Source organism: Intrasporangium sp. (assembly GCF_035688975.1).
Classification (GTDB): domain Bacteria; phylum Actinomycetota; class Actinomycetes; order Actinomycetales; family Dermatophilaceae; genus CALMNV01.
Genome location: NZ_DASSMH010000014.1, coordinates 1 through 56,254 on the forward strand (window position 1 = coordinate 1; position 56,254 = coordinate 56,254).

At 73.3% G+C, this 56,254-nt stretch carries 51 protein-coding genes and 1 riboswitch (1 of these 52 cut by a window edge); of the genes, 27 read left to right on the top strand and 24 right to left on the bottom strand.

Annotated features, from left to right (window positions below; all coding sequences use genetic code 11):
* From VFJ94_RS01375 to VFJ94_RS01385, 3 genes are all read right to left on the bottom strand, one after another.
* A partial coding sequence (locus tag VFJ94_RS01375) for a galactose-1-phosphate uridylyltransferase (protein WP_325002376.1) occupies nucleotides 1-866 on the bottom strand: 866 nt, incomplete at its 3' end.
* Nucleotides 863-1,654, bottom strand: a complete 792-nt coding sequence (locus tag VFJ94_RS01380; RefSeq protein WP_325002377.1) for a DeoR/GlpR family DNA-binding transcription regulator — start codon at nucleotides 1,652-1,654, stop codon at nucleotides 863-865. The genes VFJ94_RS01380 and VFJ94_RS01375, both read right to left, overlap by 4 nt.
* A gap of 1 nt (nucleotide 1,655) precedes the next feature.
* Complete coding sequence (locus VFJ94_RS01385) at nucleotides 1,656-3,644, bottom strand: beta-galactosidase (RefSeq protein WP_325002378.1); 1,989 nt, start codon at nucleotides 3,642-3,644, stop codon at nucleotides 1,656-1,658.
* 219 nt (nucleotides 3,645-3,863) lie between these two features.
* Here VFJ94_RS01385 and VFJ94_RS01390 point away from each other — a divergent pair, with 219 nt between their 5' ends.
* Genes VFJ94_RS01390 through VFJ94_RS01405 form a run of 4 tightly spaced genes read left to right on the top strand, consistent with a single transcriptional unit; the run spans nucleotide 3,864 to nucleotide 9,261 of the window.
* Nucleotides 3,864-5,216 carry an ABC transporter substrate-binding protein gene (locus VFJ94_RS01390; protein WP_325002379.1) on the top strand — a complete coding sequence of 451 codons (1,353 nt, stop codon included), beginning with the start codon at nucleotides 3,864-3,866 and terminating at the stop codon, nucleotides 5,214-5,216.
* A gap of 15 nt (nucleotides 5,217-5,231) precedes the next feature.
* On the top strand, nucleotides 5,232-6,125 hold the full coding sequence (locus VFJ94_RS01395; protein ID WP_325002380.1) for a sugar ABC transporter permease: 894 nt from the start codon (nucleotides 5,232-5,234) through the stop codon (nucleotides 6,123-6,125).
* A 2-nt stretch (nucleotides 6,126-6,127) separates the two neighbouring features.
* A complete protein-coding gene (locus VFJ94_RS01400; protein WP_325002381.1) occupies nucleotides 6,128-7,051 on the top strand; it encodes a carbohydrate ABC transporter permease in 924 nt (307 codons plus the stop codon).
* 2 nt (nucleotides 7,052-7,053) lie between these two features.
* The gene (locus VFJ94_RS01405) at nucleotides 7,054-9,261 is read left to right on the top strand and encodes an alpha-galactosidase (RefSeq protein ID WP_414654534.1); all 2,208 of its coding nucleotides are present in this window, start codon (nucleotides 7,054-7,056) and stop codon (nucleotides 9,259-9,261) included.
* A 140-nt stretch (nucleotides 9,262-9,401) separates the two neighbouring features.
* On the opposite strand, the gene VFJ94_RS01410 is transcribed toward VFJ94_RS01405, so the two are convergent.
* The gene (locus tag VFJ94_RS01410; protein WP_325002383.1) at nucleotides 9,402-9,896 is read right to left on the bottom strand and encodes a Fur family transcriptional regulator; all 495 of its coding nucleotides are present in this window, start codon (nucleotides 9,894-9,896) and stop codon (nucleotides 9,402-9,404) included.
* A gap of 121 nt (nucleotides 9,897-10,017) precedes the next feature.
* Between VFJ94_RS01410 and tdh the strand changes: the two genes are divergently transcribed.
* Entirely contained in the window at nucleotides 10,018-11,058 is a 1,041-nt protein-coding gene (gene tdh / locus VFJ94_RS01415) for an L-threonine 3-dehydrogenase (protein ID WP_325002384.1), read from the top strand.
* Between the two features lie 4 nt (nucleotides 11,059-11,062).
* Nucleotides 11,063-11,725, top strand: a complete 663-nt coding sequence (locus tag VFJ94_RS01420) for an alpha/beta fold hydrolase (RefSeq protein WP_325002385.1) — start codon at nucleotides 11,063-11,065, stop codon at nucleotides 11,723-11,725.
* Here VFJ94_RS01420 and VFJ94_RS01425 read toward each other — a convergent pair.
* Nucleotides 11,722-11,967: a hypothetical protein gene (locus tag VFJ94_RS01425; RefSeq protein ID WP_325002386.1), complete on the bottom strand. Its 246-nt coding sequence runs from the start codon at nucleotides 11,965-11,967 to the stop codon at nucleotides 11,722-11,724. The two genes, VFJ94_RS01420 and VFJ94_RS01425, sit on opposite strands and share 4 nt — an antisense overlap.
* 175 nt (nucleotides 11,968-12,142) lie before the next feature.
* On the opposite strand from VFJ94_RS01425, the gene VFJ94_RS01430 reads away from it, so the two are divergent.
* Nucleotides 12,143-13,330: a glycine C-acetyltransferase gene (locus VFJ94_RS01430; RefSeq protein WP_325002449.1), complete on the top strand. Its 1,188-nt coding sequence runs from the start codon at nucleotides 12,143-12,145 to the stop codon at nucleotides 13,328-13,330.
* A 40-nt stretch (nucleotides 13,331-13,370) separates the two neighbouring features.
* Here VFJ94_RS01430 and VFJ94_RS01435 read toward each other — a convergent pair whose 3' ends face one another.
* Nucleotides 13,371-13,808, bottom strand: coding sequence for a pyridoxamine 5'-phosphate oxidase family protein (locus VFJ94_RS01435; protein WP_325002387.1), 438 nt, complete (start codon nucleotides 13,806-13,808; stop codon nucleotides 13,371-13,373).
* 223 nt (nucleotides 13,809-14,031) lie between these two features.
* Here VFJ94_RS01435 and VFJ94_RS01440 point away from each other — a divergent pair, with 223 nt between their 5' ends.
* Nucleotides 14,032-14,913: a hypothetical protein gene (locus VFJ94_RS01440; protein ID WP_325002388.1), complete on the top strand. Its 882-nt coding sequence runs from the start codon at nucleotides 14,032-14,034 to the stop codon at nucleotides 14,911-14,913.
* Nucleotides 14,914-15,388: 475 nt separating this feature from the next.
* Here the strand turns inward: VFJ94_RS01440 and VFJ94_RS01445 are convergent, their stop codons facing one another.
* Complete coding sequence (locus VFJ94_RS01445) at nucleotides 15,389-16,117, bottom strand: VIT family protein (RefSeq protein ID WP_325002389.1); 729 nt, start codon at nucleotides 16,115-16,117, stop codon at nucleotides 15,389-15,391.
* Nucleotides 16,118-16,214: 97 nt separating this feature from the next.
* Nucleotides 16,215-16,784, bottom strand: a complete 570-nt coding sequence (locus VFJ94_RS01450) for a hypothetical protein (protein ID WP_325002390.1) — start codon at nucleotides 16,782-16,784, stop codon at nucleotides 16,215-16,217.
* 193 nt (nucleotides 16,785-16,977) lie between these two features.
* Between VFJ94_RS01450 and VFJ94_RS01455 the strand changes: the two genes are divergently transcribed.
* From VFJ94_RS01455 to VFJ94_RS01470, 4 genes are all read left to right on the top strand, one after another.
* Nucleotides 16,978-17,715, top strand: a complete 738-nt coding sequence (locus VFJ94_RS01455; RefSeq protein ID WP_325002391.1) for a response regulator transcription factor — start codon at nucleotides 16,978-16,980, stop codon at nucleotides 17,713-17,715.
* Nucleotides 17,693-19,231, top strand: coding sequence for a HAMP domain-containing sensor histidine kinase (locus tag VFJ94_RS01460; protein WP_325002392.1), 1,539 nt, complete (start codon nucleotides 17,693-17,695; stop codon nucleotides 19,229-19,231). Before VFJ94_RS01455 ends, VFJ94_RS01460 begins: the two co-directional genes overlap by 23 nt.
* 100 nt (nucleotides 19,232-19,331) lie before the next feature.
* On the top strand, nucleotides 19,332-21,356 hold the full coding sequence (locus VFJ94_RS01465) for a glycosyltransferase family 39 protein (RefSeq protein ID WP_325002393.1): 2,025 nt from the start codon (nucleotides 19,332-19,334) through the stop codon (nucleotides 21,354-21,356).
* Entirely contained in the window at nucleotides 21,353-21,844 is a 492-nt protein-coding gene (locus VFJ94_RS01470) for a GtrA family protein (RefSeq protein ID WP_325002394.1), read from the top strand. Before VFJ94_RS01465 ends, VFJ94_RS01470 begins: the two co-directional genes overlap by 4 nt.
* 28 nt (nucleotides 21,845-21,872) lie before the next feature.
* On the opposite strand, the gene VFJ94_RS01475 is transcribed toward VFJ94_RS01470, so the two are convergent.
* The gene (locus VFJ94_RS01475) at nucleotides 21,873-23,072 is read right to left on the bottom strand and encodes an MBL fold metallo-hydrolase (protein WP_325002395.1); all 1,200 of its coding nucleotides are present in this window, start codon (nucleotides 23,070-23,072) and stop codon (nucleotides 21,873-21,875) included.
* A gap of 177 nt (nucleotides 23,073-23,249) precedes the next feature.
* Here VFJ94_RS01475 and VFJ94_RS01480 point away from each other — a divergent pair, with 177 nt between their 5' ends.
* Nucleotides 23,250-23,837, top strand: a complete 588-nt coding sequence (locus VFJ94_RS01480; RefSeq protein ID WP_325002396.1) for a DNA-3-methyladenine glycosylase I — start codon at nucleotides 23,250-23,252, stop codon at nucleotides 23,835-23,837.
* Between the two features lie 11 nt (nucleotides 23,838-23,848).
* Here the strand turns inward: VFJ94_RS01480 and VFJ94_RS01485 are convergent, their stop codons facing one another.
* Nucleotides 23,849-25,399 (bottom strand): NAD(P)/FAD-dependent oxidoreductase, encoded by a 1,551-nt coding sequence (locus tag VFJ94_RS01485; protein WP_325002397.1) that lies wholly within the window; start codon nucleotides 25,397-25,399, stop codon nucleotides 23,849-23,851.
* A 73-nt stretch (nucleotides 25,400-25,472) separates the two neighbouring features.
* Between VFJ94_RS01485 and VFJ94_RS01490 the strand changes: the two genes are divergently transcribed.
* Together VFJ94_RS01490 and VFJ94_RS01495 are read left to right on the top strand one after the other, a co-directional pair.
* A complete protein-coding gene (locus tag VFJ94_RS01490; protein WP_325002398.1) occupies nucleotides 25,473-26,102 on the top strand; it encodes a PH domain-containing protein in 630 nt (209 codons plus the stop codon).
* Nucleotides 26,103-26,134: 32 nt separating this feature from the next.
* A complete protein-coding gene (locus VFJ94_RS01495) occupies nucleotides 26,135-27,916 on the top strand; it encodes an AMP-binding protein (RefSeq protein WP_325002399.1) in 1,782 nt (593 codons plus the stop codon).
* 119 nt (nucleotides 27,917-28,035) lie between these two features.
* On the opposite strand, the gene VFJ94_RS01500 is transcribed toward VFJ94_RS01495, so the two are convergent.
* The 5 genes from VFJ94_RS01500 to VFJ94_RS01520 form a co-directional block, all read right to left on the bottom strand.
* Nucleotides 28,036-29,070 carry an NAD(P)-dependent alcohol dehydrogenase gene (locus VFJ94_RS01500; RefSeq protein ID WP_325002400.1) on the bottom strand — a complete coding sequence of 345 codons (1,035 nt, stop codon included), beginning with the start codon at nucleotides 29,068-29,070 and terminating at the stop codon, nucleotides 28,036-28,038.
* Nucleotides 29,071-29,282: 212 nt separating this feature from the next.
* Nucleotides 29,283-30,776 (bottom strand): mannitol dehydrogenase family protein, encoded by a 1,494-nt coding sequence (locus tag VFJ94_RS01505; protein WP_414654535.1) that lies wholly within the window; start codon nucleotides 30,774-30,776, stop codon nucleotides 29,283-29,285.
* Complete coding sequence (locus VFJ94_RS01510; protein ID WP_325002401.1) at nucleotides 30,773-31,639, bottom strand: carbohydrate ABC transporter permease; 867 nt, start codon at nucleotides 31,637-31,639, stop codon at nucleotides 30,773-30,775. The genes VFJ94_RS01505 and VFJ94_RS01510 overlap by 4 nt, the downstream gene beginning before the upstream one ends.
* Complete coding sequence (locus VFJ94_RS01515; protein ID WP_325002402.1) at nucleotides 31,636-32,565, bottom strand: sugar ABC transporter permease; 930 nt, start codon at nucleotides 32,563-32,565, stop codon at nucleotides 31,636-31,638. Before VFJ94_RS01515 ends, VFJ94_RS01510 begins: the two co-directional genes overlap by 4 nt.
* A 6-nt stretch (nucleotides 32,566-32,571) precedes the next feature.
* Entirely contained in the window at nucleotides 32,572-33,936 is a 1,365-nt protein-coding gene (locus VFJ94_RS01520; protein WP_325002403.1) for a sugar ABC transporter substrate-binding protein, read from the bottom strand.
* 141 nt (nucleotides 33,937-34,077) lie between these two features.
* On the opposite strand from VFJ94_RS01520, the gene VFJ94_RS01525 reads away from it, so the two are divergent.
* Nucleotides 34,078-35,025: a sugar-binding transcriptional regulator gene (locus VFJ94_RS01525; protein WP_325002404.1), complete on the top strand. Its 948-nt coding sequence runs from the start codon at nucleotides 34,078-34,080 to the stop codon at nucleotides 35,023-35,025.
* Between the two features lie 4 nt (nucleotides 35,026-35,029).
* On the opposite strand, the gene VFJ94_RS01530 is transcribed toward VFJ94_RS01525, so the two are convergent.
* The 6 genes from VFJ94_RS01530 to VFJ94_RS01555 form a co-directional block, all read right to left on the bottom strand.
* Complete coding sequence (locus tag VFJ94_RS01530) at nucleotides 35,030-36,544, bottom strand: metallophosphoesterase (RefSeq protein WP_325002405.1); 1,515 nt, start codon at nucleotides 36,542-36,544, stop codon at nucleotides 35,030-35,032.
* Nucleotides 36,545-36,684: 140 nt separating this feature from the next.
* Nucleotides 36,685-37,311: a bacterial proteasome activator family protein gene (locus tag VFJ94_RS01535; protein ID WP_414654536.1), complete on the bottom strand. Its 627-nt coding sequence runs from the start codon at nucleotides 37,309-37,311 to the stop codon at nucleotides 36,685-36,687.
* Nucleotides 37,312-37,372: 61 nt separating this feature from the next.
* Nucleotides 37,373-37,984 (bottom strand): hypothetical protein, encoded by a 612-nt coding sequence (locus VFJ94_RS01540; RefSeq protein ID WP_325002406.1) that lies wholly within the window; start codon nucleotides 37,982-37,984, stop codon nucleotides 37,373-37,375.
* A 93-nt stretch (nucleotides 37,985-38,077) separates the two neighbouring features.
* Nucleotides 38,078-38,803, bottom strand: a complete 726-nt coding sequence (locus tag VFJ94_RS01545) for a VanZ family protein (RefSeq protein ID WP_325002407.1) — start codon at nucleotides 38,801-38,803, stop codon at nucleotides 38,078-38,080.
* Between the two features lie 43 nt (nucleotides 38,804-38,846).
* Nucleotides 38,847-39,824: an NAD(P)H-quinone oxidoreductase gene (locus tag VFJ94_RS01550; protein ID WP_325002408.1), complete on the bottom strand. Its 978-nt coding sequence runs from the start codon at nucleotides 39,822-39,824 to the stop codon at nucleotides 38,847-38,849.
* A 9-nt stretch (nucleotides 39,825-39,833) separates the two neighbouring features.
* Nucleotides 39,834-40,748 carry an IclR family transcriptional regulator gene (locus tag VFJ94_RS01555; protein ID WP_325002409.1) on the bottom strand — a complete coding sequence of 305 codons (915 nt, stop codon included), beginning with the start codon at nucleotides 40,746-40,748 and terminating at the stop codon, nucleotides 39,834-39,836.
* 145 nt (nucleotides 40,749-40,893) lie between these two features.
* Here VFJ94_RS01555 and hutH point away from each other — a divergent pair, with 145 nt between their 5' ends.
* Both hutH and hutU read left to right on the top strand, forming a co-directional pair.
* Nucleotides 40,894-42,441: a histidine ammonia-lyase gene (gene hutH / locus VFJ94_RS01560; protein WP_325002410.1), complete on the top strand. Its 1,548-nt coding sequence runs from the start codon at nucleotides 40,894-40,896 to the stop codon at nucleotides 42,439-42,441.
* A gap of 123 nt (nucleotides 42,442-42,564) precedes the next feature.
* Entirely contained in the window at nucleotides 42,565-44,220 is a 1,656-nt protein-coding gene (hutU, locus tag VFJ94_RS01565; protein ID WP_325002411.1) for a urocanate hydratase, read from the top strand.
* 25 nt (nucleotides 44,221-44,245) lie between these two features.
* Here hutU and VFJ94_RS01570 read toward each other — a convergent pair whose 3' ends face one another.
* Entirely contained in the window at nucleotides 44,246-44,755 is a 510-nt protein-coding gene (locus VFJ94_RS01570; protein ID WP_325002412.1) for a YbaK/EbsC family protein, read from the bottom strand.
* A 23-nt stretch (nucleotides 44,756-44,778) separates the two neighbouring features.
* Here VFJ94_RS01570 and VFJ94_RS01575 point away from each other — a divergent pair, with 23 nt between their 5' ends.
* Nucleotides 44,779-46,119 carry a formimidoylglutamate deiminase gene (locus tag VFJ94_RS01575; RefSeq protein ID WP_325002413.1) on the top strand — a complete coding sequence of 447 codons (1,341 nt, stop codon included), beginning with the start codon at nucleotides 44,779-44,781 and terminating at the stop codon, nucleotides 46,117-46,119.
* On the top strand, nucleotides 46,116-47,315 hold the full coding sequence (hutI, locus tag VFJ94_RS01580; protein WP_325002414.1) for an imidazolonepropionase: 1,200 nt from the start codon (nucleotides 46,116-46,118) through the stop codon (nucleotides 47,313-47,315). The genes VFJ94_RS01575 and hutI overlap by 4 nt, the downstream gene beginning before the upstream one ends.
* A 15-nt stretch (nucleotides 47,316-47,330) precedes the next feature.
* Here the strand turns inward: hutI and VFJ94_RS01585 are convergent, their stop codons facing one another.
* On the bottom strand, nucleotides 47,331-47,843 hold the full coding sequence (locus VFJ94_RS01585) for a DUF1918 domain-containing protein (RefSeq protein WP_325002415.1): 513 nt from the start codon (nucleotides 47,841-47,843) through the stop codon (nucleotides 47,331-47,333).
* Between the two features lie 239 nt (nucleotides 47,844-48,082).
* Here VFJ94_RS01585 and VFJ94_RS01590 point away from each other — a divergent pair, with 239 nt between their 5' ends.
* Genes VFJ94_RS01590 through VFJ94_RS01600 form a run of 3 tightly spaced genes read left to right on the top strand, consistent with a single transcriptional unit; the run spans nucleotide 48,083 to nucleotide 51,580 of the window.
* Nucleotides 48,083-49,123, top strand: a complete 1,041-nt coding sequence (locus tag VFJ94_RS01590; protein ID WP_349256082.1) for a zinc-dependent alcohol dehydrogenase family protein — start codon at nucleotides 48,083-48,085, stop codon at nucleotides 49,121-49,123.
* A 44-nt stretch (nucleotides 49,124-49,167) separates the two neighbouring features.
* Entirely contained in the window at nucleotides 49,168-50,925 is a 1,758-nt protein-coding gene (locus VFJ94_RS01595) for a GAF domain-containing protein (RefSeq protein WP_325002416.1), read from the top strand.
* Between the two features lie 7 nt (nucleotides 50,926-50,932).
* A complete protein-coding gene (locus tag VFJ94_RS01600) occupies nucleotides 50,933-51,580 on the top strand; it encodes a response regulator transcription factor (protein WP_325002417.1) in 648 nt (215 codons plus the stop codon).
* A 3-nt stretch (nucleotides 51,581-51,583) separates the two neighbouring features.
* Here VFJ94_RS01600 and VFJ94_RS01605 read toward each other — a convergent pair whose 3' ends face one another.
* Nucleotides 51,584-51,928, bottom strand: a complete 345-nt coding sequence (locus VFJ94_RS01605) for a DUF4235 domain-containing protein (protein ID WP_325002418.1) — start codon at nucleotides 51,926-51,928, stop codon at nucleotides 51,584-51,586.
* A gap of 126 nt (nucleotides 51,929-52,054) precedes the next feature.
* Nucleotides 52,055-52,160: riboswitch (TPP riboswitch) on the top strand.
* A 75-nt stretch (nucleotides 52,161-52,235) separates the two neighbouring features.
* Here VFJ94_RS01605 and VFJ94_RS01610 point away from each other — a divergent pair.
* From VFJ94_RS01610 to mptB, 4 genes are all read left to right on the top strand, one after another.
* Nucleotides 52,236-52,904, top strand: a complete 669-nt coding sequence (locus tag VFJ94_RS01610) for an ECF transporter S component (RefSeq protein ID WP_325002419.1) — start codon at nucleotides 52,236-52,238, stop codon at nucleotides 52,902-52,904.
* 100 nt (nucleotides 52,905-53,004) lie between these two features.
* Nucleotides 53,005-55,221 (top strand): ATP-binding cassette domain-containing protein, encoded by a 2,217-nt coding sequence (locus VFJ94_RS01615; RefSeq protein ID WP_325002420.1) that lies wholly within the window; start codon nucleotides 53,005-53,007, stop codon nucleotides 55,219-55,221.
* Nucleotides 55,222-55,305: 84 nt separating this feature from the next.
* Nucleotides 55,306-55,791: a hypothetical protein gene (locus tag VFJ94_RS01620; protein ID WP_325002421.1), complete on the top strand. Its 486-nt coding sequence runs from the start codon at nucleotides 55,306-55,308 to the stop codon at nucleotides 55,789-55,791.
* A gap of 1 nt (nucleotide 55,792) precedes the next feature.
* Nucleotides 55,793-56,254, top strand: partial view of a polyprenol phosphomannose-dependent alpha 1,6 mannosyltransferase MptB gene (gene mptB / locus VFJ94_RS01625; RefSeq protein WP_325002422.1) — the 5' portion only. The gene runs 1,044 nt beyond the window's last position; 462 of the gene's 1,506 nt are visible here — the first part of the coding sequence; its start codon is at nucleotides 55,793-55,795; its stop codon lies beyond the right edge, outside the window.

Sequence of the window (56,254 nt, forward strand, 5' to 3'; positions counted from 1 at the left end):
TCGTCGTCGTCGAGGGCGACGAGGTCGGGCACGTCCCGGTGGGGGGCGAGGTGGATCTCGAGGGGCCACCGGGCCGCGAAGGGCACGTATGCCGTCCAGTGCGTCCCCGACAGGACGACCCTCGCGCCGTCGGCCCGCTCGGCCGCGAGCAGGTCGGCGCCGAGCAGCCGCCCGGTGGCGCGCAGGTGCGCCTCGGCCCGGCCGAGCAGCAGCCGGGTGCGCTCGGGCACGTAGGGGTAGGCGTAGATCTGCCCGTGCGGATGGTGCAGCGAGACGCCGATCTCCGGGCCGCGGTTCTCGAAGCAGAAGACGTGGTCCACATCCGGGAGCGCTCCGAGGGTGCTCGTGCGGTCAGCCCACGTGTCCACGACCATACGCACCCGACCGAGCGGCAGGTCCTTGAACGACGTGTCGTGCTCGCTCGTGAAGCACACGACCTCGCACCGGCCCGACGCAGGCCGGGTCCCGAAGAGCCCGCGCGGGTCAGGCAGGTCCGGGCCGCTCGGCGACGGCGAGTAGGAGGGGAAGCGGTTCTCGAAGACCACCACCTGGTAGTCGTCCTCGGGGATCTCCGACGGTGCCGAGCCGACGCCGTGCGGGCAGAGCGGGCACTCGTCCTTGGGGGGAAGCAGCACCCGGTTGTGCCGGTGGCCGGCCATCGCGACCCAGTCACCGGTGAGGGCATCCCACCGCAGCTCGCCCGAGGACACGCGCTCCTCGGCCGGACGCTCGTCCCGGGCCACGCGCGGCGGCGTGCCCGGCTCGTCGACGTAGATGATCTCGCGACCGTCCGCGAGGCGGCGGGAGGTCGCTCGGTGTGTGACCCGCAGACCCGTGCGGTGGCCGGATTCGGTGTCGTGGCTCATGAGCGGGCTCCCGTGGTGGTGTGGACGATCTCGAGCTTGCCGACGAGGTCGTGCAGGGCGGTACGGGCACGCTCTGACAGGCCCTCGTCGGTGACGAAGAGGTCGATGTCCTGCAGGTCGGCGAAGGTGCTGAGACCGATCCGGCCCCACTTGCTCGCGTCGGCGAGCACGCAGACCCGCCGGGCCGAGGCGATGAGGGCGCGGTTGGTCTCCGCCTCGACGAGGTTGGGGGTGGTCAGCCCCGCCCGGTCGTCGACGCCGTGGGCCCCGAGGAAGAGCTGGTCGACGTGCAGCGACCGCAGCGAGGAGACGGCGACGGGCCCGACGAGGGCGTCCGAGGGGGTGCGCACGCCGCCGGTGAGCACGACGGTCTGGCCGGGGGTGCGCGACTCGTGGAGCAGCTGGGCGACGGGCACGGAGTTCGTGACGACGGTGAGGTCGGGCACGTCGGCCACGGCCCGCGCCAGCTCGTAGGTCGTCGTGCCGGCCGAGATGCCGATGGCGCTGCCCGGCTCGACCCGGCCCGCGGCCGCCCGGGCGATGGCCTGCTTCTGCGGACGCTGCAGCTGCGCCTTCGCCGAGAAGCTCGGCTCCTCGGTGCTGCGCTCGCCGACAGCGAGGGCGCCGCCGTGCACCCGCTCGAGGAGGCCCTCGCCGGAGAGCCGGTCGATGTCGCGCCGGATCGTCATGTCGGAGACGCCGAGTCGGTCGACGAGCTCGGACACCTTGACGGCACCGGCCTGCTCCACGAGCTCGAGGATCACCGAACGGCGTTGGCTCGCCAGCACCTCACTCCTCTCTGACGACGGCGACCCCGCCGGGCGCCAGCCGGACCGCGCCGTCCACCGCGACGTCGGCGACGAGGTCGTGGCCGCTCGCCTCGACGGTCTGCACCGCCTCGGTGTGGTTGAGCAGGAAGAGCCACGAGGCGTCCCCGAGCCGCCGGCGGGTGACCTCGACGCCGGCGGCAAGCCCGGAGACGGCGGGGGCGACACCGGCCGCGGCGAGGACGTCGTCGAGGAGCCGGCCGAGGCGGTCGTCGTCGGGCAGCGTGCTGAGATACCAGGCGCCTCCACCGCCGACGTCGCGGCGCGTCACCGCGGCCCGGCCGGCAAGCGGCCCGGCGGCATACGACTCGAGGACGACCGCATCGGTCACCTCGACGTGCTCGCTCCACCACGTGCCCACGCCCTCGCCGAGCCCGACCGTCTCGTCGGGGCCGAGCGGGAAGAACTCCTCGACGCGGATCCCGAGCAGGTCGCGGAAGGCACCGGGGTAGCCGCCGAGGCGGACGTGGTCGTGCTCGTCGCTGATGCCGGAGAAGTACGTGACGAGCACGTGGGCGCCGCGCTCGGCAGCCGCGGCGACGGCGGCCGCGTGCTCGTCGGTCACGAGGTAGAGCTGGGGGACCACGACGACGTCGTATGCCGTGAGCTCGGTGCTCGGGTGGACGACGTCGCAGGTCACCCCGCGGTCGTGCAGGAGACGGTGGATCGTGTGCGCCGCGAGCAGCGGGTCGAGCTCGGACGAGGGCATGCAGGGACCGGCGGCGGCCCACATCGACTGGTAGTCGTGCAGCAGGGCGACGCGGGACTCGACGCGGCTGCCGACGAGCTCGCCGAGCCGGCCGGCGATGCGGCCGAGCACCTCGACCTCCCGGAACCGGGCGCTGTCGGGGCCGGCGTGCGGGACGACCGCGCTGTGGAACTTCTCGGAGCCGGCTCGCGACTGGCGCCACTGGAACCACCCGATGGTGTCGGCACCCCGGGCGACATGGGCGATGGCGTCGCGGATCGTCTGTCCCGGCGCCTTGGCGTGGTTGGTCGGCTGCCAGTTGACCGCGCTCGTCGAGTGCTCCATGAGCATCCACGGCGCGCCGCCGGCAAGGCCCCGGGTGAGGTCGCCGCTGTAGGCCAGCTCCGAGCGGGGGTGCGCCAGGGTGTCGACGATGTAGTGGTCCGTGCTCACGACGTCGACGTCCGGGGCCCACGAGTGGTAGTCGAGGTGCCGGAAGCCCGAGAGGGTCATGAAGTTCGTCGTGACCGGCACACCCGGTGAGCGCTCGTCGAGGACCGCCCGCTCGGCCCGCAGGAAGTCGAGCAGCGCGTCGGAGGAGAAGCGCTTGTAGTCGAGGACGTGCGTCGGGTTCGAGAAGGTCGTGGACCGCCGGGGCGGGAGGATCTGCTCCCAAGCGGTGTAGCGCTGGCTCCAGAAGGCGGTGCCCCACGCGTCGTTGAGCGCCTCGAGGCTCGCGTAGCGGCGCTCGAGCCAGGTGCGGAAGTGGCGCCCGCAGCGGTCGCAGTAGCACGGCGCGTTGTGGCAGGCGTACTCGTTGGACACGTGCCACATGGCCAGGGCCGGGTGCTCGTGGTAGCGGTCCGCCAGCCGGGCGCTGAGGGCGAGGGCGTGCTCGCGATACACCGAGGACGTGGGGCACCACGTCTGCCGGCTCCCGGGCCACAGCGTGTGGCCGTCGTGGTCGACGGGCAGGATCTCGGGGTATGCCGTGCTCAGCCACGGCGGCGGGGTCGCGGTGGCGGTGGCGAGGTCGACGGCGATGCCGCCCGCGTGCAGCGTGTCGAGAATCGTGTCGAGCCACTCGAAGTCGTAGTCGCCCTCGGCCGGCTCCAGCCACGACCACGAGAAGATCCCGAGGCTGACGAAGCCGATGCCGGCGCGCTGCATGAGCGCGACGTCCTCGTCCCACACGGGTCGGGGCCACTGTTCGGGGTTGTAGTCGCCGCCGAGCACGAGCGTCTTCGCAGGCCATGAGCGCATGGCACACAGGGTGACGCGTCGGGGTGTCGGTGTCAACATTTTCCAACACCCGCCGTGACGCGTCGAACGCGGTTGGTGGATAGGGTCACGAGTCGGTGTCGGCGCTTGACAGTGGCGCCCGCGAGCCAGCATCCTCTGTCCATTGCTGACGGTTTCTGGTGGTGTTTGTTGGAACATCGGCAGGGACCTCTCACCGGCTCGAGCGTCAAAGGAGATGCCATGACCCGCCCCATGAGCGAGGCCGAGTACCTCGCCCGGATCGTCCCCCCGTCCGCCCGCGGCGTGGACCGCCGGACCCTGCTGCGCGGCGCGCTCGGCGTCGGCGCGCTCCTCGGCACCGGCGGGCTGGCCGCCTGCGGCAGCGGCGGCACGAGCTCGACCGGCGTGCCGAGCGGCCAGGTCAAGGGGACCGTGACCCTCGGCTCCAACCAGTCGGACGCCGTGCCGAAGGCGGCCGTCCAGGCGAGCATGGACGCCTTCTCCAAGGCGAACTCCGGCGTCACGGTCAAGATCAACACCGTGGACCACAACACGTTCCAGGAGAACATCAACAACTACCTGCAGGGCTCGCCCGACGACGTGTTCACGTGGTTCGCCGGCTACCGCATGCAGTTCTTCGCCCAGAAGGACCTCATCGGCGACGTCTCCGACGTGTGGAAGAGCATCACGGGCATGAGCGACGCGCTCAAGAAGGCGTCGACCGCCCCGGACGGCAAGCAATACTTCGTGCCCAGCACGTACTACCCGTGGGCCATCTTCTACCGCAAGAGCGTCTTCGCCAAGCACGGCTACCAGGCACCCAAGACGCTGGACGAGCTGAAGACGCTCGGCGCGCAGATGCAGAAGGACGGCCTGGTGCCGATCGCCTTCGGGGACAAGGACGGCTGGCCCGCCATGGGCACGTTCGACCAGCTCAACCTGCGGATCAACGGCTACGACTTCCACGTGGCCCTCATGGGCGGCAAGGAGTCCTGGACCGACCCCAAGGTGAAGAAGGTCTTCGACACCTGGGCGGGGCTGCTGCCGCTGCACCAGCCTGACTCGCTCGGTCGGACGTGGCAGGAGGCGGCCCAGTCCCTCCAGCAGGGCAAGTCCGGCATGTACCTGCTCGGCGCCTTCGTCGCGCAGCAGTTCCCCAAGGGGGCGGAGCAGGACGACCTCGACTTCTTCACCTTCCCGGAGGTCGACTCGGCCATCGGGACCGACGCCATCGAGGCGCCCATCGACGGCTACATGATGAGCAAGCGGCCCAAGAACGAGGCGGCCGCCAAGAAGCTGCTGCAGTTCATCTCGACGCCGGCCGCGCAGAACATCGCCGTCAAGGCCGACCCGAGCGTCATCGCGACGAACGACGGCGCCGACCAGAGCGGCTACACCGCGCTGCAGAAGAAGTCGGTCGAGTTCGTCAAGTCGGCCAAGTCCATCGCGCAGTTCATGGACCGCGACACCCGGCCCGACTTCGCGTCGACGGTGATGATCCCGGCCATCCAGGACTTCATCAAGAACCCCAAGGACATCGACGGCCTCACGTCCAAGATCGAGGCCCAGAAGAAGAGCATCTTCACCGCCTGAAGGGAGGCGAGCCGCATGGCGAGCACGAGCAAGTACAAGGGCATCGACCAGCTCTCGGCACGCGACAAGGTCGTCGTCGGGCTCATGGTCATCGTGCCGACGCTCATCGTGGTGTGGCTCGTCTGGCTCCCCGCGGTCGGCACGGTCCTGCTCTCGTTCACCAACTGGGACGGGATCGGGCCGCTCTCGGGCATCAAGCCGGTGGGGCTGCAGAACTACCGGGACATCGCGACGATCTACCCGCCGTTCTGGCCGGCGATCAGGCACAACCTCATCTGGCTCGCCTTGCTGTTCCTCATCGCCACGCCGCTCGGCATGCTCTTCGCGGTGCTCGTCGACCGGGGGGTGTCGGGCACCCGGTTCTACCAGACGAGCATCTATCTGCCGGTGGTGCTCTCGCTCGCCCTCATCGGCTTCATCTGGCAGCTCATCTACTCGCGCGACCAGGGCCTGCTCAACGCGATCACGGGCGGCACGACCGACTGGTACGGCGACCCGAACGTCAACCTCTGGGCCGTCCTCGTCGCCGCCAGCTGGCGGCACGCCGGCTACATCATGTTGCTCTACCTGGCCGGCCTGAAGGGCGTCGACCCGTCGCTGCGCGAGGCGGCCAAGATCGACGGCGCCACCGAGGCGACGACGTTCTTCAGGGTCGTCTTCCCGGTCATGCGGCCGATCAACATCATCGTCCTGGTCGTGACCTTCATCGAGTCGCTGCGTGCCTTCGACCTCGTGTGGGTCATCAACAAGGGCCGCAACGGGCTCGAGCTCATCTCGGCCCTCGTCACCCAGAACGTCGTCGGTGAGGCGAGCCGCATCGGCTTCGGCTCGGCGCTGGCGACGATCATGCTGCTCATCTCGAGCGTGCTCGTCTTCGTCTACCTGCGCATCGTCATGAAGGAGGACTGACCATGTCCCACATCGCGGTGGAGCCGCGGCGCGGACCCACGACGCGCAGGGCCCGGGCGCCCAAGGAGGGCGGCCCCTCGTCGGGACGACGATGGGTGCTGCCGCTCCTCCTGACGCTGGTCGCGCTGATCTGGCTGGGTCCGCTCCTGCTCGCCCTCGTCAACTCGTTCCGCGACTACGCCTTCACGGCGAGGAACGGCTACATGTCGTGGGGCGGGTTCACGCTCGACAACTACAAGAACGCCTGGGAGCAGGCCGACTTCGGCACGCACTTCACCAACTCCGCGATCATCACGGTCCCCGCGGTGCTCCTGACGCTGTTCCTCTCGTGCTGTGTCGCCTTCGTCGTGGCCCGGTTCTCCTTCAAGCTCAACCTGGCCCTGCTCGGCTTCTTCCTGGCCGCGAACCTGCTGCCACCGCAGGCGCTGCTCATCCCGGTCTACCGGATGTTCCGCGCCATCGAGGTGCCCTTCTGGGTGAGCGACTCGGGCACGCTGCTCAACAGCTTCCTCGGGCTCATCCTCGTCAACGTGGCCTTCCAGACCGGCTTCTGCGCCTTCGTCCTCAGCAACTACATGAAGGCCTTGCCGCGCGAGCTCTACGAGTCCGCGGTCATCGACGGCGCCGGCGTGCTGCGACAGTTCATCACGATCACCCTGCCGCTGTGCCGTCCCGCGCTCGCCGCCCTGGCGGTGCTCGAGACGACGTGGATCTACAACGAGTTCTTCTGGGCCACGGTGCTGCTCCAGCAGGGTGACAAGTTCCCCGTGACGAGCTCGCTCAACAACCTGCGCGGCCAGTTCTTCACCGACAACAACCTCGTGGCGGCGGCCTCGATCATCGTCGCCGTCCCCACCCTCGTGATCTTCTTCGTCCTCCAACGCCACTTCGTCGCCGGGCTGACGCTCGGCGCTACCAAAGGATGAATGTGACCCCAAGCGCGCCGCCCACCGTGTTCATCGAGTCCGCGGGCAGCGCGCTCGTCGTCCTGCCCGCTTCCGCAGGCGCCCCCACGGGCGCCGGCGGGCTGCCGGAGGTGCTGCACTGGGGCGCCGCGCTCGAGGGCGGGAGCGCGGCATACGACGCGCTCGTCGACGCCACCGTCGCGCCGGTCCCGCACAGTGCCCTCGACGCGGCCTGGCCGCTCACCCTCCTGCCCGGGGAGGGGGACGGCTGGTCCGGCACCCCCGCGTATGCCGGTCACCGCGCCGGCGCGGCGGGGGCGGTGCGCTGGACCGACGTCACGTGCGAGGCGGCCGACCGGGCGATCGTGACACGGGCGAGCTCGACGAGCGGTCTGCGCCTCGAGCTGCGGCACGCGCTCGACGACCACGGGGTGCTGCGCGTGGACGCCTCGGTGACCAACACGAGCGACGACGTGGAGCCGCTCGACGTGGCGGCGTTGCGCGCGATGCTGCCGCTGCCCGCACGGGCCGACGAGGTGCTGGACCTCACCGGCCGCTGGTGCCGCGAGCGCTCCCCGCAGCGCAGCCGGCTCGACCACGGCACCCACCTGCGCGCGAGCCGTCGTGGCCGGACCGGCCATGACGCCACCCTCCTGCTCGTCGCCGGTGAGGCGGGCTTCGGCTTCCGGCGTGGGGAGGTGTGGGCCGTCCACACCGCGTGGAGCGGCAACCACGAGCACTTCGTCGAGTCGCTGCCCGAGGGCGCCGGGCGGCATACCGCGGTCCTCGGCGGCGGCGAGCTGCTGGCCGCCGGCGAGGTGCGGCTCGCGGCCGGGGAGACGTACGCCGCCCCGACGGTCGTCTTCGTCCACGCGACCGAGGGCCTCGACGGCCTCTCGCGCCGCCTCCACCGCAGCCTGCGCGCCCGTCCGGGACACCCCAGCCGGCCGCGGCCCGTCGTCCTCAACACGTGGGAGGCGGTCTACTTCGACACCGACCTGTCGCGCCTCAAGGCGCTCGCCGACACGGGCAAGCGGATCGGGGTCGAGCGCTTCGTCCTTGACGACGGGTGGTTCGGCGGCCGCCGGCACGACCGGGCGGGGCTCGGCGACTGGGTCGTGTCCGAGGCCGTGTGGCCCGAGGGGCTCGGGCCGCTCGTCGACCACGTCAAGGGTCTGGGCCTGGAGTTGGGGCTGTGGTTCGAGCCGGAGATGGTCAACGACGACTCCGACCTTGTCCGTGAGCACCCCGAGTGGGTGCTGCAGCCGGCCGACGGCCGTCCACGTGAGTGGCGCCACCAGCAGCTGCTCGACCTCACCCACCCCGGCGCCTTCGACCAGCTGCTCGGGCGGATCAGCGGGCTCGTCGAGCGGTACGGCATCGACTACATCAAATGGGACCACAACCGCGACCTGCACGAGGCGGTGCACACGACCGTGCGACCGGATGGTTCGCGGGTCGTCGACGCGCCGGCCGTGCATGCGCAGACGCTGGCCTTCTACGCCCTGCTCGACGCGCTGCGGGCACGACACCCCCGGCTCGAGATCGAGTCGTGCGCGAGCGGCGGCGCGCGCGTGGACCTCGGGGTGCTGCAGCGCACCGACCGCATCTGGACGAGCGACTGCAACGACGCGCTCGAGCGGGCGAGCATCCAGCGGTGGACCAGCCTGCTCGTGCCGCCGGAGCTCATGGGCAGCCACATCGGCCCGGCCACGGCGCACACCACGCACCGCACGCTCGACCTGGGCTTCCGGATGCTCATGGCCCTGCAGGGCCACCCGGGCCTCGAGTGGGACATCACCGGCTGCACCGAGGAGGAGCTCGCGGCGCTGACTGCGTGGACCGGGCTGGTGCGGGAGCTGCGGCCCTTGCTCCACTCGGGGGACCTCGTGCGCGCGGACCTGCCCGACGACGCGCTGCAGGTGACGGGCACCGTCGCGGCTGACCGCGGGAGGGCGGCCTACGTCGTCGCCCGGCTCGTCACCTCACGGGACGTCGTCACGGGGCCCGTGCCGCTGCCCGGGCTCGACCCCGCACGCACGTATGCCGTGCGGCTGCGTCCCGAGGCCGGGCTGCCGGCCTCGGTCCAGACCGCCGATCCCCTGTGGTGGGAGCGGGCGCTCACGGACGACGGCTTCGTCGTGCCCGGTTCGGTGCTCGTGGGGGTCGGCCTGCCGGTCCCCGTGCTGGGCCCGGCGCAGGGCTACCTCCTCGACGTCCGGGCCAGCTGACCGCCCGTCGAATGGCCACTTCCGCCCCGTCGAGTGGCCACTTCCGTACCGTCGGGGGCCGTGCACAAGTGGCCACTCGACGTGGGCGCGCACCCCCGCCCCGTCGAGTGGTCACTTCCGTACCGTCGAGCGTCGCGCGGTCAGCGAAGGCAGTCGCGGCAGCGGCCCAGCAGCGCTGCGTGCGACGTGTCCAGCTCGAAGCCGAGGGCATCGCGCAGCCAGACCGCCACCTCGTCGAGGACCGACGGCGGCACGTCGAGGACGGCGCCGCACTCGACGCACTGGACGTGCGCGTGGTCGGTCACGGAGGTGCGCGACGTCGGTGCGGCGGCCTCGGGAAGCGGGTCGGCCAGGTGGTAGACGGTGCCGGCGGCGGCGAGGTGGACATGGGTGAGGACGCCCAGCTCGGTGAGCGCGGTCAGTGTCCGGTAGACGGTCGCCCGGTGGACGGTCGGCTCGAGCTCGGACACCCGGGCCCCGATGGTGTCGGCGCTCAGGTGCTCCGCCGAGAGGTCCGCGGCCTCGACGACGCGCAGCACGGCATACCGCGCTGGCGTCACCCGCTCGCCGTTGGCGCGGAGGATGGCGAGCGCGCTGGCCACGCGCGGACTCTCGCTGTGCGGCAGGGCCTCCATCGGCTCATTGTGCCCTCCCATGCGAGCGGGCGCGCGGGCGCGCGCGGGCGCGGGCGGCCACGGGGGTGGCAGACTGCGAGTCGGCCCAGCGCTCCCCGACCGAAGCGAGAGGACGTATGCCGTGCGTGCCCTGAGCAAGCTCACCGCCGGGCCCGGCCTTGAGCTCGTGGACCGCCCGGAGCCCGACTGCGGACCGGCCGACGTCAAGATCCGGGTGCTGCGGGCCGGCCTCTGCGGCACGGATCTGCACCTGCGGGAGTGGGACGAGTGGGCGGCCGCAACCGTGCAGGCACCCCTCGTCATCGGGCACGAGTTCTACGGTGAGGTCGTCGAGGTCGGTGAGGACGTCAGCGGCGTCGAGGTCGGGGCCCGTGCGTCGGGGGAGGGCCACATCGTCTGTGGCGTATGCCGCAACTGCCGTGCGGGACGCCGCCACCTGTGCATCCGCACCGAGGGCGTGGGGGTCAACCGCGACGGCGCCTTCGCTGACTACGTCGTCATCCCCGCGACCAACGTGTGGGTCCAGCCGCCCGGCCTCGACCCCGACCTCGGCGCCGTCTTCGACCCGCTCGGCAACGCCACGCACACCGCGTTGCAGTGGCCCCTGGTCGGCGAGGACGTCGTCATCACCGGTGCCGGTCCCATCGGGGTCATGGCGGCGGCCATCGCCCGGCACGCCGGCGCCCGCTATGTCGTCGTGTCGGACGCGAGCGACTACCGCCTCAGGCTCGCCGAGGGGGCGGGCGCCGACGTGACGATCAACGTCACGAGGCAGAGCCTGGTCGACGCGCAGCACCGGCTCGGGATGAAGGAGGGCTTTGACGTCGGGCTGGAGATGTCGGGGGCACCCGCGGCCGTCACGGACATGCTCGACAACATGAACCACGGCGGACGCATCGCGCTCCTCGGCCTGCCGCACCAGGCCTACACGCTCGACTGGGGCAAGGTGATCACCCACATGATCACGCTCAAGGGCATCTACGGCCGCGAGATGTACGACACGTGGTACGCCATGAGCCAGATGATCGCGACGTCCGAGGTGTTCCGGACCGCGATCTCCTCGGTCATCACCCACCGCTTCGTCGCCGAGGACTGGGAGCCGGCGTTCGACACCGCCCGCTCCGGACAGTGCGGCAAGGTCCTCCTCGACTGGAGCCGATGACCGTATGCCGCAGAGCCACCGTCCCGAGGCCCGCCCGCGACCGCTCGTCCTGCTGCACGGCCTCGGCCAGTCGCCCATCGCCTGGCAGGACTTCGTCAGTGCGCTCGGCGCCGGGCGGCCGATGCATGCCCCGTGGCTCAAGGGCCTGCTGCCCAAGGACGCTGCGGGGTTCGACCTCGAGGAGGCGGCTTCGGGTGTCGGCGACGAGCTGGAGCTGCAGGGCATCCGCCGGGCCGACGTGCTCGGGGTGTCCCTGGGCGGCAGCGTGGCCCTGCGACTCGCGGTCACGCGCCCGGAGCTCGTCGAGCGGCTGGTGCTGGCCGGCGCCCTGGTGCGGTCGTCGCGGTCGGCGCTGCGGATGCAGAGGCTGGCGCTGCGCCTGGTGCCCGAGCGCAAGCTGCTCGACGCCGGGGTCTCGCGGGCGCGGATGCTGGCCGCCTTCGACGCGCTGGCGACCCTCGACGCGAGCGGCTCACTGCGGCAGGTCGCAGCGCCGACCCTCGTGGTGGCGGGCTCCCGCGACCGCGCCGGCCTGCAGGCCGCCCGCCAGCTCGCCACCGACATCCCGGACGCTCGGCTCGAGGTGGTCGATGGCGCGGGGTCGCTGCTCAACACCGACGCGCCGGGCGTGTTGGCCGACCTGACCCGCAGCTTCCTCGACAGCTAGTCGATGTCGCGGTCCTCGATGGTCTCGCGCACCGTCTGCTTGGGCTGCGACGGGTCGGCCGGTTCGCGGACGCGAGTGATGACCCGCTCGTGCCGACGGCCGCGCGAGGCGTGATAGATCATGATGCCGCTGGCGATCATGAGGATGACGCCGACGATGTGCAGGTTGATGCCCGGCGGATCGGCGCGGACGGCGAAGGTGAGGATCGCACCGAGCACCGCGAGCGTGACACCAGCTCCCACGACGACCCACCTCCACGGGCTGGCGCGGCGAGGAGCCGCTGCCACGCCGGCCAGTTTACCGGGCCGGCCGGCCCCGGCGCTGGAGGAGACGCGGCCCGCCGACCACCCGTCGGGCGCCGGCCCAGCGGCATACGCTGGCCGGGTCGCGACCGCAGACTCCCGAGCGAGGACACCGATGTACGGCTCCGTCAAGGACGAGATCACCGCCACCCTGCAGCAGATCCGCGACGCGGGGCTCTACAAGAGCGAGCGCGAGCTGACCTCCCCGCAGTCCGCGCACGTGACCACCAGCAGGGCGCCGGCGCTCAACTTCTGCGCCAACAACTACCTCGGCCTCGCCGACGACCCGGCCGTCGTCGCGGCGGCCAAGCGGGGCCTCGAGGACTGGGGCTTCGGCATGGCGTCGGTCCGCTTCATCTGTGGCACCCAGACCCTCCACACCCGCCTCGAGGGCGCGCTCTCCGACTTCCTCGGCACGGAGGCGACGATCCTCTTCTCGTCGTGCTTCGACGCCAACGGCGGCGTCTTCGAGGTGCTCTTCGGCGACGGCGACGCGATCGTCTCCGACGAGCTCAACCACGCCTCGATCATCGACGGCATCCGCCTGTCCAAGGCCCAGCGGTTCCGCTACCGCAACGCCGACATGGCCGACCTGCGCGTGCAGCTCGAGGCGGCGAGCGGCTGCCACCGCACGGTCGTCGTCACCGACGGTGTGTTCTCCATGGACGGTTCCTACGCGCCGCTCGACGAGATCTGCGACCTGGCAGACGAGTTCGGCGCCATGGTGCTCGTCGACGACTCGCACGCCGTCGGATTCGTCGGCGACGGCGGGCGCGGGACGCCGGAGCTGTTCGGCGTGCAGCACCGGGTCGACATCCTCACCGGCACGCTGGGCAAGGCCCTCGGCGGCGCCTCGGGCGGCTACGTCAGCTCGCATCGGGAGGTCGTCGAGCTGCTGCGGCAGCGCTCCAGGCCCTACCTGTTCTCCAACTCCGTCGCCCCCGCCGTCGTCGCGGGCTCGATCGCCGCGCTGGACCTCGTCGCCTCCTCCGGGCACAAGCGGGAGGCCCTCCGGCGCAACACCGCGCTCTTCCGCGAGCTCATGGCGGCAGCGCACTTCGACCTGCTGCCCGGCACGCACCCGATCACGCCGGTGATGTTCCCCGGGGAGGACGGTGCGCGCCGCGCGGCGGACGTCGCCGAGCACATGCTCGGCAGCGGCGTCTACGTCATCGCCTTCAGCTACCCCGTCGTGCCGAAGGGTCGCGCCCGGATACGTGTGCAGCTCTCGGCGGCCCACAGCGAGGCGGACGTGCGGGCCTGCGTGGAGGCCTTCGTCTCGGCCCGGGACTCCGTGGGCTGACCGACACGCCGGGCGTCGCGGACAGTCCGGGGAGGGCGCGTCAGCGTGCGCCGGTCGGACGGTCGTGGAGCCAGGGGCGGCTGAGGTCGAAGCGGCGGCCGGTGACCTCGACCGGCTCGATGGCGACGGCGGAGTACTTCGGGGTGTTGACCCACGGTCGGAGCGGCAGCTGCTCCACGACGTACTTCTCGCTTCCCTCGAGCTCGCGCGCCGAGCCGCGGACCACGACGCTCGTGGCCCGCTCCTCGGTGACGAGGTCGGTCTCGAAGGCGACGTCGCTGTTCATCGACACGCCGAGCAGCTTGTCGCCCTCGGCGGTGAGAAAGACCAGCCGCTGCCGGTCGACGGCATAGTTGATCGGCACGAGGTGGACCTCGCCGGCGAGGTGGAAGGCGAGCCGGCCGAACTCGTTGGCGCGCAGGAAGTCCCAGCACTCCTCGGTGCTGAGGACGTGGACCGGGCTCTCGTGGTCGGACATGCTCCTCGCCCTCCAAGCGGTCGGGGTTGCGGATATCTCCATGTGACTCCAGCCTAGGGACCGCGCTCGACGCGCGAGGCGCTTTGAGACCAGCCTCACCGGGCGCCATGGACCTGTGCCGGCGCGCACCGTATGCCGCTCGGGACCTTTGGCTCTGGCGGCCCGGGACGTGGTGCCAGACGCTTGCAGAGGCGGCAGGTGGGCGCGGGACGCGGAGGGCGACATGGGACAGGCCGCAGAGCCGGACACGGCGAACGAGCACACGCACGCGGGGGCCCCGATGACCGTCACCATGCCAGGCAGGGACCACACCGGCCGGGCGGGCGCCTCCCCGCGCCGACGCCCGCGGCCAGCCATCTGGTGGGCCGGCTGGTCGACGACCGTCGCGGGCCTCGTCGCGCTGGGAATGGCCGTGACGACGCCGCCCCGCTCGGGTCCCTGGTGCACCGCCGGCTGCGTCGCCAGTCCCTACACCGACGCGGCGGCATACGTGCCGCGGGACTACCTCTGGATGTATCCCGCCGTCGTCCTGGCACTGCTCTTCCTGGCCCTGTCCGCAGCCGTGCTCGCGACGCTGCCGCCGGCGCGCAGGGCCGCCTCCGGTCTCGGCCTCGCCCTGGCGACCCTCGCGACGGGGACCCTCGTCACCGACTACGCCATCCAGCTGGCCGTGCTCCAGCCGAGCCTTGCCAAGGGTGAGCTCGAGGGTCTCGGACCGCTGTCGCAGTACAACCCCCACGGCGTCTTCATCGCGCTGGAGGACGTCGGGTATGCCGCGATGGCCCTGGCCTTCGTCGTGACCGGTGCGGCCCTGGGCAGGCGGACGACGCTCGAGCGGTGGGTGCGGCGGGTGCTCGTCGGCGCCGGTGCGATGGTGCTGGCCGGTCTGGCCGCGACGGCCGTGATCTACGGGACAGACCTCGACTACCGCTTCGAGGTCTTCGCCATCTTCGTCACGTGGCTCACGCTCATCGTTCTCGGCGTCCCGCTGGCTCGGCTCATCCGCCGCGCAGCCCGTGTGCCTTCCGCTGCAGGCCGCGTCCCACGCCCACGACCAGGCCCACCGCCCCCACCAGCAGGCACCACCAGACCGACCAGTCGGTGAAATACGCCGCAGTCAAGAATGCGATGGGCCCAAGGAGTGCGGCGTCCGCGACGGGATGCGTGCGGGACCAGTGGACAGTGCGGTGGGGGCGAAGCGCCATGGAAACGGAGAGACCTCCGTAGACGACGGCCGCGGCGAGCCCGTAGGGCCAGCCTCGTCGTTCCGCCATGGCGAAGGTCAGGAACGCCGCGATCGGCACGGCAGCCCACCGCACCACGAGGGGCGGATTCGCGGCAGTGCGGTTGAACCGCTCGAGCGCCCGGTGGTGCACTGCCATGCGCCACCTTCCCAGGAACGTGTCCGAACCGGCGGCGACGAGTCCCCGGAACGCTGACCTGGACCCTACCGGAGCCGCAGAGCCGTATGCCGCGCTCCCGGTCAGCGTGCGCGCTCCCGGTGAGCGTGTGCGCGGGCGCCGGCCCTCCCCGTCCGCGAGCGCGCACGGTGGGGCCGGCAGCGGGCCGATGCAGCCCGCTCAGCCCATCCCGACGCCGAAGGCCCTGCCGATGGCGAAGGTGACGACCATGGCGAGCACGCCTCCCCCGACGGTGCGCAGGACCGCCTGAGGCGCCGGGCTGCGACCGAGACGGGCACTGGTCCAGCCGGTGAGGCCGAGCGCGATGATCACCGAGACGACGGTGACGACGAGGCGGACCGGCTCGGGCGCGAACGTGATGGTCACCAGGGGCAGCAGCGCGCCGACGACGAACGAGACCATCGAGGCCCAGGCCGCGTGCCAGGGGTTGGTCAGCGACTCGGGGTCGAGGCCGAGCTCGACCTCGGCGTGCGCGGCGAGCGCGTCGTGACTCGTCAGCTCCGCGGCGACCTGCTCCGCCACGCGCCGGCTGATCCCCTTGGCCTCGTAGAGCCGGGTGAGCTCCTCCAGCTCGCCGTCGGGGTCGGTCCGCAGCTCATGCCGCTCCAGCGTGAGCAGGGCGCGCTCCGAGTCGCACTGGGTGCTGACCGACACGAACTCACCGGCCGCCATCGACAGCGCCCCGGCGGCGAGCGCCGCGACCCCGGCGACCAGGATCGCCTTATGGTCGCTCGTCGCGCCTGAGACCCCGACCACGACGCCGGCCGTGGACACGATGCCGTCGTTGGCCCCGAGCACGCCGGCGCGCAGCCAGTTGAGGCGGGACGCGAGGCCCGCGCTGTGGGGTTCGGCGGCGGTGACGTCGCGCTCGGCGTGGACGTCCGACATGGGGCTCCGATCGGGTAGCGGCTCCCCAGCATCGTGGCACCCGGCGCCCGGCGGGGTCACGGCGGGGCCTCCCCGCGGCTGCCGTGCCGCCGCCACCTCAGGTGGTGCGGACCACGTCGTCCTGACCCGTGGCGCCGGTGCTGCCCCTCCCGTCCGGCCCCTGCTGGCCGCCGGGAAGGTGGGGGAGCACGGGGAGCTGGCTGCCGTCCGGCGACGTGCCGTCCTGCGGTATGCCGGGAAGCTGGCCACCCCGGGCACCCGCCCCGCCCGGACCTCCGGGGAACCCCGGAAGCCCGGGGGGTCCGCCGCGGCCGCGACCGCCGAAGCCGTCACCCGCGGTGGAGCCCTGCGGCATGGCGGCCGCGGCCCCGATGGCCCCGACCGTCGTGAGGACGATCGTGACGCCGGCCGTCAGCGCCGTCCGCTTCGCCGACCAGCGGCCGCTCGCCGCGTCGCGGGGGACGTCGTCAACCGGAGGCGGGGCGGCCGCGGGAGGGGTCGTGGCGGTGGCAGGCGTCGTGGCCGTGGGAGGAGGCGCCTGGAAGACGGGCAGGCTCGCCGTGGGCCGCTCGGGCCCCGGCGCTGGCGGCAGCGGCTGGGTGTGCTCGCCGCGGGGGCCGGCGGGCTCGTGGCGCGGCTCGCGGCCGTGGAGGGGATCGGGCGTCACTGCTGGGGCTCCTCTGCTGGAGTGGTGATGGCGGTCTGGCTGCCGGTCCCAGGCTCGGTGGCGATGCTGTGGCGCGGCTGTGCGGCATCCGTCCCAGGGCTGGGACCTGCCGGCCAGGGCGCATGGACTCCCCACAGGAACCGCACAGCAAGCCGCTGGCGGAGGCACAGCCCTTCGGGTTTGACTGTGGGGCATGGGTGACAGAACGGCGGGTGCAACCGCACGCTTGCAGCGACTCGACGGCTCTCCGGTGCGGGTGCTCGTCGTCGACGACGAGGCCAACCTCACGGAGCTGCTCAGCATGGCGCTGCGCTACGAGGGCTGGGAGGTGCGCTCCGCGGCCACCGGCATGGACGCCGTCCGAGTGGCACGGGGCTTCGACCCCGACGCCGTGGTCCTCGACATGATGCTGCCCGACTTCGACGGCCTGGAGGTGCTGCGCCGCATGCGTGCGGCGAACCCCCACGTGCCGGTGCTCTTCCTGACCGCCCGCGACGCCGTCGAGGACCGGGTGTCCGGGCTCACGGCGGGCGGTGACGACTATGTCACCAAGCCCTTCTCGCTCGAGGAGGTCGTCGCGCGGGTGCGTGCGCTCATGCGCCGGACGACCGTCGCGATGTCCTCCGCCGACTCCCTGCTGACGGTGGGCGACCTCACGCTCGACGAGGACAGCCACGAGGTCACCAGGGGCGGCGCCGAGGTCCACCTCACCGCGACCGAGTTCGAGCTCCTGCGCTACCTCATGCGTAACCCCCGCCGCGTGCTGTCCAAGGCCCAGATCCTCGACCGGGTCTGGAACTACGACTTCGGCGGCCAGGCCAACGTCGTCGAGCTCTACATCTCCTACCTGCGCAAGAAGATCGACGCGGGCCGCGAGCCCATGATCCACACCATGCGGGGCGCGGGGTATGTCCTCAAGCCCACGGTCTGAGGGGCGCGCGGCCGCCTGGCTGACCCGGCTGCGCGGCCTCGTGCGGCCCGTGTCGACGTGGACCCTGCGGGTCAAGCTCGTGGCGTCGATGCTCGCGCTCTTCGCCGTGCTCGGGCTCACGACGGGCGCGCTGACGGTCGTCGCCCTCGACCGCTACCTCACGAGCCAGGTCGATGCCCAGCTGCTCGCCTCCATCCAGCGCCCACCCCGGCCCGACGCCCTGGGGGCGGTCGGTGACACAGGGGAGGACCGCCGCCGCGGCCCGGGCATCGAGGGGCTCCTCGCCGTCATCGGCTCGGTCAACCGCGGATACGCGACGTCCTCGGAGGGCGCGCACCCGGACGCGACGGGGCCGAACCGCACGGTCACCCTGTCCCCGCAGCAGTTGGGCGTGCTCGCGTCTGCGGGCGCCGGTCACACCCCCGTGGACGTCGACCTTGGCGGGTCGGTCGGCAGCTACCGCGTCATGGCGGCGCCGTGGGTGGTCGCGCTGGACACCGGCGTCCAGATCCCGGCCACCGTCGTCGTCGGCCTGCCGACGGGACCGCAGGAGCGGACGGTCGCGCGCATGCTCATCGTCGCCGTGTCGGGGGTGGGCCTCGGGATCCTGCTCGTCGGCGGCCTCGGCACCTGGCTGGTGCGGCGCAACCTCGAGCCGCTCCGCCGGGTGGCGGCCACCGCCACCCGCGTGTCGCAGCTGCCGCTGGACTCCGGGCACGTCGCGCTCGCCGAGCGGGTGCCCGCGCAGTACACCGACACGAGGACCGAGGTCGGTCAGGTGGGAGCCGCGTTCAACGAGATGCTCGACCACGTGGGCGCCGCACTCAACGTGCGGCACCAGAGCGAGCAGCGCGTGCGCCAGTTCGTCGCCGACGCGAGCCACGAGCTGCGGACCCCGCTCGCGTCCATCCGCGGGTATGCCGAGCTGTCCCGCCGCGAGCCCGATCCGGTCCCGTCCTCCGTGACGCATGCCCTGTCGCGGGTCGAGTCGGAGGCCAGCCGCATGTCGGCGCTCGTGGAGGACCTGCTCCTGCTTGCGCGGCTCGACGCCGGGCGCCCGCTCGAGTCGGAGCCGGTGGACATGTCGATGCTCGTCATCAACGCCGTGAGCGACGCGCACGCGGCGGCGCCCGAGCACGTCTGGGACCTCGACCTCCCGCCGGAACCGGTGGAGGTCTCCGGGGACAGCGCCCGGCTGCACCAGGTCGTGGCGAACCTCCTCGCCAACGCGCGCACCCACACGCCCGAGGGGACGAAGGTCACGACGTCGGTCCGCCCGGAGGGCGACTGGGTGCGCGTCGCCGTGCGCGACAACGGTCCCGGGGTCCCGATCCCCTTGCAGGACAACGTCTTCGAGCGTTTCGCCCGCGGAGACGACTCGCGGTCGCGGGAGGCGGGGAGCACCGGGCTGGGCCTGTCGATCGTCGCGGCGGTGACACGCGCCCACGGCGGCCGGGTGGAGCTCGACAGCCGGCCCGGGGACACGACGTTCTCGCTCCTGCTCCCAGCCGTCTGACGGTCCACCGCGACCTCGAGGCGCGACGGGCGCGCCGGCTCTTCAACCAGCCAAAGTGGCGCCACAGCGACGGCACAGCGCGCCGCCCGACGGTTGAGCCATGGAGACCTTGACGCTCATCGATCCCGGCACCGCGGCGCGGGGCGCCGCACCCATGACCCGCACCGGAGCCACGGCCGCCCGGCCCGGACCCGCCCCGACGCCAAGCCGACTCACCCGGTTCGCGCGTGGCCCGCAGGGCGACCCGACCTGGGCCCGCCCCGGCCTCATCGCGCTGCTCCTCGCGACCGCGGCGCTCTACCTCTGGGGCCTCAGCGCGAGCGGATGGGCCAACTCCTTCTACTCGGCGGCCGTCCAGGCCGGCAGCGAGAGCTGGAAGGCCTTCTTCTACGGCAGCTCGGACGCGGCGAGCTCGATCACCGTCGACAAGCCGCCCGCCTCGTTGTGGGTCATGGCGCTGTCGGTCCGGCTGCTCGGCCTCAGCTCCTTCTCCATCCTGATGCCCCAGGCCCTCATGGGTGTCGCGACGGTCGGCGTCCTCTACACCACCGTCAAGCGCCAGTTCGGCGCCGCGGCAGGCCTGCTGGCCGGCGTCGTCATGGCGCTCACCCCCGTCGCGGCGCTGATGTTCCGGTTCAACAACCCGGACGCCCTGCTCACCCTGCTGCTCACGCTCGCCGCCTGGGCCACGATGCGCGCGACGGAGAAGGCCTCCGCCCGGTGGCTCGCGCTCGCCGGCGTCTTCGTCGGCCTCGGCTTCCTCACCAAGACGCTCCAGGCCTTCCTCGTGCTGCCCTTCCTCGGCCTCGCGTACCTCGTCGCGGCGCCCACGACACTTCGCCGGCGCATCACCCACGGGGCCCTCGCGGTCGGGGCCCTCGTCGTGTCGGCCGGGTGGTGGGTCGCGGTCGTCGAGCTCGTCCCGGCGAGCCTGCGACCGTACGTCGGCGGCAGCCAGACCAACTCCTTCCTCGAGCTCACCTTCGGCTACAACGGGCTCGGGCGCCTGACCGGTGACGAGACCGGCTCGGTGGGCGGCGGCTTCGGCGGCGGCGGCACGGGCCAGTGGGGCCAGACGGGCCTGCTGCGGATGTTCTCCTCGAGCATCGGCGACCAGATCTCGTGGCTCATCCCCAGCGCCTTCGTCCTGCTCGCCGTGGCCCTGTGGCTGCGGGGACGTATGCCGCGCACCGACCTGCGCCGCGCGGCCTACCTCGTCTGGGGTGGCTGGCTGCTCGTCACGATGCTCACGTTCTCCCTGATGGCAGGGATCTTCCACGAGTACTACACGGTGGCGCTCGCGCCCGCCGTCGCGGCGCTCGTGGGGATGGGCGCGACGGAGGCCTGGGAGCAGCGCGCCCGCTCGCTGGGCACGGTGGCCCTGGCGGTGGCGACGGCCGCGGCGGCGGTCTGGGGCTTCCTGCTCCTCTCCCGCACGACGGCATACGGCAACGGCCTGCGGGTCGGTGTCCTCGGGGTCGGCCTGGCCGCCGCGTTGCTGCTCCTCGCGCTGAACTCCTTGCACCGCAAGGCCGTCGGCGTGGTGGTCGTGGCCGCGCTGGCCGCGGCCCTCGCGGGTCCCGCCGCCTACACGCTCTCGACGGCCGCGACGCCTCACAGCGGGTCCATCGTCACCGCGGGCCCGGCAGGCCGCGCCGGCGCCGGTCCGGGCGGCGGCGGCCGTCCCGCCGGTGGGTTCGGTCCGGGTGCGCAGACTGGTGCCCAGCCGCAGCGGGCGGGTGGGGTCGGCGGCCTCCTCGACGCGTCGGCGCCGAACACCGCCGTCGTGGCCGCCCTCTCAGACAACGCAGCTGCCTACACCTGGGTCGCGGCGGCCGTCGGGTCCCAGTCGGCGGCCGGACTGCAGCTGGGCACCCAGCTGCCCGTGATGGCCATCGGCGGCTTCAACGGGTCGGACCCCAGCCCGACGCTCTCGGAGTTCCAGCAGCTCGTCGCCGACGGCCGGATCCACTACTTCGCGGCGAGCGGCCGAGACGGGGGCTTCGGCAGCCAGCTGGGCGGCAGCAGCTCGAGCGCCGAGATCACCGCGTGGGTGCAGGAGAACTACACCGCCGTCACCATCGGCGGCGCGACGTTCTACGACCTGACCCGGCCGGCGTCATGACCGCCGTCGCGCCGCGGGGCGGCCTGTCGCAGCAGGTGGTTCGCTTCGCGGGGGTGGGACTTCTGTCGACCGCCGTGCACCTCGGCCTCTTCGCGACGCTGGTCCGGGCGGGGCTCGCCTCCCAGCCGGCGAACGGGGTGGCCCTCGTGGTGGCGACGGTGGGCAACACGGCCCTCAACCGGTCGTGGACGTTCGGAGTCGCAGGGCGGACCCGGCTCGTGGTCCACCACGGTCAGGCGCTGCTCGTCTTCGCCATCACGTGGCTCGTGACCACGGCCGCTCTCGCGGCGCTGGCCCGTCTCGCCCCGGGCGCCGGGGTGGCGACGCAGACGACGGTCGTCGCGCTCGCGAACGCACTGTCGACGGTGGCCCGCTTCGTGGCGATGCGGCGGTGGATCTTCCACGGCGCCCACGGCGCCCACGGCGCCCGCGGCGACCGCGGCGACCGCGGCGACCGCGGCGCCCGGGGCGGACGAGGCACGGCGTGAGGCGAGGTGCCCCGCGAGACGACGAGCGTCAGTCGTGGTCGTCCTCGGCACAGCACGCGTCCCACCACGGGTCCTGGAAGCGGGCGGCCACCGCGTCGAGGTCTCCGTCGGAGAGGTCCACCCGGTCGCCGACCCGCGGGCACACGACCCGGACCCCGGCGTCCTCGGCGGCCCGACGGGTGCGACGGATGGGCTCGGCCCACCAGTGCAGCGCGAGGTTGAAGGTCGCCCAGTGCACCGGCAGGAGGACGGACCGCTCCGCGGCGGTGGCGGGGCTGACGTCCTGGTGCACGGCGACTGCCTCCTCCGGGTTGAGGTGGATGTCCGGCCACAGCGGGTCGTAGGCGCCCACGGGCAGGATGGTCAGGTCGAACGGCCCGAGGTCGGCGCCGATCGCGGCGAAGCGCTGCGACGGCCCGGAGTCCCCGGCGAAGTAGGCCGAGTGCTGCGGGCCACGCACCGCCCATCCGGCCCAGAGCGTCTGGCTGTCGACGAACCCGCGGCCCGAGTTGTGCCGGGCCTCGGTGCACGTCACGCGGATGCCGCTCACCTCGGTGTGCGCGCGCCAGTCCAGGGCGGTGATCCGGGAGGCCGGCACGCCCCACGCCAACAGGTGTGCGTCGACCCCCAGCGGGACGATGTAGCGCGGCCGCTGACGGCGCTCCAGCGCGCGGATCGTCGGGGCGTCGAGGTGGTCGTAGTGGTCGTGCGAGATGAGGACCGCGTCGAGGGTGGGGATGGCCTCGATGTCACCCGGCACCGGATGCATCCGACGTGGCCCGACGTGCAGTGACGGCGACGCGCGCCCCCCGAAGACCGGGTCGAGCAGGAAGCGGACGCCGTCGACCTCGACGACGGTCGTCGCGTGGCCGTACCACGTGACAGCGAGTGCCCCCGGGCGCTCCGGCGGCCGCGCCGGCACGACCGGGATCGTGCCGACGACGCGGCCCCGTCCGCGCGCCCGGATCGCGCCGGCGAGGGCGGTGACCAGCACCCGCGCACGGGGCCGTCGGGCCGGCTCGGCCGAGTGGAAGCGGCCGTCGACGAAGTTGGGGGAGTGCTCGACGAAGGGGGCGATCGTGTGCGTCGCCGCGCCCATGCGGTGCACCGCCCGCAGCAGCTCCCGGGCATGGGCCCGCGAGACGGTGGCGGCAACGATCGCGGAGGCGGCCCTGGTCGCCCTCGTCGCCCTGGTGGACGGTCGCGCCGAGGTGGCGAAGGTGCGCATGGGTGCCCCTTTCGACGTGGCGCCGACGAGCCGACGCCCGGCCATTCTCGCCGCAGGGCGCGGTATGCCCCCAACCGGGGGCCTGACCAGATGAGGAGTTCCCTCGCGGCCCGCCGGGACAGGCGCTCCAGACCAGGCCCCCCACGTGGGCTCCGGGGGCGGCATACCCTCGCTCGCATGACGGTTGTCGGTGCCGACGGACGGGCACGGCCCACGTGGGCCGCGACGGACCCCCTGCTGCGCCACTACTACGACACCGAGTGGGGGATGCCGGTCCGCGACGAGCGGGGGCTTTACGAGCGGATCTGCCTCGAGGGCTTCCAGGCCGGCCTGTCGTGGGCGACGATCCTGCGCAAGCGGCCGGCCTTCCGCGCGGCGTTCGCCGACTTCGACCCGGACGTCGTCGCGGGGTTCGGCGACGACGACGTCGAGCGGCTGATGCGCGATCCCGGCATCGTGCGCAACCGCCGCAAGATCGCCGCCACCATCGGCAACGCGCGGGCCACCGTGGCCTTGCGCGACGACGGCGGGCTGGCCCGCCTCGTGTGGTCGTTCCGGCCGGAGGAGACCCCGCGACCCAGCACCCAGGCCGATGTGCCGACCGTGTCGGCCGAGTCCACTGCCCTGTCGAAAGCCTTGCGCCAGAGAGGTTTTGCCTTCGTGGGGCCCACGACGATGCACGCGCTCATGGAGGCCGTGGGCATTCTCGACACCCACCTGGTCGACAGCCACCGCCGGGGCAGCTCGGGCGTCTGGCCGGCCTGAGGCGGTGGCAGTCAGCCGGCCCGGTCGAGCACCGCCCGGGCGGCGTTGTGGCCCGGTATGCCGCTCACCCCGCCTCCGCGCCGCGCGCCGGCGCAGGCGAGGACGAGGCTCGGGTGCGGCGTCTCGACGCCCCAGGTCCCGACCTCGGGAGCCGACTCGGCCCACGGCCACTGGAGGCTGCGGTGGAAGATGTGCCCGCCCGGCAGGCCGACCGACCGCTCCAGGTCGAGCGGCGTCCTCACCTCGAGGCACGGCCGTCCGTGCGCGTCGACCGCGAGGACGTCCCGGATCGGCTCGCCGAGCACCGAGTCGAGCGAGCGCAGGGTGGCCTCGAGGGCGGCAGCCCGGGCACCCTCGGGGTCGTCACGGAAGAGCCGGGCGGGCAGGTGCAGCCCGAAGAGCGTCAGGGTCTGCGCCGCGGAGGCCGCGAGCTGCGGGCCGAGGATGGTCCGGTCGCTCAGCGTGTGGCAGTAGAGCTCGCACGGCACGGGGTCGGGCAGGCGCCCGGCCAGGGCGGCGGCATACGCGGCCTCGAGCTGGCCGTAGCCCTCGTTGACGTGGAAGGTGCCGGCGAAGGCGGCGGCCGGGTCGACCGCCAGGTCCCGCAGCCTCGGGAGCCGGCTCACGACCATGTTGACCTTGAGCTGGCACCCCTCGACGTCCCGCTCCGTCGCCACGGGCCCGGCGCCCGCGGCCTCGAGCAGGCCGGCCAGCGTCGTCGGTGCGCAGCCGGCCACGAGGCTCGCGGCACGGGCTCGCCCGCCGTCCCAGACGACCTCCCCCGTGCCCGGGTCGAGCGCGGTGACCGTGGCGCCGGTCACCACCTGCGCGCCCGCCGCCACGGCCGCCGTCGCGAGCGCGTCGGTGAGCGCGCCCATGCCCCCGACCGGCACGTCCCAGTCACCGGTGCCGCCGCCGATGAGGTGGTAGAGGAGGCACACGTTGGCGCGCAGGTCCGGCCCGGCGAGCGAGGCGAAGGTCCCGATGAGGGCGTCGGTCGCGATGACCCCCCGGACGGTGTCGTCGTCGGTGACCGAGCCGAGCAGGTCCGCGAGCGGGCGGGTCGTGAGGGCGTCGAAGAGCTCGTCGTCGCCGACCCTGGAGCGCATCGCCTCCCTGTCGAGCAGTGGGTCGAGCACGGTGGGGAAGACCCGCCCCGCGAGGCGGGCCATCCGGCCGTAGAAGGCCCGCCAGGCGGCATACGGCTCGTCGCTGCCGGTCACGGCCCGGAACCGCGCCCGCGTCGTGTCCTCGTCCGTGACGTCGACGAGCAGCCCACGGGCCGGGTCGCCGGGCAGGGGCGTGTAGGAGGACCACCGGCGCCGGACGAGCCGCACGTCGAGCTCGAGGTCGGTAAGGATCGGGCGCGGCAACAGCGAGACGAGGTAGGCGTAACGCGAGAGCCGGGCGTCGACGCCGGGGAAGGGGCGCGCGGAGACGGCCGCGCCGCCGACGTGGTCCGCGCGCTCGAGGACGAGGACGCGGCGTCCGGCGCGGGCGAGGTAGGCCGCCGCCGTCAGCCCGTTGTGGCCGGCGCCGATGACGATGTCGTCGTAGGGCACCGGCCCAGCGTAGGCACGGATCTAGGCTGGACCCGAGGCGACGGGGCCGTCCCGCGCCGCGAGGAGGACGACGATGGGCTTTCCCGAGAACGTGCTCGCCGAGGGTGAGCGCGTCGAGCAGGACATCCACCCGCACTGGATGACGGTCCTCGTGCCGACCTTCGTCGGGGTCCTGCTCGTGGCGGGCGCCGTCGTCGCGGCGTGGATCACCCCCGACGACGAGACGGGCAACCGCTTCCAGTGGGTGCTCGTGGCGGTCCTCGTCCTGCTGTCCGTGCCCTTCGTCATCGTGCCCTACCTGCGGTGGCGCACCACCCACTACGTCATCACCACGCACCGCGTCATGGTGCGGCGCGGCATCCTCGGCAAGTCCGGCAAGGACGTCACGCTGTCGAAGATCACCGACGTCTCCTTCGAGCAGTCGCTCCTCGACCGCATCATCAACGCGGGCTCCCTTCGCATCGAGTCGGCGGGCGACAGCCCCGACGAGCTGCTGCGCAACATCCCGCACAGCAACCACGTCCAGCAGGTCATCAACCGGCTCGTCGACCAGGACGACGAGCGTCGCCGCATGGTCACGCAGGCCCGGCAGGCACGCCGGCGGGGCGCTGACGGCGCGTCGGCCGCCGGCCCGGACGGTGCGGCGGGGGCCGGCCCGGAGGGCGCGGCGGGGGCCGGCCCGGAGGGCGTCCCCGGTCCTTGACGCATCCGCGGTTCCCGGCGAGGGTTCGGGTCATGACCTCCTCCTCCGACGTCACCGACGCCTACCGGGCAGCCCGGGACCGGCTGCTCGAGCTGCGCACCGACTACGCCGCGGCGCGGCGCGAGTTCGCCTTTCCCGACGTGGGCAACCGCTTCAACTGGGCGGTCGACTGGTTCGACGCCATCGCGCGAGGCAACGACAGGCCCGCGCTGACGATCGTCGAGCAGGCCGACGGCGGCCCGGAGCCCGTGCAGTCGTGGAGCTTCGAGCAGCTCGCGAAGCGGTCGGACCAGGTGGCGGCGTGGCTGGCGTCGCACGGGGTATGCCGCGGGGACTCGGTGCTGCTCATGCTCGGCAACCAGGTCGAGCTCTGGGAGTCGATGCTCGGGGTGATGAAGCTCGGCGCGGTCATCCTGCCGACGACGACCGCGGCCGGCCCCGGCGACCTCGCGGACCGGGTCGAGCGGGGTCAGGCCCGGGCGGTCGTCGCGAACGCCGGGGACACGCACAAGTTCGACGACGTGCCCGGTGACTTCCTGCGCGTCGCCGTGACGGGCGGCGGCGCCGGCCGGGACGCGTGGGGCACCGGCCTGCCGCAGGGCTGGGCCGACTACTCGGCGGCATACGACCTCGTGGTGCCCCCCGCGGAGCACCCGGGAACCGGTCCGGACGACCGGTTGCTCCTCTACTTCACGTCGGGGACCACGAGCCGGCCGAAGCTCGTCGAGCACACGCAGCGCTCCTACCCGGTCGGGCACCTGTCGACGATGTACTGGCTCGGCCTGCGCCCCGGGGACGTCCACCTCAACATCTCCTCGCCGGGCTGGGCCAAGCACGCGTGGTCGTGCTTCTTCGCGCCGTGGATCGCCGAGGCGACCGTCTTCATGTACAACTCCACGCGCTTCGACCCGGCCGCGCTCCTGCGGGTGCTGCGCGCGCACGAGGTCACCTCGATGTGCGCCCCGCCCACGGTGTGGCGCATGCTCATCAAGGCCGACCTGAGCGGCGGGCCGGGCTCGCTGCGTGAGGTGATCGGCGCCGGGGAACCGCTCAACCCGGAGGTCATCGCGCAGGTCGAGCGCGCGTGGGGGCTCACCATCCGCGACGGCTACGGGCAGACCGAGATGACGGCGGCCGTGGGCAACACGCCGGGATCCCCGGTCAAGCCCGGCTCGATGGGCCGCCCGCTCCCGGGGGTGCCCGTCGTCCTGGCCGACCCCCAGACGGGCCAGCGCCTTACCAGCCCCGACCGTGACGGCACGGTGGAGGGCGAGATCTGCCTCGACCTGTCCGAGTCCCCGGTGCCGCTCATGACCGGCTACCAGGGGGACGAGACCCGCAACGCCGAGGCCATGGCGGGGGGCCTCTACCACACCGGCGACGTGGCGGCGATGGACGCCGACGGCTACCTCACCTACGTCGGTCGCACGGACGACATCTTCAAGGCGAGCGACTACAAGATCAGCCCGTTCGAGCTCGAGTCGGTCCTCATCGAGCACCCTGCGGTCGCCGAGGCGGCCGTCGTGCCTGCCCCCGACCCGGTCCGGCTCGCCGTGCCCAAGGCCTACATCGCGCTCGCGCCGGGCTACGAGCCGGTCGAGGACGTCGCCCGGGCCATCCTCGCGCACGCCCGGGAGAAGCTCGCGCCGTGGCAGCGGGTGCGCCGTCTCGAGTTCTTCGAGCTGCCCAAGACGATCTCGGGCAAGATCCGCCGGGTGGAGCTGCGCGCCCGGGAGACCGAGCTCAACGCGGGCACCACGGCGCGCCCGGAGCTGGAGTGGCGCGACGACCAGTTCCCCGAGCTGCGTGCCTGACGCGCGGAGCGAGGTGCCCGATGTGGGCCGTGGTCATCACGAAATGCCCAGGTAGGGGCTATATCGCGTACGGCCTGCCAGATCAGCACCCACGATATGGATCACGCCCGGCGGGGCGGTCAGTCCTGCGGGTGGATGACCGACTTGATCGCCTGGGGGTCGCGGCGTGCGGCGGTGAGCGCGTCGGCCGTCCTGCCCAGCGGGAAGTGGCCCGTCACCAGGCTGTCGAGGTCGACCGCACCGGTCGCGGCCAGGTTGATCGCCGTGGGCCACGTGTTGGCGTAGCGGAACGTCCCCGTGACGGTGAGCTCGCGCTCCTGGAGAAGCGACAGGGGCAGGGTCAGGTCGTCGCCGCCCATGCCGACGAGCACCGCCCGGCCGGCCGGCGCCAGAGCCGCCAAGGCCGCGCGGGTCGTGCCCGGGTGCCCCGAGCACTCGAGCAGGACCCGGGGCCGGACCGGCTCGGTGGTGCGGTCGATGGCGGTGTCGCCGGCCGGCTCCTGGGAGAGGTCTCGGGTCCGGGTCGCGCCGAGCCGCCGAGCGACGGCGAGCCGCTCGGCGTTGATGTCCCACACGGTCACGTCGGTGGCTCCCGAGGCGCGGGCGGCCTGCAGGGCCGCCAGGCCCACGGGTCCGGCGCCGGTCACGAGGACGGCGTCCCCTGCCGTGACCTGCCCCTTCTGGCAGGCCCAGATGGCGACCGAGAGCGGCTCGAGCAGTGCCGCCGCCGCGTCACTGACGTCGTCGGGGACGGCGTGCGCGAAGGCGGAGTGCACGACGACGAGCTCGGCCAGCGACCCGTCGATCGGCGGCGTCGCGTGGAACGACATCCGCGGGCACAGGTTGTAGCGCCCGGCGAGGCACTCGGGGCAGGTGAAGTCGGGTCGGCCCGGCTCGATGGACACCCGCTGGCCGACCCGGCGCGGGTCCACCCCGTCCCCGACGGCCTCGATGACGCCGGCCGCCTCGTGCCCGAGGACGAGCGGCGCGTCGACCACGTAGCTGCCGATCCGTCCGTGCTCGTAGTAGTGCACGTCGGACCCGCACACCCCGACTGCGAGGACGCGGACCAGGACCTCGTCGGCTCCCGGCCTGGGGTCGGTCCGGCGTTCGACGTGGATGGTTCCGGGCTCGGTGAGGACAGCGGCACGCATGGGAAGGCTCCTGCTCGGTGGTTGGTGATGGTTGCGGGGCATGCTGATGGGCCGGCCCCCTGGAAGATCAGCAGGCTGATCAACTGGCTGATCAACTGGCATCTGGGGTCGCCAGGGCAGCATGGCGTGCCAGTTGATCAGCCAGTTGATGCCGGTGGGCCGACGCGCCTCGCGGCTGTGGCCGGCCGGTGGGCCCAACGGGTGCCGGGGGCTCAGCGGCCGCGGCTCTCCCGCCAGGACTCGAGCGTCGCCCGGGCTCCCTGCTCGTGCAACGAGTTCAGCGCCCGCGTGTAGGCCGCGGTGAACCGGTCCTCGTCGACGAGACCGCCGAAGAAGTCGCGGTTCCTCAGGAACGCCAGCGGGTCCTCCGCCTGGGCTGCCGCCGCCGCCATGACCGTGTCCTTGAAGCGGTCGACCACCTCGATCGGGGCACCCTGCTCGTCCCGCCCCTCGGCATACCTCGCCCACGACGCGACGACCAGCGCCGAGCAGTCGATCTCGCCACCGGAGCGCAGGTTCTCGAGGATCACCGGGACCAGCCACTTCGGGATGCGGTCGGAGCTCTCGGCACACAGTCGCGCGAGGGTGTCGCGCACCTCCGGGTTGGCGAACCGGTGGATGAGCTCGTGACGGTAGGCGTCGAGGTCGACCCCCGGCACCTCCGGCAGCGTGGGGCTGCCCTCGCGCTCCATGTAGGCGAGCAGGAACTCGACGAAGAGCGGGTCCTGGCACACCTCGTGCGCGTAGCGGTAGCCGGCGAGGTAGCCGAGGTAGCACAGCGCCTGGTGACTGGCGTTGAGCAGGCGCAGCTTCATCAGCTCGTAGGGGACGACGTCCTCGACGAGCTGCACCCCGACGCGGGCGAGGTCCGGGCGCCCCGTGGGGAAGTGGTCCTCGAGGACCCACTGCGTGTAGGGCTCGCACACGACCGGCCAGGCGTCGACGACGCCGGTCGTCTCCGCCAGGCGCGTGATGTCGTCCGGGGACGTCACCGGGGTGATCCGGTCGACCATGCAGTTGGGGAAGGGCACCGCGTCCTGCATCCACGCCGCCAGCTCGGGGTCCTGCTGGCGGGCGAAGGCGAGGATCATCTTCCGGGCGACGTCGCCGTTTCCCGGCAGGTTGTCGCACGACATGACGGTGAAGGGCGCGATCCCCTTGGCCCGTCGGGCCCGCAGCGCGGCGGTGATGAACCCGAACACGCTGCGGGGAGCAGACCCGCCGGCGACGTCGGCCTGCAGCGACTCGTCGGAGGGGTCGAACTCCCCGGTCACCTGGTTGACGTGGTAGCCGCCCTCGGTGATGGTCAGCGAGACGATGCGGGTCCCGGGGTCGGCCATCCGGTCCACGACGTGCTGCGGGTCGTCGGGGGCGTAGAGGTAGTCGACGATGGAGCCGACGACCCGAGGCTCGAGCCGTCCGTCGGGGTGCTTGACGACGAGCGTGTAGAGGCAGTCCTGCGCCTCCATGGCCTCCTTCATGCGCCGGTCCCCGGGCATCGTGCCGACGCCGCAGATGCCCCAGTCGAGGTCGTGGCCGTCGTTCATGAGCTGGTCGAGGTACATCGCCTGGTGCGCCCGGTGGAAGCCGCCGACGCCGAAGTGCACGATGCCGACGGTGACCTTCGACCGGTCGTATGCCGGGACGGCCACCCGCTCGCGGATGGTCGCGAGCCGGTCGGTGCCGAGTGGGATCGCCTCAGTCACCGGACGGCTCCCATCGACAGGCCCTGCACGAGCTTGTCCTGGGCGGCGAAGCCCGCGATGAGCACCGGCAGCGACACGACGAGCGACGCGGCGCAGACCTTGGCCAGGAAGAGGCCCTGGCTGGTGACGAACCCGGTGAGGAACACCGGGGCCGTCCCGGCGACCGTGCCGGTCAGCACGCGCGCGAAGAGCAGCTCGTTCCAGCTGAAGATGAAGCAGATCAGCGCTGCCGCGGCGATGCCGGGCATGACCACCGGGGCGATGACGCTGCGCATGGTCCTCGCCACCCCGGCGCCGTCGACCTGGGCGGCCTCGAGGATCTCGGTGGGCACCTCGGCGAGGAAGGACCGCAGCATCCACACCGCGATGGGCAGGTTCATCACGGTGTAGAAGATGACGAGCAGCCAGATGTTGTCGAGCAGGTTGACCTGCTGGGCGAAGAGGTAGATCGGCAGCAGGCCCGCCACGACGGGCAGGAACTTGGTGGACAGGAAGAAGAAGAGCACGTCCGTCCACTTGCGGACCGGCCGGATGGACAGGGCGAAGGCCGCCGGGAAGGCGAGCAGGATCACGAGGACGGTCGAGACGATGCTGGCCGTGGCGGAGTTGATGAGGGGCGGCCACGGGTTGGAGCTGAGGAAGGCCTCGTAGCCCTCGGTGCTGAGCGGCGCGAAGAACGAGGGCGGGTTCGTGGCGGCATCCACCTCCTTGTGGAGCGACGTGAGCACCATCCACAGGACGGGGGAGACGAACAGCAGGCCCACCACCCACGCCAGCAGGCCGAGCAACGGGCTGCCGGCGCGGCGTGGTTTGCGGGTCGCGGCCGGGCGCGCGCCCACCGACTCGGTCATGGTGCTACTCATCGCGTCTCCTCCTTGAAGAGGCTGAAGACCGTCCGCAGCGCGAAGGTGGCGACGACGATCGTGGCGATCACGACGATGACGCCCGCGGCGGAGGCGAGGCCGTAGTCGTGGGCCGTGTAGAAGGTCTGGTAGATGTAGTAGGGCAGGTTGGCCGTGCCGAGGCCGCCGGAGGTGATCGTGAAGACGTGGTCGAAGTTCTGGACCACGTAGATCGTCCCGAGCAGCCCCGCCAGCTCGATGTACTGGCGCAGGTGCGGCAGGGTCATGTGGCGGAAGATCTGCCACGCGCTGGCACCGTCCATGCGGGCCGCCTCCACGACGTCGAGGGGCCGGCTCTGCAGGCCCGCCAGCAGGATGAGCATCATGAACGGAGTCCACTGCCAGACGAGGGCGAAGATGATCGCCAGCACGGGATACCGGCCGATCCAGTCGACCTGCGGCGCGCTCTCGCCGAACACGCCCTTGAGCAGGCCGTTGAAGAGGCCGTAGTTGGGGTTGTAGAGCGCGTGCTTCCACAGCAGGGCGGCGGCCACCGGCACGATGAGGAAGGGCGTGATCATCATCGTGCGCACGATGCCGCGCCCCAGGAACTTCCGGTCGAGCAGCAGCGCGATGGCGAGGCCGAGGAGGAGCGAGATGGCCACCACGCCCAGCGTCAGCACGACCGTCATGAAGATGGCACGCCGTGCGTCAGGGTCCGACAGCACCGTGACGAAGTTGTCGATCCCGGCGAAGCGGCGGCGGTCGGGGTAGTAGGCGTTCCACTGCAGGAACGACACGACGATGGTGACGACGAACGGCAGCTGCGTGACGACGACGACGAGCAGCAGTGCGGGCAGCAGGGGTGCCCGCCTCGCCCAGTCTCCTGAGCGAAGCAGGGCCCCCCGCTTGGCCGCACCCGGCGCCGTGGCGGGCGTGGCGGACATCGTCGGCTACTTCTTGTAGTTCTTCGCCACGGTCTCGGCCTGGGCCTGGCCCTGGTCGAGGGCCTGGTCCACCGTCATCTGGCCCGCGATGGCGGAGGAGACGTACTGGCTCACCTTGGTCCCGAGGTCCGGGAACTCCGGGATGTCGACGAACTGGATGCCGGGCGCCGGCCTGGGCTGCGCGCCCGGGTTGTTCGGGTCGACGGACTCGATGGCGCTCTTGGTCGGCTCCGCGAAGGCGGCGGCGGCCTTGGTGTACTCGGCGTTGGTGTACGTCGAGGCCCGCTTGCCGGCGGGCACGCGCGACCACCCGAGCTGCTTGCCCACGAGCTCCTCGTACTCCTTGCTGGAGGCCCAGGAGATGAACTTCCACGCGGCGTCCTTGCGCTGGCTCTTCTGCTGCACGGCCCATGCCCAGGTGTAGAGCCAGCCCGAGCTCTTGGTCACCTTGACCGGCGCGGGCGCGTAGCCGAGCTTGCCCTTGACGGGCGAGTCGGTGGCCTCAAGGGACCCGGCGGCGCTCGTCGCGTCGTACCACATGGCCGTCTTGCCCTGGGTGACGTTGTTGAGGCACTCGGTGAACCCGGCCTGCGGGGCGCCCGCCTCACCGTGGGCCTTGACGAGGTCGACGTAGAAGTTCACGGCGGCCTTGAACTCGGGCGCGTTGACCTTGGGGGTCCAGTCCTTCTCGAACCACGTGCCGCCGAAGGTGTTGACCACGGTCGTGAGGGGGGCGAAGACCTGGCCCCACCCGGGCTGGCCGCGCAGGCAGATCCCCTTCATCCCCGGCTGTGCCCCGTCGAGCTTGGCGGCCAGCTCGGCGACCTGGTCCCACGTGGGGTTCGCCGGCATGGTCAGGCCCTTGGCCTGCAGGAGGTCCTTGCGATACATGAGGAACGACGACTCGCCGTAGAACGGCTCGCCGTAGACCTTGCCGTCCACCGACAGCGCCGTCGTCATCGGCTTGAGGACGTCGTCCTGGTTGAACGCGGTGTCCTTGCTGACGTAGGACGTCAGGTCGGCCACCCACCCGTTCTTGGCGTAGATCGGGATCTCGAAGTTCGACAGCGAGGCCACGTCGTACTGGCCGGCCTGGCTCGAGAACTCCTGGCTCGTCTTGTCGCGGAGGTCGTTCTCCGGCAGGACGGTGAAGTTGACCTTGATCCCGGTCTGCTTGGTGAAGTTGTCGGCGGTCAGCTTCTGCAGGTCGACCATCTGCGGGTTGTTGACCATGAGGACGCTGACGGAGTCTCCCGCGCCGCCGGTGCCGCCGCCGCTGCTCGAGCCGCCTCCGGCTCCGGAACAGGCGCTGAGACCCACGGCCGCGACCGTCGCCCCGGCAACCACCGTGGCCCACTTCTTTCGGGACATCTACTAACTCCTCGTCGAGTTCGTCGGGGCGTTTACGCTCATTTGAGCGACGCCGTACACATATGATTACAGTGGGTGGTGCACCGCCCTGTCAACCGCGATGCCAAGGTGTGATCGGACCGAGATGCAAGGACCTGACCCATGACCGTGACCCCGGGCCCAGCGGAGCTCGTCCTGGCCGCCGAGGTGGCGCGCCGCTACTACCTGCACGACCAGCGCAAGGTCGACATCGCCGCGTCGCTGGGGATCAGCCGGTTCAAGGTGGCCCGGCTCCTCGAGGAGGCCCGCGCCAGCGGGCTCGTGCGCATCGAGATCGTCAACCAGTGGCACATCGAGAGCGAGCTGTCGGTCCGGCTGCGCGAGGCCCTGGCCCTGCGCAACTGTGTCGTCGTCGAGACGGAGGAGGATCCCTCGGTGGCCCGCGCCGCGGTGGGCCGGGCCGGGGCGGCGCTCCTCTCGGAGGTCATCGGCCCCCACGACGTGCTCGGTATGCCGTGGGCCCGGTCGGTGAGCGCCATGGTGCACGCGCTCACGCAGCTGCCCCGGGTGCCCGTCGTCCAGCTCAGCGGGTCGCAGGTCGTCGCCGGGGGCGAGAGCCCGGTCGACATGGTCCGGGCGGCGGCGCGGCTCTCCGGAGGCGACGCCTACGTCTACTTCGCCCCCTTGGTCCTCGACGATGCAGCGAGCGCCCGGGTGCTGCTTCGTCAGCCCGCCGTGTCGGCCGCGATGGCCCAGGTGCCGCGCGTGACCATCGCCGCCATCGGCATCGGCGGGTGGGGGCCGGGCCGCTCCACCATCTACGACGCCGTCTCGGAGGGCACCCGCGCCGCCGTCGCGCGGGCCGGTGCGGTGGGCGAGGCCCTGGGCATCTTCTTCGACTCCGAGGGCGCCCCGCTGCACACGGAGCTCAGCGACCGGATGGTGACGATCACCGCCGACGCCCTGCGCGGCATCCCGGAGGTCATCGGCCTCGTGTCCGGGGTCGACAAGGCGACGGCGGTCCTTGCGGCGGCGCGCGGACCGCTCGTCAGCAGCCTCGTGGTGGACTCGGGCCTCGGCAGGGAGCTGCTGCGGCTGGCGGGTGGGTGAGCGCTCAGGGGCCGGTGCTCGGCGGGGTCGGCCCGTTGGCCGGTGGCGCCGTGACGACCCTGCGGGAGGTCGGCTCGAGCCGGCTGCAGGTGCGCTGCTCCCCGGCCGGTGCCGCATCGGCCGCGCCCCCGCCGGCCGCGGGCGCCGGGGCGGCGGGCAGGGGGTCGATGGTCGCGCCGTTGACGACCTGGACGGTGTCGTAGGCAGGCCGTCCCTCGAGCAGGTTGCGGTAGGTGTAGCGGGTGAGCTGGGTCAGGGTGCACCGCGAGCCGAAGGTCGCGACGTCGAAGGCGTACGGCTGCCCGGTCAGCTCCGCCCCGTCCCGCTCGACGAAGTGCGACACGACGCCGCCGCCGGTGAACGTGCCGACCTGGATCCGGTGGCCCTCGACCGCGGCCGAGTGCATGTGCCCGTGGACGAGGATCCGGCCACGGTCGACCTGCTCGGCGGCATACGGCTCGTGCGTGACGACCAGGTCGGGCTCGGGCTCGCCCGCCATGGCGCGGTTGAAGGCCTCGACCGCGGGCCGCTCCTTGCCGCGCGGGTCCTGGTTGTCGTCGCCGAAGTACCGCGGGTCCCCCACGCCGGTGATTCGCAGCCCGTGGAAGCCGAGCTCGGTGAAGCGACCCTCGGCGTCCTGCAGGAGCACGACGTTGGGGATCCGCGCCATGCGGGTGAGCACCGCGCGGTCATCGGGGGCAGCCGCGTCGTGGTTGCCGCGCACGAAGATGTAGGGCACGCCGAGGGACGCGATCCCGCGGAACACGCCGGCCGCCTCGCCCTCCGTGACCCGCCCGAAGTTGAGCAGGTCGCCGGCGTCGATGACGGCGTCGACCTGCTCCTCGGCGATGATGGTGCGCATCAGGGAGTACTGGTTGGCACCGTGCACGTCGGAGACGAGCAGGAACCGCGCGGCCACCGGCTGGCTCAGCTCGCCGGGCACGAACTTCTCCTGCAGCGCCTGGGAGACGGCGAGCAGGTTGCGCAGGTAGGGCGTGGCCTGCGCGGCCCGGGCCTCCAGGCCGGCGAGCATCCCCGCGTTGCGCTGGACCGTGCCGAGCACGCCGGTCGTGCTGTATGCCGCGAACCGGCTCGGCGAGTACGTCAGGGCGGTGCTCGCGCCCGTCAGGAGGCAGGTGGCCGCGACGGCGCTGCCGACGACGACGACGTGGTGGCGCACGGGCAGGCGGCGCCGCGCGTAGTGCGCCGACACGGACAGGGCCGCGGCGACGAGCAGCGCCCCGACCACGAACCGGGCCCCCACGCCGATGCCCGCGCTGCGGATCGCGGCGGAGAGCTCCTCTCCGGAGGGCTGCAGCGTCCGCACGCTCACCCCGCTGCGGGTGATCAGGTCGGTGATGCCCTCGCGCACCGAGACCGCCACGTCGAGACCCGGCGCGACGAGGGGGGAGAGGAACGCGACGTCCACGTCGCCGATGATCGTCGGCGCGTGCAGCACCGGGGTGCGCCCGGGCACGGGGTCGAGGCGCAGGACGGCCTGGTAGTGGGTCGTGTGCACGACGGTCGGCGCGAGGTTGGTCGCCGCGACGCCGCCGAGGTAGCAGGCGACGACGACGAGCAGCCACCGCCCGAGCTGCCCGGCCGGCGCCCGCAGCGCTCGCAGGGCCGGGAGCCGCGGGCGCGGGACCCGACGCGGGATCAGAGGTACTGGCCCGTCGGGCCGGGCTCCCGGCCGGTCGGCGGGTGCATCCCCGGCGGCTGTCCGTGGGAGGCGCCGGCGCCCGGCGGCAGCGCCCGCATCTGCTGCAGCTGCTGCTGGGCCGCCATCTGCTGCGCGACGAGGGCCGTCTGGATGCCGTGGAAGAGGCCCTCGAGCCAGCCGACGAGCTGGGCGTGGGCGATCCGCAGCTCCGGGTCGCTCGGCGAGTCGTCGCTGAACGGCAGCGCGATGCGGTCGAGCTCCTCGACGAGCTCGGGCGCGAGGCCGTCCTTGAGCTCCTCGATGGAGCGGTGGTGGATGTCGGCGAGGCGGCGCCGGCCCGCCTCGTCGAGCGGGGCGCCCCGGACCTCCTCGAGCAGCTGCTTGATCATCGACCCGATCCGCATGACCTTGGCCGGCTCCTCGACGAGCTCGGCCGGGTTGGTGCGCTCCCGCTCGTCGCCGTCCTGCCGGTCCCGCCCGTCCTGCGCGTCCCGGTCGGGCGTGGTGGCGACGCCCATGCCCTCCGGCGTCACGACGACGAAGCGGGGGTCAGAATCACCGGGCGACTGCCCGGTGACGCTCCCCGGCCGGCGCCCGTGCTGCTCGCTGTGGTCATCCGTCATGCAGCCCATCCTGCCTCACCGGCCCGGCTGCCAGGGAAGCCGGTGACCTGCCGGGTCCTGCCTACCGGCGGCCCGCCGTGGCGAACCACGGGTGGTGCAGGTCGTGGTAGGACACGTCCTGCATCAGGCCGTTCAGCTCCTCCATCTGCCCGCGCATCTCCTCGGGCAGCTCGAGCTGCTCGCCCCTGCGTGCCTCCTCCTCGGTGCGGAACGCGACCGTCTGGGTGAAGAAGCCGTCCTGGTCGATGGCGACGGTGCCGCCGATGATCTCCGGGCGCGCCTCGTGCAACGTCTCCATCGGCTGGGACATGAAGGCGCGGAACCGCTCCGGGTCGGAGAGGCGGCCCTGGATGACCTGCACGAACCCGGCGTCGTCGGCGCCGCCGTCGAGCATGAGCACGACGTCCTCGCAGTCGTGGAAGGTCACCTCGCCGTCGAAGCAGTCGGCCGTCTCCTCCCACCAGGCGCCCTGCTCGGGGCGCCTCGAGTTGCGCTCGGCGGACTCGCGGGAGTCGAAGCGGACGACGCCGATGAACTCGCCGTCGTCGGTGACGCCGTACGTCCCGCCGAGGAACCCCTCGGCGCCCGCCTCGAGCGTCTCACGCCACCGGTCCATCTGCCGGTGCAGCCGGTCCACGTCCCGGCACTTGCCCTGGATGATCTGGATGAACACCTCATCCCTCCTCGCACTCGAGGGCCGCTTCCTACGTGAAGTGGTCCACCTGTCGACGTTACGCCGGCTCGCGCGGGACGTCACCAGCCCACGTCACCGGCGGGAGCCGACGGCGCCCGACCCGGGTGCCTTGGTCCGGTCTGGCCGGAAGATCCCCGCCGCCAGCACGACGACGGCCACTCCCAGGGCGGTGCCGGCCGTGTTGGCGAGGACGTCGCTCGGCGCGCAGAGCCGGTTGGTGGCGACGGCCTGCCACAGCTCGGTGAGGACACTGGTCGCCAGCCCGCACCCGACGGCGAGCCACCGACGACGCTGCGCGACGAGGGCGACGGCGACGCCGAGCGGGACGTAGAGGGCGACGTTGGGCAGCAGGTCGGTCCGCACGAGCCACCGGCTGAGCTCGTCGACCGGCGAGGGCCCGAGGACGCAGGAGCGCACCTGGCTCACGGCGTCGGGGCGCAGGTGCGCGGCATACCGAGCGGCCGGGAGCCAGCTCATCGTCGCGACGAAGAGCACCGGCTCGGTCACGAGCGCCGTCTGGACGCGGCTGAGGCCCTCTGCGCGCAGGACGAGGACCACGGCGAGCGACAGGACGAGCAGGAGGTATGCCGTGAAGCCGCCTCCGTGCCGCACCTGGCGGAAGAACGCCGTCGCGTTGACCGAGCCGGCCACGGCCACGGCCACGGTGAGCAGGGCCCCTCCCGCGAGCGCCGACACGCGCCGCGGCACGCCGGCACGCCGGTGCAGCTCGGCCGACGCGAGCGCGACGAAGGTCAGGCCGAGCACGATGCAGCCGAGCTGGGCGGCAAGCGTCGACATGGCGGTGGCGCCGGGGCGGGGTGCGGAGGCCGTCGGCCGGGGCTCAGGTGGTCAGGAGGATCTTGCCGATGTGCGTGGAGGCCTCCATCTGCCGGTGCGCCTGCGCCGCGTCGGCGAGCGGATACCGGGACGAGACCACCGGACGGACGTCGCCGGACTCGAGGAGCGGCCACACGTGCTCGCGCACGGCGGCGACGATGGTGGCCTTCTCGGCCGCGGGCCGGGCGCGCAGCGACGTCGCGATGACCGCCGCGCGCTTGGCGAGGAGGACCCCCAGGTCGAGCTCGGCGCGGCGGCCGCCCATGAGCCCGATGACGACGAGGCGGCCACTGACCGCGAGGAGGTCGACGTTGCGGGCGAGGTACTTCGCGCCCATGTTGTCGAGGATGACGTCGGCGCCGTGGCCCTTGGACGCGGAGCGGACCACGTCGACGAAGTCCTCGTCGCGGTAGTTGACGAGCGTCTCGGCGCCGAGCTCCCGGCATACCTCGAGCTTCTCCGGGCTGCCCGCGGTGACGGCCACGTGCGCGCCGACCGCCTTGGCGAGCTGGATGGCTATGGTGCCGATGCCCGAGCCGCCGCCGTGGACGAGGAAGTGCTGGCCGGGCTGGAGGTTGGCCGTGAGGAAGACGTTGGACCACACGGTGCACGTGACCTCGGGCAGGGCCGCGGCGTCCTCGAGCGAGACGCCGGCGGGCACGGGCAACAGCTGCCCGGCGGGGACCACGACCTGCTCGGCGTAGCCGCCGCCGTCGAGCAGCGCACACACCTCGTCACCGACGTGCCAGCCGTCGACGCCCTCGCCGAGCGCGGCGATCCGGCCGCTCACCTCGAGGCCGGGCAGCTCGGAGGCGCCGGGTGGCGGCGGGTAGAGGCCCTGGCGCTGCATGATGTCGGCGCGGTTGAGCCCCGCGGCGACGACGTCGACGAGGACCTGGCCCGGGCCGACCGTGGGGGCCGGCACGTCGGCGAGGACGAGGGCGTCAGCCTCCCCGGCCTCGGGAATGGTGATGGCACGCATGGCCCCACCCTAGGTGGCGGGCTGGCCGACTCCCTCGAGGAGCTTCGCCTCGCCGGCGCTGGCGCCGGCGCCAGGCACGCGTGCGGCGAGGGCTCGCCGGCGGTGGACCAGGGGGCGCTCCCCAGCTCGCACGGTGCGGGTCCTGCGGGCGCCCCGGGACACGGTGCTGGGCGGGCTGAGCCGACGGGCGATGTCGTCGGCGGCCGCCCGGACCCGCACGACGAGCGCGGTCACCTGCGCCTCGTCGGACTCCGCCGACCGGAAGGTCACCGCCACCGCCGCCAGGGGCCGCCGGGCCCGGTCGAGGACCGCCACGGCGACGGAGGACAGCTCGGGGGTCACGGTGCCGTCCTCGCGGGCGTAGCCGTCGGTGCGGGTCCGGGCGATCACCGTGCGCAGCTCGGCGAGCGACCTCGGCCCGATGCCGTTCCGCTGGGCGAAGCAGTCGCGGTCGGGATAGAGCGCCCGCAGCTGGGTGGCGTGCAGCCCGGCGAGCATCGCGATGCCGCTCGCCGTCAGGTGCGCCGGGAGGCGCACGCCGACGTCGGTGACGAGCGTGGGTTGGCCGGGGGCCCGCTCCTCGAGGAGGTAGACGACGTCGCGGCCGTCGAGCGTGGCGAAGTGGGCGTTGCGGCCCGTCTGGTCGACGAGCCGCCGCACCGGGGTGCGGGCGAGCCGGGCGAGCGGCGCCTGGCGCTGGTAGGCCGACCCCAGCTCGTAGGCGGCCTGGCCCAGCCCGAAGCGGCGCTCCTCGACGTAGTGGGTGACGTAGCCGCGGGCGTGCAGCACCTTGAGGAGGTGGTAGACCGACGAGCGCGGGAGGCACAGGTCGCGGGCGATGGCGGCGGCGGGCAGGGGCTCCGCATGTCGGGACAGGTGCTCCAGGACGTCCAGAGCGTTCCCGGCGGCAGGTGCATTGGACACGCGCGCCCCCTTTCCGTCGATGTGTCCCCGATTCGATGGTAGGACCCGACGCGGCGCGGAGGAAGGCGCGCGACTGTCTCGCATCCCAGACGGAAGTGCTCCTGGCGGCCGGGCTGCCCGCTTCCGGGCGAGGTTTGATGGGCGTATGACGACCCCACCCGCCGTCTGTGTCGGCACCGGCCCGCTCAGCTTCGCCGATGTCGTCGCGGTGGCGCGACACGGCGCCCCCGTGTCGATCGACCCGAGGGCACGGGACGAGATCCGGCGCAGCCGCACCGTCATCGAGGCGCTCGCCGACGACGTGGCCCCTCACTACGGCGTCTCGACCGGCTTCGGCGCCCTCGCCACCCGGTCCATCCCGCCGCTGCTGCGGGGAGCGCTGCAGCACAGCCTCGTCCGCTCCCACGCCGCGGGCAGCGGTCCTGAGGTGGAGCGGGAGGTGGTGCGAGCGCTGCTGCTGCTGCGCCTGTCGACGCTCGCGACGGGCCGCACCGGTGTCCGGCCCGAGACCGCCGAGGCGTATGCCGCGCTGCTGTCGGCGGGGATCACCCCGGTGGTCCACGAGTACGGCTCCCTCGGCTGCTCCGGCGACCTCGCCCCGCTGGCGCACTGCGCGCTCGCGGTGACGGGCGAGGGGCCGGTCCGGCGGGCCGACGGGAGCCTCACCGACGCGGCGACCGCCCTGCGGGAGAGCGGCATACGGCCGGTGCAGCTGCGGGAGAAGGAGGGGCTCGCCCTCGTCAACGGCACGGACGGGATGCTCGGGATGCTCGTCCTCGCCGTCGAGGACCTGCGCTCGCTGCTCACGGTGGCAGACGTCACGGCGGCCATGAGCGTCGAGGCCCTGCTCGGCACCGACGACGTCTTCGCGGCGGACCTGCAGGCCCTGCGGCCGCACCCGGGCCAGGCGCTCTCGGCGGCCAATCTGCGGGCGCTGCTGCGGGACAGCGGGATCCGCGCCTCGCATCGCACGGCCGAGTGCACGCGGGTGCAGGACGCCTACTCGCTGCGGTGCGCGCCGCAGGTGGCCGGCGGCGCCCGCGACACCGTCGAGCACGCCGCGCGGGTGGCCGGCTGGGAGCTCGCGGCGGCCGTCGACAACCCGGTCGTCACGGTGGACGGACGGGTCGAGTCCAACGGCAACTTCCACGGCGCGCCGCTGGCCTACGTCCTCGACTTCCTCGCCATCGTCGCCGCCGACGTCGCGAGCATGTCGGAGCGGCGCACCGACCGCTTCCTCGACCCCGCCCGCAACCACGGGCTGCCTGCCTTCCTCGCCACGGACCCCGGCGTCGACAGCGGGCACATGATCGCGCAGTACACCCAGGCCGCGATCGTCTCGGAGCTCAAGCGGCTCGCCGTCCCCGCCAGCGTCGACTCCATCCCCAGCTCGGCGATGCAGGAGGACCACGTGTCGATGGGGTGGTCGGCCGCGCGCAAGCTGCGGCGCAGCATCGACGGCCTGACGCGGGTGCTCGCCGTCGAGCTGCTGACGGCCGCCCGGGGCATCGAGCTGCGGGCGCCGCTCGAGCCGGCCCCCGCCACTCGGGCCGTCGTCGCCGCGCTGCGCGCGCACGTGCCCGGCCCGGGACCGGACCGGTTCCTCGCCCCGGAGATCGAGGCGGCCGTCGAGCTCGTCAGGTCGGGGCGGGCGGTCGAGGCGGCGCAGACCGTGACCGGCCCGCTGCGCTGACGACCCCCCTGCCCCCATCCCCCCTTCCCCACCCCCCTTCCCGATTCGAGGTATTCGCCGACCGCGGGCGGTCGCCGATGACCTCGAACGGCGCGGCCCAGACGAAGGAAGAAGGAGCTCGACATGGAAGGCGCACGACCCGTCCGCGCACCGCGCGGCACCACCCTGACCGCGCGGTCGTGGGCCACCGAGGCCCCGCTGCGGATGCTCATGAACAACCTCGACCCCGACGTCGCCGAGCGTCCCGACGACCTCGTCGTCTACGGCGGCACGGGACGGGCGGCGCGGGACTGGCGCTCCTTCGACGCCATCGTCCGGACCCTGACGACCCTCGAGCGCGACGAGACGATGCTCGTCCAGTCCGGCCGGCCGGTCGGGGTCTTCCGCACCCACGAGTGGGCACCCCGGGTGCTCATCGCCAACTCCAACCTCGTCGGGGACTGGGCCACGTGGCCGGAGTTCCGCCGGCTCGAGCACCTCGGCCTGACGATGTACGGCCAGATGACGGCCGGCTCGTGGATCTACATCGGCACGCAGGGCATCGTGCAGGGCACCTACGAGACCTTCGCCGCCGTCGCCGACAAGAGGTTCGGCGGCACGCTCGCGGGCACGCTCACGCTGACCGCCGGCTGCGGTGGCATGGGCGGCGCGCAGCCGCTCGCGGTGACCCTGAGCGGCGGGGCGTGCCTCATCGTCGACGTCGACCCGGCGCGGCTGCGGCGGCGCGTCCTGCACCGCTACCTCGACGAGGTGGCGGACGACCTCGACGACGCGGTGACCCGGGCGGTGCGGGCCAAGGAGGAGCGGCGGGCCTGGTCCGTCGGGGTCGTCGGCAACGCGGCTGAGGTCGTTCCCGAGCTGCTGCGGCGCGGCCTGCCCGTCGACGTCGTCACCGACCAGACGTCGGCCCACGACCCGCTGTCCTACCTGCCCGAGGGAGTCTCGCTGGAGGAGTGGGCGACGTATGCCGCGCACCAGCCGGAGGAGTTCACGCAGCGGGCCCGCGCCTCGATGGCCCGTCACGTGGAGGCCATGGTCGGGTTCCAGGACGCCGGCGCGGAGGTCTTCGACTACGGCAACTCGATCCGAGACGAGGCCCGGCTCGGCGGCTACGACCGCTCCTTCGCCTTCCCCGGGTTCGTCCCGGCATACATCCGTCCGCTCTTCTGCGAGGGCAAGGGTCCCTTCCGGTGGGTGGCCCTGTCGGGCGACCCTGCGGACATCGCCGCGACCGACCGGGCCGTGCTCGACCTCTTCCCCGACAACGACCGGCTCCGGACCTGGATCCGGGGGGCGCAGGAGCGGATCCCCTTCCAGGGGCTGCCCGCCCGGATCTGCTGGCTGGGCTACGGCGAGCGCGACCGGGCCGGCCTCCGGTTCAACGAGCTGGTCGCCTCGGGCGAGCTCTCGGCGCCCATCGTCATCGGCCGCGACCACCTCGACAGCGGCTCCGTCGCGAGCCCCTACCGGGAGACCGAGGCCATGGCCGACGGCTCCGACGCCATCGCCGACTGGCCACTGCTCAACGCACTGCTGGGCACGGCCTCCGGCGCCACGTGGGTCTCGATCCACCACGGCGGCGGCGTCGGCATCGGCCGCTCCCTCCACGCGGGGCAGGTGTGCCTGGCCGACGGCACCCCGCTCGCGGCCGAGAAGCTCGCACGCGTGCTCACGAACGACCCCGGCACCGGCGTCATCCGCCACGTCGACGCCGGCTACGACCTCGCCGAGCGTGTGGCGAGGGAGCGGGGGGTGCGCATCCCGATGCGGGAGTCCTGACCCGCAGCGCCCCCATCGCGGTCGCTCAGGCGCCTCGGGTCTGCTCGTCCGAGATGTCCGCGACGGTGGCCCCGAAGTGCCGGATGACGTCGTCCCCGTCCACGGTGACGCCGACGCCGTGGGCGCCCCCACCGAGCGACACGCGGCGGCCGACGAGGTGCGAGTCGGCGATGACCGGCAGCGCCGTGGCCGAGCCGAACGGCGTGATCGTGCCGCGCTCGTATCCGGTGACCCTGCGCGCCGCGTCGGCGTCGGGCATGGAGATCCGGTTGGTCCCGAGCAGCGCCCGGACCTTGGGCCAGGAGAAGGTGCGGTCACCGGGCACCAGGACGAAGACGTGGTCGTCCTCGGCGCGGCGCACGACGAGCGTCTTGATGAGGTCGCGGGGCTCGATGCCGCGGGCCGCCGCGGCCTCGGCGAGGCTGCCGACGCGGCCGTGGCGCGTCACCGTATGCGGGATGCGCGCGGCCCGCAGCGCCGCGATGGCGGGGGTCTGCGGCGCATCGGGGTCGGTGCCCAAGGCGTCGGTGTCCATGCCGCCCAGCCTAGGGTGGGGGGATGGCAACCCACGCGTACTGGTGCGAGAGCGCGTGGCTGACGGGAGGCCTCGCCCGGCGGGTGCGGATCGTCGTCGAGGGCCGCACCATCCGACGGCTGGAGACGGACGCCGACCCCGAGCCCGACGACGTCCGCCTCCACGGGGTCACCTTGCCCGGCATGGCGAACACGCACAGCCACGCCTTCCACCGGGCGCTGCGCGGACGGGTCAACGGCAGCGGCGGCAACTTCTGGAGCTGGCGCGAGCAGATGTATGCCGTGGCCGCCGAGCTCAACCCGGACCGGTACTTCATGCTCGCCCGGGCGGTCTTCGCCGAGATGGTCCTCGCCGGCATCACCCTCGTCGGCGAGTTCCACTACGTCCACCACCGGCCGGGCGGCAAGCCGTTCGGCGACCCGAACGCGATGAGCCTGGCCGTGCGCCAGGCCGCCGAGGAGGCGGGGATCCGGCTCACCCTCCTCGACACGTGCTACCTCGAGGGGGGTCTCAGCGGGAGCGGGCACGTCGAGCTGCACCCCGGGCAGCGGCGCTTCAGCGACGGCACGGTCGATGCGTGGGCGGCCCGCATGTCGGCCCGCCGGCCCGAGACCGACCGGGTCCGGCTCGGCGCGGCGATCCACTCGGTCCGGGCGGTGCGCCGGGAGGACCTGCCCAAGGTGGTGGCCGCCGCGGCGGGGCTGCCGTTGCACGTGCACCTGTCCGAGCAGCACGGCGAGAACCTCGCCTGCCAGATGTTCTACGGCTGCACCCCCACGCAGCTGCTCGACGAGGCGGGGGCGCTCGGCGGCCACCTCACGGCGATCCACGCCACCCACGTCACGGACCACGACATCGAGCTGCTCGGCGGCACCGGCACGGGTGCCTGCTTCTGCCCGACCACGGAGCGGGACCTCGCCGACGGCATCGGGCCGGCCCGCGCGCTCTCCGACGCGGGCGCGACGCTCAGCCTCGGGTCCGACCAGCACGTCGTCATCGACCCCTTCGAGGAGCTGCGCGGCCTCGAGATGCACGAGCGGCTGGTCACCAACGAGCGGGACCGCTTCTCTCCGTCGGACCTCGTCCACGCCGCCACCTTCAACGGCTACCGTGCGCTCGGCTGGTCCGACGGCGGCCACCTGTCCAAGGGGGCGCTCGCGGACTTCGTCACCGTGCGGACCGACACCGTCACCACGGCCGGCTCGCGCCCGGAGCAGATCGTCTACTCCTGCGTCGCCTCCGACGTGTCCACCGTCGTCGTCGGTGGCGAGGTGGTCGTCTCGGAGGGACGGCACCGGATCGGCGACGTGGCCCGGCTGCTCGGCGCCTCCATCGAGCGGGTCCTCCCCGGCGCGACCCAGTGAGCCGCAGCACCCTCGTCACCGGCATCGCGGAGCTCACGACCAACGACCCCGAGACCGGGGAGCGGCACCGCGACCCGGGCGACCGGCTGCTCGGCACCGTGCGGGACGCGGCGCTCGTCGTGCGCGGGGGCGTCCTGGAGTGGGTCGGCGCGGGGGCGCACGCGCCGGACGCCGATGCCCGAGTCGACCTGGGCGGCCGGGCGGTGATCCCGGGCTTCGTCGACTCGCACACGCATCTGGTCTTCGCGGGCGACCGGGGGGCGGAGTTCGCGGCCCGGATGACCGGGGTCCCCTACGACGGCGGCGGCATCCGGGCGTCGGTGGCCGCGACGCGGGCCACGCCTGACGACGAGCTGCGGGCGCTCGTCGCGCGCCGCATGGGCGAGATGCGGGCGCAGGGCACGACGACCGTCGAGATCAAGACCGGCTACGGCCTCACCGTCGCGGAGGAGCTGCGGGCCCTGCGCATCGCGCGCGAGGTCACCCCGCACACGACCCTCCTCGGCGCCCACGTCGTGCCGCCGGAGTATGCCGCCGACCGCGCCGCCTACGTCGACCTCGTCACCGGGCCGATGCTCGCGGCCGTGGTCGAGGCGGGTGGCCCGGCGCTCGCGGCATACGTGGACGTCTTCTGCGAGCCGGGCAGCCCGCACGCCTTCGACGGGGACGAGGCACGCGCCGTGCTCGAGGCGGGGCGGCGCGCCGGCCTGGGCCTGCGGGTGCACGGCAACCAGCTCGGGCCCGGCCCCGGCGTGCGGCTCGCGTGCGAGCTCGGGGCGGCGAGCGTCGACCACTGCACCCATCTCGACGACGCCGACGTCGAGGCCCTCACCGCCGCCCGCGGGACCACCGTGGCGACCCTGCTGCCGGGAGTCGAGTTCTCGACCCGCTCGGCGTACCCCGATGCGCGCCGGCTCCTCGACGCCGGTGTCGACGTCGCGCTCGCCACGGACTGCAACCCGGGCACCTGCTACTCGTCCTCGATGCCCTTCGTCATCGCGCTCGCCGTCCGTGAGCTGCGGATGTCCCCGGCCGAGGCACTGCATGCCGCGACCGCCGTCGCGGCACGGTCCCTCGGCCTCGACCGGCGGGTCGCGGTGGGCCGGCCCGCCGAGCTCGCGGTGCTCGACGCGCCGAGCCACCTGCACCTGGCCTACCGGCCCGGCGTGCCCATCGCGCGCACGCTCGACCTGTGAGGCGGAGCCGGGTGGTCAGACCGGGCGCACGTGCGCCTCGGCTCCCATCCGGGACCCGATGTCGCCCTCCGCCGTGGCGACGAGCTTGTCCGCGAGGTGGCGCAGGGCGCGGGCCACGGCGACCTCGTCGCCGATCTGCGGCGCCGGGTCGTCGTGCGCGGACCGGTGGCTCGAGCCGCGCGCCGACAGGTGCTGCGGGGAGTCGGAGATGAGCACGACGTTGGCGCTCGTGTCGTCGCCCGACTCGAAGATCGAGATCCGCACCTGCCACTCCCGCACGTGGCCCGCGGCCGGCGCCGGCGACGGGGCGGGGGGCGCCGGCGTCGCCGCCTGCGCGTCGGGCCCGGCCCCGATCCGCAGCACCGCACCTGGCCCCGGGTAGATGAGCCCGGTGTGGCCGCTCGACCATCGCACGAGGTAGGGCGGGGAACCCTCGGCCCCACGCACCTCGAGGATCTCGCCGTCGCGGGTGGGTTCGTCGATGTGTTCCGCCGCCAGGATGATCCGGTCTCCGACCTGTGCTCGCATGGTGCACCTCCGTGGTGTGTCGGCCCGCACGTGCCGCACCCACCGGGAGCCTCGATCCGGCCCCCTTGCCACGGCAGCCGCGGGAATGCGCCTCAGCACACCACCTGGGCCGCGCGCCCGGCAGGGCCAAAGGTCCCGAACCCTACGTCACTGTTGCAGAAAGTGGAGCAGTGACGTAGGGAGCGGCAGGCTGTACCCCGGGGGCTCGGCGAGGAAGCGGCGAGGGAAGGGAGATCCTCATGATGGGGAGGCAGCCGCCGATGCGGGCCTGGGCCATTACGACGCCCGGGCCGATCCGGACCCGGCCGCTGCGGCTCGTCGAGCTGCCGGTGCCCGAGCCGGGACCCCACGAGGTGCTCGTGCGAGTGCGCGCGTGCGGCGTGTGCCGCACGGACCTGCACGTCGCCGAAGGCGACCTGCCGGCGCACCGGAGTCCGGTCGTCCCGGGTCACGAGGTCGTGGGGGAGGTCGCCCTCCTCGGGCCGCAGGCCGCCCGGTTCTCGGTCGGGGACCGGGTCGGGATCGCGTGGCTGCGCAGCGCGTGCGGCTCCTGCCGGTGGTGCCGGACGGGCCGGGAGAACCTCTGCCCCGCGTCGCGCTACACCGGGTGGGACGCCGACGGCGGCTATGCCGAGTATGCCGTCGTGCCGGAGGCCTTCGCCTACCGGGTGCCCGCCTCCTTCGCCGACGAGCAGGCCGCGCCGCTGCTCTGCGCCGGCATCATCGGCTACCGGTCCCTGCGCCGCGCCGCGCTTCCTCCGGGCGGCCGGCTCGGCATCTACGGCTTCGGCGCCAGCGCGCACCTGACGGCCCAGGTGGCACTGGCCCAGGGGGCGGAGGTCCACGTGCTCACCCGCGGGCACGGTGCCCAGTCCCTCGCGGCGGCGCTCGGGGCGGCGTCCGTGGGCGGGCCGCACGACGCGCCGCCGGTGCAACTCGACTCCGCGATCGTCTTCGCCCCCGCCGGGGACCTCGTGCCCCTCGCGCTCGAGGCGCTGGGTCCAGGCGGGACGCTCGCCCTGGCCGGCATCTCGATGAGCGGCATCCCGGCCCTGGACTACGAGCGCCACCTGTTCCGTGAGCGGTCCGTCCGCAGCGTGACGAGCAACACCCGACGGGACGGCGAGGAGTTCCTCGTGCTGGCCGAGCGGCTGAGGCTGCAGGTCACCACGACGCCGGTGCGCTTCGACGAGGCGGACCGGGCGCTCGCGGACCTCGCCGCAGGCCGGGTCACCGGCGCGGCCGTCGTCGTGGGGCCGTGGGCGGCCGGCTCGGGTTGAGCCATCCTGCGGTGCCGTCCCGCCGCCCGACCTACGATCGAGGCATGGATCGCGGGCTGCTGGACGACGCGTCGAGCCACGCCCGGGCCGACGCCCTCGACCTCACTGACCTGCTCACGGAGATCGCGGCCCGCGGCGACGCGGCGCACCAGACCCGTGAGCAGCTGGGCAGCCTGCTCGACGCCGTCCTCCCGGTGCGTGCCGAGCCCCAGCTCCCGGAGGTGCTCGGCCGCATCGTCCGGTCGGCCTGCGAGCTCGTGCACGCGCGATACGGCGCGCTCGGGGTCCTCAGCCCGGACGGTCGGCAGCTCAGCCAGTTCGTCACCCACGGCATCTCGGACGAGGAGCGGCGCAGGATCGGCGAGCCGCCGCGCGGTCGCGGAGTGCTCGGTCTGCTGCTGCGGGACGCACGACCGCTGCGCCTGCACGACCTGCGCACGCATCCGGCCTCCTACGGGATGCCGCCGCACCACCCGGTGATGCGGTCCTTCCTCGGCGCCCCCATCCGCATCCGGGACGCGGTCTACGGCAACCTCTACCTCACGGAGAAGGAGGGGGGCGACGACTTCACCGCGCAGGACGAGTCGCTGCTCGGGGCGCTGGCCACGGTGGCCGGCGTGGCGATCGACAACGCCCGGCTCTACGACCGCAGCCGCACCCGGCAGCTGTGGGCGGCCGCCACGAGCGAGCTCGTGCAGTCGCTGCTCGAGGCCGAGGACGAGGACCTGCCGCTGGCGCTCCTGGCGGCGCGGGTGGGGGAGCTCACCGGCGCCGCGGTGGCCGCCGTGGCCCTCTGCGACGACGCCGGCTCCCTGGTCCTGCGGGCGGTGAGCTTCGGCGACCGGGCGGTCGAGGACCCGTCCGGGGTGCTGCTCACCGGCCCTGGCTGGGAGGAGCTGCTCGACGCCCGGCAGCCGGTGCTCCACGTGCCGGGTGGGCCGCCCGACCCGCGGGCCCAGCCCGCCGAGGAGGCCCGCTCCCTGTGCGGCCTGGACCCCGACGGGTCCACGGCGTTCGTCCCCCTGGCCGCCGGCCGGGGGCGGGTCGGGCTGCTGCTCACGGCCTGGGCGGATGCCGAGGAGGCGGGGCCGACCGACGCCATGCCCCAGGTCGCCCCGTTCGCCCTGCAGGCCGGGGCGGCCCTGCTCGCGGCTCGCGCCCAGCGGGACCGGGCGCGCGTCGCCCTGCTCGAGGACCGCGACCGGATCGCCCGCGACATGCACGACAACGTCGTCCAGCGGCTCTTCGCCACCGGGCTCTCGCTCCAGTCCGCGGTCCCGCTGGCCCGGCACCCCGTCGTGCGCGAACGACTGGGCGACGCCGTCGACGAGCTCGACGCGGCCATCCGCGAGATTCGCGAGGCGATCTTCGGCCTGCACACGGTCGACCCGGACCTCGGCGTGCTCGTGGTGCTCGACCGCATCATCGAGACGTATGCCGGGAGCCTGGGCTTCACCCCTGAGCTCGTCGTCGAGGGCCGGCTCGGCACGCTGGGCGAGTCGCTGCGTGCCGACGCGGTCGCCGTCGTGCGTGAGGGGCTGGCCAACGTCGCCCGGCACGCCGCCGCGTCCGCGGTGCGCGTGACCCTGTCCACGGCGCATGGCCTCGACATCACCGTGGTCGACAACGGAGTCGGCACGTCGCCGGACGCGGCGCGGAGCGGGCTGGTCAACCTGCGCAAGCGGGCGCTGGCACGCGGTGGCAGCCTGAGCCTGCGCCCTGCCGAGGGCGGCGGGACCCTGCTGTCCTGGCACGTGCCGCCGGCGCCCGGACCGACCCGACCGAACCGAGCAAGGAGCTGACGACGAGATGACGACCACGGTGTTCCTGCTCGACGACCACGAGGTCGTCCGGCGCGGCCTGCGCGACCTCCTCGACGGCACGGACGACCTCGTGGTCATCGGGGAGTCCGGATCGGCGCAGGAGGCGGCGCGACGTGTCCCGGCGTTGCGCCCCGACGTCGCGGTGCTCGACGCGCGGCTGCCCGACGGCTCCGGCATCGACGCCTGCAGGGAGATCCGGGCCGTCGATCCCGGCATCCGGGGCCTCATCCTCACGTCCTACGACGACGAGCGGGCCCTCGTGGCGGCCGTGCTGGCCGGGGCCTCGGGATACCTGCTCAAGGACATCAAGGGCGAGGGCCTCGTCGCCGCCATCCGCCGGGTGGCGGCCGGCGAGGACCTGATGAACCACCCGCGCACCCGGGCGCTGCGGCAGCGATGGGCGGCCGAGGGCGACGACGACCCGCGGCTGCGCTCACTCACCCCGACCGAGCGGCGCATCCTGGACCTCGTCGCCGGGGGCCTCACGAACCGGCAGATCGGCTTGCAGCTCTCGCTCGCCGAGAAGACCGTGAAGAACTACGTGTCCTCGGTCCTGGCGAAGATGGGCCTCGAGCGACGCACCCAGGCGGCCGTGTATGCCGCCACCCACCCCCCACGACCCCGCGTGGACTGACGGTCAGGGCTGCAGGGAGCGCTGCCGCAGGCGGGCAGCCTTCTTCTGCAGCTTCTTCTCGCGCCGGCTGAGCTTCGGCTCGGCGAGCGCCTTGGGCAGGTGTCCGGTCGACTCGACGTAGTAGTCGATCGCCTTGCGCTCGGCCGCCACCTTGACGGCGGCGATGACCATCGACGACAGCGCCGTGTAGATGACGAGGTCGCGCGTCTGGTCCTTGGCGTAGTTGGTCTTGAGGGGAACCGGGCGCCCCGTGACGATCGGCCACCCCTTGTCGACCAGGCTCGTGGCGGCCCTGCTGGCCACGAGCGTCGTGCCCGTGTTGAGTAGCTTCCACACGACTGCGCTCACGGCGCCCTCCTCCTCGGTCCGACTCGCTCTGCGGTGACTCTCGCACGGCCAGCGCGGTAAAGTCATACTCACCAGTTAGCAGCGCACGCACCAAACTACAGAGCACACCAAACTACAGAGCACACCCAACCACGACAGGGGAGCGCCAGAGAGCGCTGAGAGTGCGGCACCGCCGCAGACCCTCGAACCTGCTCCGGCTAGCACCGGCGAAGGGAGTCGGGACCATCTCAGGACGCTGGCGGCATACGTCGTATGCCGCCAGCGCCTTCCCCGAGGTATCCGCCACCAGGAACCCGGGAGCACCACCATGAACGACCACACCCCCGCGGCCGCCCCACGCGCCGCCACCCGCCCGTCCGCCTCGCCACGCTCCATCCGAGCGAGCGGCCGTCTCACGCACTGGCGCACCATCGACCTGCTCACCTGCGCCTTCCTCGGGGTCGCCTTCGGGGTGGCCTACTGGGGCTGGGGACTGGCCTACGCGGCGCCCTCGAACGCCGTCTCGGTCGGCTTCCCGCCGCTCGGCGCCCTCTTCAACTGGCCCTGGGTGGTCGCCGGCATCGTCGGCGCGCTCGTCATCCGGCGGCCCGGCGCGGCCGTCTTCACCGAGCTGCTCGCCGCCGTCGTGTCGGCCCTCATCGGCACCCAGTGGGGCCTCACCACCCTCGTCAGCGGTCTCGCCGAGGGCCTCGGTGTCGAGCTCGGCTTCGCCGTCTTCGGCTACCAGGCCTTCCGCTGGGCGCCGCTGCTGCTCGGCGGCTTCCTCGGCGGCGCCTTCGAGGCGGTCTACGAGTGGTACTCCTACTGGACCGACTGGGACTTCGGCTACAAGCTGGCCTACCTGCTGCTCCTCGGCGGCTCCGTCGCGGTCTTCGGCTCGCTCCTGGCCGTCGGCCTCACGAGGCTGCTCGCCGCGGCGGGCGCCCTGGCCCCCTTCCCACCCGGGCAGGAGGCCCGGGAGCGGTCCGCTGTCTGAGCTCCGCCACGACCGCCCCGGCCGGGCGGAAGGGCACGTCGGCGGTGCAGCCGTCGAGGTCCGCGACCTCACCTGGCGGCCGTTCGGACGCGCCCGCCCGGTGCTGTCCCAGCTGGACCTGAGCGTCCGTCCGGGTGAGCGGGTGCTGCTCGCCGGGCCGAGCGGCTCGGGCAAGTCCACCCTGCTGCGGGCCGTCGCAGGGCTGCTGCTCACGGTCGACTCGGGCGAGCTGTCCGGCTCCGTCACCATCGCCGGCCGGGACCCCCGGGAGGAGCCCGGCGCCGTCGGGCTCGTGCTGCAGGACCCGGGCTCCGGCGTCGTCGCGTCGACGCTCGCCCGGGACGTGGCCTTCGGCCTCGAGAACCGGCGCGTCCCCCCGTCACGGATGCCGCCGAGCGTGTCGGCGGCCCTCGCCGAGGTGGGCCTGACCATGTCCCCCGAGAGCGCGCCGTCGACGCTGAGCGGCGGCGAGCTGCAGCGGCTGGCGCTCGCCGGGGCGCTGGTGCTCGAGCCGCGCGTGCTGCTCCTCGACGAGCCGACCGCGATGCTCGACGTCGCGACCGCCGCGACCGTGCGCGGCGTCGTGGCCGACGTCGTCTGGCGCCGCGGGCTGACGCTGCTCGTCGTCGAGCACCGGCTCGACGGGTGGCTCGACCAGGTGGACCGGCTCGTCGTGCTCGACCGCGACGGGGCGATCCTCGCCGACGGGCCACCGGCGATGGTGCTCGATGAGCACCGGGACACCCTGACCGCCCACGGCATCTGGGTGCCCGGGGCCGACGAGCCGGAGCCGCTCCGGCTCGACGTCCCGGCTGTCCCGCGGCCGGCGTCGGCCGCCGCCGACTCCACGTCGGCCGCCGCCGACCCCACGCCGGTCGCCGCCGCCCGGGCCGTGACCGTCGTCCACCGGAGCCGACGGCTCGGTCAGCCGTCCCGCACCACCGTCGCGGTGCGCGAGGCCGACCTCACCGTGCGCTCGGGGGAGGCCGTGGCACTCGTCGGGCCCAGCGGGGCAGGCAAGTCCTCGCTCCTGCTCGCCCTGGGCGGCCTCGTGGAGCCGGCGGCCGGGACGGTGCGGCTCGGAGGCGGTGCGCCGCGACCGCCACACGAGTGGTCCTCGGCGGCTTTGGCCCGCAGGGTCGCCTGGATACCCCAGCGCGCGGCGACGACGCTCGTGGCACGGACGGTCCGGGACGAGGTCCGCCTGACGCCCCGCGCGCTCGGCCTCGACCCGGCGCTCGCGGACGCCCGGGCCGACCGGCTCCTCGAGGCGCTCGGGCTGGCCCACCTCGGCGACGCCGACCCCCGCCAGCTCTCCGGTGGCGAGCAGCGCCGCCTCGCCGTCGCGGCCGCCGTCGCGCACGGCCCGTCACTGGTGCTCGCCGACGAGCCCACGGTCGGGCAGGACCGGCTCACCTGGGCCGCGGTCATGGGCGTGCTGGAGCAGGCCCGCTCGGAGGGCAGTGGCGTCGTCGTCGCCACGCACGACCCGGGGGTGCTTGCCCGTGTGGACCACACCCTGCGCCTCGCCGGGCCGGACGCCGGGGACCGACCCTCGGGCGACGTGCCGAGCCCGCCCGTCAACCGCCCGGTCCTGGCGCGCGTCGGCCCGCTCGGCCTGCTGCTCGTCGCGCTCAGCGTCCTGCCCCTGCCTGCGCTGCTGGGCACCTGGCGGCAGGGTCTTGCCGTGCTCACCGTCGAGGTGGCCCTCGGCCTGCTGGGCCTGCTCGCCCCCGGCCCGGGCGTCCCTCCGCCGGGACGTCTCAGGTCGCTGCTGGCCCGGCTCGCCCCGGCCGGGCTCGCGGTGGCCGGTGTGGCGTGGTCGGCGTGGCTGCTCGGTGGCCGGGACGTGGAGGTGGCGAGCGGCGCGGCGCTGCGGGTGCTCTGCCTCGTCGTCCCGTCGGCCTTCGTGCTCGGCTTCCTCGACCCCGAGCGGCTCGGCGACCACCTCGCGCAGCGGCTGCACCTGCCGGCCCGCCCGGTGGTCGCCGCCACGGCGGCCCTGCACCGGCTGCAGGACCTCGACGAGCTGTGGGCCGAGCTGATGCGCACGAGGCGGGTGCGCGGCATACGAGCCGACCACGGCCTGATCGCCAGGGCCCGCGAGGCGGCGGGGGTCACCTTCGGCCTGCTCCTCGGCGCGCTGGGGCAGGCCGCCACCCTCTCGCTCGCCATGGACGCGCGGGGCTTCGCCGGCGCCCGCCGGCGCACGTGGGCGGGTCCCGCGCCCTGGCGTCCCGCCGACACGCTCGCGGTGCTGGGGGGCGCCGCCGTCATCGCCGCCGCGGTGGCCGCCGCGGTCCTCTGGCCCGCCTGAGCGCCCCCGCCCGCGTGCCGGCATGGGGACGCCCGGGCTCGGGGGCCACAATGGGCTGCGCCGGCCATCGAGGAAAGGGCGCACGTGCGCAGCAGCAGCAGAACCCGCCACCACGTGACCGCGGTCGCGGCCGCCGCGCTGTCGACGATCGCGCTCGCCGGGTGCGGCCAGCCGTCCGCCGAGCCCGGCCCGACGACCGAGGGGACCGTCGAGGTGCCGACCCAGCCGACGCTCGCGCCGATCGACACCGCGCTGCCCACGCTCGACCCGTCGGCGCCCGGCAGCGGGGGCTACTTCGACGCCGCCGACGCCCTGACCGGCACGAGCTGCGCCCGCACGGGCGGGACGTGGAGCTTCACGGGCACGCTGACCAACTCGGACGACATGCCGCACACCTTCACCGTCGCCGTGTCGCTCGTGCGCACCACGGACCTGTCGCAGGTCACGCTCAAGGAGATCACCGTCACCGTCCCGGCCGGCGCGAGCTACCCGGTCGAGGCCCGGAGCTTCGCGTCAGACCCGGCCACCGGCCTGCAGTGCGTCACGGGTGCCACCGTCAAGGGGGACTGAGATGCGCTCCGGCGCCCCCCGGCGCTGGCGGCTCGCCGGGTGCGCGGCGGCCGTCGCGCTGGCCGCCGCCTCGTGGGGCGCGGGGTCCCTGCCCACGCTGCACACCCGGGTGCTGTGGCCCGGACTGGCGTGGCAGGCCCCCACCGGCGGCTCACCCCTGCTGGCCACGGTGTCCGTCGCCGCCATGGCGGTCCTCGTGCTCGCCTGGTGGCGGCTGCGCGACGCCGCCGTCACGGCGCGCTGGTGGCAGCAGACCTCGCTGGCGTGGTTCGTCCCGCTCGTGGCCTCCGCGCCGCTCTACAGCCGCGACCTCTACTCGTATGCCGCCCAGGGCGCCCTGTGGCACGCCGGCCTGAGCCCCTACGAGCACGGCGTCCGCGACCTGGCCTCCGACTGGCGGGGCAGCACCGCTCCGACGTGGCTCGACTCGCCCGCGCCCTACGGCCCGGTCTGGCTCCTCCTC

Coding starts and splice junctions, on each gene's coding strand:
- VFJ94_RS01385 (WP_325002378.1), bottom strand. CDS start 3,644: ATGCGCTCATGGCCTGCGAAGACGCTCGTGCTCGGCGGCGACTACAAC.
- VFJ94_RS01390 (WP_325002379.1), top strand. CDS start 3,864: ATGACCCGCCCCATGAGCGAGGCCGAGTACCTCGCCCGGATCGTCCCC.
- VFJ94_RS01395 (WP_325002380.1), top strand. CDS start 5,232: ATGGCGAGCACGAGCAAGTACAAGGGCATCGACCAGCTCTCGGCACGC.
- VFJ94_RS01400 (WP_325002381.1), top strand. CDS start 6,128: ATGTCCCACATCGCGGTGGAGCCGCGGCGCGGACCCACGACGCGCAGG.
- VFJ94_RS01410 (WP_325002383.1), bottom strand. CDS start 9,896: ATGGAGGCCCTGCCGCACAGCGAGAGTCCGCGCGTGGCCAGCGCGCTC.
- VFJ94_RS01420 (WP_325002385.1), top strand. CDS start 11,063: ATGCCGCAGAGCCACCGTCCCGAGGCCCGCCCGCGACCGCTCGTCCTG.
- VFJ94_RS01430 (WP_325002449.1), top strand. CDS start 12,143: ATGTACGGCTCCGTCAAGGACGAGATCACCGCCACCCTGCAGCAGATC.
- VFJ94_RS01435 (WP_325002387.1), bottom strand. CDS start 13,808: ATGTCCGACCACGAGAGCCCGGTCCACGTCCTCAGCACCGAGGAGTGC.
- VFJ94_RS01440 (WP_325002388.1), top strand. CDS start 14,032: ATGGGACAGGCCGCAGAGCCGGACACGGCGAACGAGCACACGCACGCG.
- VFJ94_RS01445 (WP_325002389.1), bottom strand. CDS start 16,117: ATGTCGGACGTCCACGCCGAGCGCGACGTCACCGCCGCCGAACCCCAC.
- VFJ94_RS01455 (WP_325002391.1), top strand. CDS start 16,978: ATGGGTGACAGAACGGCGGGTGCAACCGCACGCTTGCAGCGACTCGAC.
- VFJ94_RS01460 (WP_325002392.1), top strand. CDS start 17,693: ATGTCCTCAAGCCCACGGTCTGAGGGGCGCGCGGCCGCCTGGCTGACC.
- VFJ94_RS01465 (WP_325002393.1), top strand. CDS start 19,332: ATGGAGACCTTGACGCTCATCGATCCCGGCACCGCGGCGCGGGGCGCC.
- VFJ94_RS01470 (WP_325002394.1), top strand. CDS start 21,353: ATGACCGCCGTCGCGCCGCGGGGCGGCCTGTCGCAGCAGGTGGTTCGC.
- VFJ94_RS01475 (WP_325002395.1), bottom strand. CDS start 23,072: ATGCGCACCTTCGCCACCTCGGCGCGACCGTCCACCAGGGCGACGAGG.
- VFJ94_RS01480 (WP_325002396.1), top strand. CDS start 23,250: ATGACGGTTGTCGGTGCCGACGGACGGGCACGGCCCACGTGGGCCGCG.
- VFJ94_RS01490 (WP_325002398.1), top strand. CDS start 25,473: ATGGGCTTTCCCGAGAACGTGCTCGCCGAGGGTGAGCGCGTCGAGCAG.
- VFJ94_RS01495 (WP_325002399.1), top strand. CDS start 26,135: ATGACCTCCTCCTCCGACGTCACCGACGCCTACCGGGCAGCCCGGGAC.
- VFJ94_RS01500 (WP_325002400.1), bottom strand. CDS start 29,070: ATGCGTGCCGCTGTCCTCACCGAGCCCGGAACCATCCACGTCGAACGC.
- VFJ94_RS01510 (WP_325002401.1), bottom strand. CDS start 31,639: ATGAGTAGCACCATGACCGAGTCGGTGGGCGCGCGCCCGGCCGCGACC.
- VFJ94_RS01515 (WP_325002402.1), bottom strand. CDS start 32,565: ATGTCCGCCACGCCCGCCACGGCGCCGGGTGCGGCCAAGCGGGGGGCC.
- VFJ94_RS01520 (WP_325002403.1), bottom strand. CDS start 33,936: ATGTCCCGAAAGAAGTGGGCCACGGTGGTTGCCGGGGCGACGGTCGCG.
- VFJ94_RS01525 (WP_325002404.1), top strand. CDS start 34,078: ATGACCGTGACCCCGGGCCCAGCGGAGCTCGTCCTGGCCGCCGAGGTG.
- VFJ94_RS01535 (WP_414654536.1), bottom strand. CDS start 37,311: ATGACGGATGACCACAGCGAGCAGCACGGGCGCCGGCCGGGGAGCGTC.
- VFJ94_RS01545 (WP_325002407.1), bottom strand. CDS start 38,803: ATGTCGACGCTTGCCGCCCAGCTCGGCTGCATCGTGCTCGGCCTGACC.
- VFJ94_RS01550 (WP_325002408.1), bottom strand. CDS start 39,824: ATGCGTGCCATCACCATTCCCGAGGCCGGGGAGGCTGACGCCCTCGTC.
- hutH (WP_325002410.1), top strand. CDS start 40,894: ATGACGACCCCACCCGCCGTCTGTGTCGGCACCGGCCCGCTCAGCTTC.
- hutU (WP_325002411.1), top strand. CDS start 42,565: ATGGAAGGCGCACGACCCGTCCGCGCACCGCGCGGCACCACCCTGACC.
- VFJ94_RS01570 (WP_325002412.1), bottom strand. CDS start 44,755: ATGGACACCGACGCCTTGGGCACCGACCCCGATGCGCCGCAGACCCCC.
- VFJ94_RS01575 (WP_325002413.1), top strand. CDS start 44,779: ATGGCAACCCACGCGTACTGGTGCGAGAGCGCGTGGCTGACGGGAGGC.
- VFJ94_RS01585 (WP_325002415.1), bottom strand. CDS start 47,843: ATGCGAGCACAGGTCGGAGACCGGATCATCCTGGCGGCGGAACACATC.
- VFJ94_RS01590 (WP_349256082.1), top strand. CDS start 48,083: ATGATGGGGAGGCAGCCGCCGATGCGGGCCTGGGCCATTACGACGCCC.
- VFJ94_RS01595 (WP_325002416.1), top strand. CDS start 49,168: ATGGATCGCGGGCTGCTGGACGACGCGTCGAGCCACGCCCGGGCCGAC.
- VFJ94_RS01600 (WP_325002417.1), top strand. CDS start 50,933: ATGACGACCACGGTGTTCCTGCTCGACGACCACGAGGTCGTCCGGCGC.
- VFJ94_RS01610 (WP_325002419.1), top strand. CDS start 52,236: ATGAACGACCACACCCCCGCGGCCGCCCCACGCGCCGCCACCCGCCCG.